This is a genomic window from Burkholderia sp. 22313, from assembly GCF_052045245.1.
Classification (GTDB): domain Bacteria; phylum Pseudomonadota; class Gammaproteobacteria; order Burkholderiales; family Burkholderiaceae; genus Burkholderia.
In genome coordinates this window covers 86822-143657 of record NZ_JBQEON010000007.1, presented here as the reverse complement: position 1 = coordinate 143657, position 56836 = coordinate 86822, and the positions used below count along the sequence as shown (strand labels likewise).

51 protein-coding genes and 2 pseudogenes (2 of these 53 cut by a window edge) are annotated in these 56836 nt (G+C 61.0%); 29 read left to right on the top strand and 24 right to left on the bottom strand.

Annotated elements, in window-relative coordinates; translation table 11 throughout:
* From ACTJKF_RS08495 to ACTJKF_RS08485, 3 genes are all read right to left on the bottom strand, one after another.
* Nucleotides 1-4013 carry the 5' portion of a CheR family methyltransferase gene (locus ACTJKF_RS08495; RefSeq protein WP_440623110.1) on the bottom strand. 130 nt of this gene lie to the left of the window's left edge, so only the first 4013 of its 4143 coding nucleotides appear in the window; it begins with the start codon at nucleotides 4011-4013; its stop codon lies off the left edge, out of view.
* A gap of 428 nt (nucleotides 4014-4441) precedes the next feature.
* A complete protein-coding gene (locus ACTJKF_RS08490; protein WP_440623109.1) occupies nucleotides 4442-4591 on the bottom strand; it encodes a hypothetical protein in 150 nt (49 codons plus the stop codon).
* A gap of 36 nt (nucleotides 4592-4627) precedes the next feature.
* Entirely contained in the window at nucleotides 4628-5332 is a 705-nt protein-coding gene (locus ACTJKF_RS08485; RefSeq protein ID WP_440623108.1) for a FadR/GntR family transcriptional regulator, read from the bottom strand.
* Between the two features lie 240 nt (nucleotides 5333-5572).
* On the opposite strand from ACTJKF_RS08485, the gene ACTJKF_RS08480 reads away from it, so the two are divergent.
* The 10 genes from ACTJKF_RS08480 (at nucleotide 5573) to ACTJKF_RS08435 (ending at nucleotide 15690) form a co-directional block, all read left to right on the top strand.
* Nucleotides 5573-7120 (top strand): sugar ABC transporter ATP-binding protein, encoded by a 1548-nt coding sequence (locus tag ACTJKF_RS08480; RefSeq protein WP_440623107.1) that lies wholly within the window; start codon nucleotides 5573-5575, stop codon nucleotides 7118-7120.
* Nucleotides 7113-8144, top strand: coding sequence for an ABC transporter permease (locus ACTJKF_RS08475; protein WP_440623155.1), 1032 nt, complete (start codon nucleotides 7113-7115; stop codon nucleotides 8142-8144). The genes ACTJKF_RS08480 and ACTJKF_RS08475 overlap by 8 nt, the downstream gene beginning before the upstream one ends.
* A 39-nt stretch (nucleotides 8145-8183) precedes the next feature.
* A complete protein-coding gene (locus ACTJKF_RS08470) occupies nucleotides 8184-9131 on the top strand; it encodes an ABC transporter substrate-binding protein (protein WP_440623106.1) in 948 nt (315 codons plus the stop codon).
* 64 nt (nucleotides 9132-9195) lie between these two features.
* The gene (locus ACTJKF_RS08465; protein WP_440623105.1) at nucleotides 9196-10212 is read left to right on the top strand and encodes an aldo/keto reductase; all 1017 of its coding nucleotides are present in this window, start codon (nucleotides 9196-9198) and stop codon (nucleotides 10210-10212) included.
* Nucleotides 10212-11081 carry an amidohydrolase family protein gene (locus ACTJKF_RS08460; protein ID WP_440623104.1) on the top strand — a complete coding sequence of 290 codons (870 nt, stop codon included), beginning with the start codon at nucleotides 10212-10214 and terminating at the stop codon, nucleotides 11079-11081. Before ACTJKF_RS08465 ends, ACTJKF_RS08460 begins: the two co-directional genes overlap by 1 nt.
* 13 nt (nucleotides 11082-11094) lie before the next feature.
* Entirely contained in the window at nucleotides 11095-12102 is a 1008-nt protein-coding gene (locus ACTJKF_RS08455; RefSeq protein WP_440623154.1) for a zinc-binding alcohol dehydrogenase family protein, read from the top strand.
* Nucleotides 12103-12126: 24 nt separating this feature from the next.
* Complete coding sequence (locus tag ACTJKF_RS08450; protein WP_440623103.1) at nucleotides 12127-13287, top strand: mannitol dehydrogenase family protein; 1161 nt, start codon at nucleotides 12127-12129, stop codon at nucleotides 13285-13287.
* On the top strand, nucleotides 13284-14807 hold the full coding sequence (locus ACTJKF_RS08445; protein WP_440623102.1) for a UxaA family hydrolase: 1524 nt from the start codon (nucleotides 13284-13286) through the stop codon (nucleotides 14805-14807). The genes ACTJKF_RS08450 and ACTJKF_RS08445 overlap by 4 nt, the downstream gene beginning before the upstream one ends.
* An 81-nt stretch (nucleotides 14808-14888) precedes the next feature.
* Nucleotides 14889-15248, top strand: coding sequence for a hypothetical protein (locus ACTJKF_RS08440; RefSeq protein WP_440623101.1), 360 nt, complete (start codon nucleotides 14889-14891; stop codon nucleotides 15246-15248).
* Nucleotides 15249-15327: 79 nt separating this feature from the next.
* On the top strand, nucleotides 15328-15690 hold the full coding sequence (locus tag ACTJKF_RS08435) for an L-rhamnose mutarotase (protein WP_440623100.1): 363 nt from the start codon (nucleotides 15328-15330) through the stop codon (nucleotides 15688-15690).
* Between the two features lie 5 nt (nucleotides 15691-15695).
* Here the strand turns inward: ACTJKF_RS08435 and ACTJKF_RS08430 are convergent.
* A pseudogene (locus tag ACTJKF_RS08430) lies at nucleotides 15696-15839 on the bottom strand (helix-turn-helix domain-containing protein); the annotation flags it as partial.
* Between the two features lie 289 nt (nucleotides 15840-16128).
* On the opposite strand from ACTJKF_RS08430, the gene ACTJKF_RS08425 reads away from it, so the two are divergent.
* The 4 genes from ACTJKF_RS08425 to ACTJKF_RS08410 all read left to right on the top strand — a co-directional run bounded on the left by ACTJKF_RS08425 (nucleotide 16129) and on the right by ACTJKF_RS08410 (nucleotide 20890).
* On the top strand, nucleotides 16129-17127 hold the full coding sequence (locus tag ACTJKF_RS08425; protein WP_440623099.1) for a helix-turn-helix domain-containing protein: 999 nt from the start codon (nucleotides 16129-16131) through the stop codon (nucleotides 17125-17127).
* A gap of 78 nt (nucleotides 17128-17205) precedes the next feature.
* Nucleotides 17206-18144: a SphA family protein gene (locus tag ACTJKF_RS08420; RefSeq protein ID WP_440623098.1), complete on the top strand. Its 939-nt coding sequence runs from the start codon at nucleotides 17206-17208 to the stop codon at nucleotides 18142-18144.
* A gap of 22 nt (nucleotides 18145-18166) precedes the next feature.
* Nucleotides 18167-19396 carry an MFS transporter gene (locus ACTJKF_RS08415; RefSeq protein ID WP_440623097.1) on the top strand — a complete coding sequence of 410 codons (1230 nt, stop codon included), beginning with the start codon at nucleotides 18167-18169 and terminating at the stop codon, nucleotides 19394-19396.
* Between the two features lie 36 nt (nucleotides 19397-19432).
* Nucleotides 19433-20890: an amidase gene (locus ACTJKF_RS08410; RefSeq protein ID WP_440623096.1), complete on the top strand. Its 1458-nt coding sequence runs from the start codon at nucleotides 19433-19435 to the stop codon at nucleotides 20888-20890.
* Between the two features lie 215 nt (nucleotides 20891-21105).
* Here ACTJKF_RS08410 and ACTJKF_RS08405 read toward each other — a convergent pair whose 3' ends face one another.
* From ACTJKF_RS08405 to ACTJKF_RS08395, 3 genes are all read right to left on the bottom strand, one after another.
* Nucleotides 21106-22542 carry an amino acid permease gene (locus ACTJKF_RS08405; RefSeq protein WP_440623095.1) on the bottom strand — a complete coding sequence of 479 codons (1437 nt, stop codon included), beginning with the start codon at nucleotides 22540-22542 and terminating at the stop codon, nucleotides 21106-21108.
* Between the two features lie 120 nt (nucleotides 22543-22662).
* A complete protein-coding gene (locus ACTJKF_RS08400) occupies nucleotides 22663-23010 on the bottom strand; it encodes a cupin domain-containing protein (protein ID WP_440623094.1) in 348 nt (115 codons plus the stop codon).
* Nucleotides 23011-23023: 13 nt separating this feature from the next.
* Complete coding sequence (locus ACTJKF_RS08395; RefSeq protein WP_440623093.1) at nucleotides 23024-24388, bottom strand: NAD(P)/FAD-dependent oxidoreductase; 1365 nt, start codon at nucleotides 24386-24388, stop codon at nucleotides 23024-23026.
* A 722-nt stretch (nucleotides 24389-25110) separates the two neighbouring features.
* Between ACTJKF_RS08395 and ACTJKF_RS08390 the strand changes: the two genes are divergently transcribed.
* From ACTJKF_RS08390 to ACTJKF_RS08370, 5 genes are all read left to right on the top strand, one after another.
* Nucleotides 25111-26202: an ABC transporter ATP-binding protein gene (locus ACTJKF_RS08390; protein WP_440623092.1), complete on the top strand. Its 1092-nt coding sequence runs from the start codon at nucleotides 25111-25113 to the stop codon at nucleotides 26200-26202.
* A 76-nt stretch (nucleotides 26203-26278) separates the two neighbouring features.
* The gene (locus tag ACTJKF_RS08385; protein ID WP_440623091.1) at nucleotides 26279-27319 is read left to right on the top strand and encodes an ABC transporter substrate-binding protein; all 1041 of its coding nucleotides are present in this window, start codon (nucleotides 26279-26281) and stop codon (nucleotides 27317-27319) included.
* A gap of 112 nt (nucleotides 27320-27431) precedes the next feature.
* Nucleotides 27432-28709, top strand: coding sequence for an ABC transporter permease (locus tag ACTJKF_RS08380; protein WP_440623090.1), 1278 nt, complete (start codon nucleotides 27432-27434; stop codon nucleotides 28707-28709).
* Between the two features lie 18 nt (nucleotides 28710-28727).
* A complete protein-coding gene (locus ACTJKF_RS08375; protein ID WP_440623089.1) occupies nucleotides 28728-29561 on the top strand; it encodes an ABC transporter permease in 834 nt (277 codons plus the stop codon).
* A 197-nt stretch (nucleotides 29562-29758) separates the two neighbouring features.
* The gene (locus ACTJKF_RS08370; RefSeq protein ID WP_440623088.1) at nucleotides 29759-30589 is read left to right on the top strand and encodes a MerR family transcriptional regulator; all 831 of its coding nucleotides are present in this window, start codon (nucleotides 29759-29761) and stop codon (nucleotides 30587-30589) included.
* A gap of 111 nt (nucleotides 30590-30700) precedes the next feature.
* Here ACTJKF_RS08370 and ACTJKF_RS08365 read toward each other — a convergent pair whose 3' ends face one another.
* From ACTJKF_RS08365 to ACTJKF_RS08355, 3 genes are all read right to left on the bottom strand, one after another.
* A complete protein-coding gene (locus ACTJKF_RS08365; RefSeq protein ID WP_440623087.1) occupies nucleotides 30701-31498 on the bottom strand; it encodes an acetoacetate decarboxylase family protein in 798 nt (265 codons plus the stop codon).
* Nucleotides 31499-31598: 100 nt separating this feature from the next.
* The gene (locus ACTJKF_RS08360; RefSeq protein ID WP_440623086.1) at nucleotides 31599-32297 is read right to left on the bottom strand and encodes a type 1 glutamine amidotransferase domain-containing protein; all 699 of its coding nucleotides are present in this window, start codon (nucleotides 32295-32297) and stop codon (nucleotides 31599-31601) included.
* Between the two features lie 80 nt (nucleotides 32298-32377).
* Nucleotides 32378-32818, bottom strand: a complete 441-nt coding sequence (locus ACTJKF_RS08355) for a cupin domain-containing protein (RefSeq protein ID WP_440623085.1) — start codon at nucleotides 32816-32818, stop codon at nucleotides 32378-32380.
* Nucleotides 32819-33100: 282 nt separating this feature from the next.
* Here ACTJKF_RS08355 and ACTJKF_RS08350 point away from each other — a divergent pair, with 282 nt between their 5' ends.
* From ACTJKF_RS08350 to ACTJKF_RS08340, 3 genes are all read left to right on the top strand, one after another.
* The gene (locus ACTJKF_RS08350) at nucleotides 33101-34105 is read left to right on the top strand and encodes an NAD(P)-binding domain-containing protein (protein ID WP_440623084.1); all 1005 of its coding nucleotides are present in this window, start codon (nucleotides 33101-33103) and stop codon (nucleotides 34103-34105) included.
* Between the two features lie 777 nt (nucleotides 34106-34882).
* Nucleotides 34883-36379, top strand: a complete 1497-nt coding sequence (locus ACTJKF_RS08345) for a cytosine permease (protein ID WP_440623083.1) — start codon at nucleotides 34883-34885, stop codon at nucleotides 36377-36379.
* A gap of 149 nt (nucleotides 36380-36528) precedes the next feature.
* A complete protein-coding gene (locus ACTJKF_RS08340; protein WP_440623082.1) occupies nucleotides 36529-37662 on the top strand; it encodes a porin in 1134 nt (377 codons plus the stop codon).
* Between the two features lie 350 nt (nucleotides 37663-38012).
* Here ACTJKF_RS08340 and ACTJKF_RS08335 read toward each other — a convergent pair whose 3' ends face one another.
* The 3 genes from ACTJKF_RS08335 to ACTJKF_RS08325 are packed head-to-tail and all read right to left on the bottom strand — an operon-like array spanning nucleotide 38013 to nucleotide 39174.
* Nucleotides 38013-38234, bottom strand: a complete 222-nt coding sequence (locus tag ACTJKF_RS08335; RefSeq protein ID WP_440623081.1) for an SDR family oxidoreductase — start codon at nucleotides 38232-38234, stop codon at nucleotides 38013-38015.
* Nucleotides 38213-38404, bottom strand: coding sequence for an SDR family NAD(P)-dependent oxidoreductase (locus tag ACTJKF_RS08330; RefSeq protein WP_440623153.1), 192 nt, complete (start codon nucleotides 38402-38404; stop codon nucleotides 38213-38215). Before ACTJKF_RS08330 ends, ACTJKF_RS08335 begins: the two co-directional genes overlap by 22 nt.
* Nucleotides 38405-38427: 23 nt before the next feature.
* Nucleotides 38428-39174: an SDR family oxidoreductase gene (locus ACTJKF_RS08325; RefSeq protein WP_440623080.1), complete on the bottom strand. Its 747-nt coding sequence runs from the start codon at nucleotides 39172-39174 to the stop codon at nucleotides 38428-38430.
* A 647-nt stretch (nucleotides 39175-39821) separates the two neighbouring features.
* Here ACTJKF_RS08325 and ACTJKF_RS08320 point away from each other — a divergent pair.
* On the top strand, nucleotides 39822-40685 hold the full coding sequence (locus ACTJKF_RS08320; RefSeq protein ID WP_440623079.1) for a helix-turn-helix domain-containing protein: 864 nt from the start codon (nucleotides 39822-39824) through the stop codon (nucleotides 40683-40685).
* 955 nt (nucleotides 40686-41640) lie between these two features.
* Here the strand turns inward: ACTJKF_RS08320 and ACTJKF_RS08315 are convergent.
* Genes ACTJKF_RS08315 through ACTJKF_RS08305 form a run of 3 tightly spaced genes read right to left on the bottom strand, consistent with a single transcriptional unit; the run spans nucleotide 41641 to nucleotide 44344 of the window.
* Nucleotides 41641-41907, bottom strand: coding sequence for a hypothetical protein (locus tag ACTJKF_RS08315; RefSeq protein WP_440623078.1), 267 nt, complete (start codon nucleotides 41905-41907; stop codon nucleotides 41641-41643).
* A gap of 4 nt (nucleotides 41908-41911) precedes the next feature.
* A complete protein-coding gene (locus tag ACTJKF_RS08310) occupies nucleotides 41912-43150 on the bottom strand; it encodes a CaiB/BaiF CoA transferase family protein (RefSeq protein WP_440623077.1) in 1239 nt (412 codons plus the stop codon).
* A 6-nt stretch (nucleotides 43151-43156) separates the two neighbouring features.
* A complete protein-coding gene (locus ACTJKF_RS08305) occupies nucleotides 43157-44344 on the bottom strand; it encodes an acyl-CoA dehydrogenase (RefSeq protein WP_440623076.1) in 1188 nt (395 codons plus the stop codon).
* A gap of 130 nt (nucleotides 44345-44474) precedes the next feature.
* Here ACTJKF_RS08305 and ACTJKF_RS08300 point away from each other — a divergent pair, with 130 nt between their 5' ends.
* Nucleotides 44475-45425: a LysR substrate-binding domain-containing protein gene (locus ACTJKF_RS08300; RefSeq protein WP_440623075.1), complete on the top strand. Its 951-nt coding sequence runs from the start codon at nucleotides 44475-44477 to the stop codon at nucleotides 45423-45425.
* A gap of 88 nt (nucleotides 45426-45513) precedes the next feature.
* Here ACTJKF_RS08300 and ACTJKF_RS08295 read toward each other — a convergent pair whose 3' ends face one another.
* The 4 genes from ACTJKF_RS08295 to ACTJKF_RS08280 form a co-directional block, all read right to left on the bottom strand.
* Complete coding sequence (locus tag ACTJKF_RS08295) at nucleotides 45514-46107, bottom strand: malonic semialdehyde reductase (RefSeq protein WP_048987945.1); 594 nt, start codon at nucleotides 46105-46107, stop codon at nucleotides 45514-45516.
* Between the two features lie 44 nt (nucleotides 46108-46151).
* On the bottom strand, nucleotides 46152-46442 hold the full coding sequence (locus ACTJKF_RS08290; protein WP_440623074.1) for a cupin domain-containing protein: 291 nt from the start codon (nucleotides 46440-46442) through the stop codon (nucleotides 46152-46154).
* Nucleotides 46443-46768: 326 nt separating this feature from the next.
* A complete protein-coding gene (locus tag ACTJKF_RS08285; RefSeq protein WP_440623073.1) occupies nucleotides 46769-47878 on the bottom strand; it encodes an alcohol dehydrogenase catalytic domain-containing protein in 1110 nt (369 codons plus the stop codon).
* 133 nt (nucleotides 47879-48011) lie between these two features.
* Nucleotides 48012-48593 (bottom strand): amino acid synthesis family protein, encoded by a 582-nt coding sequence (locus tag ACTJKF_RS08280; protein ID WP_440623072.1) that lies wholly within the window; start codon nucleotides 48591-48593, stop codon nucleotides 48012-48014.
* Between the two features lie 120 nt (nucleotides 48594-48713).
* On the opposite strand from ACTJKF_RS08280, the gene ACTJKF_RS08275 reads away from it, so the two are divergent.
* The 5 genes from ACTJKF_RS08275 to ACTJKF_RS08255 all read left to right on the top strand — a co-directional run bounded on the left by ACTJKF_RS08275 (nucleotide 48714) and on the right by ACTJKF_RS08255 (nucleotide 54211).
* Entirely contained in the window at nucleotides 48714-49562 is an 849-nt protein-coding gene (locus tag ACTJKF_RS08275) for a fumarylacetoacetate hydrolase family protein (protein ID WP_440623071.1), read from the top strand.
* Between the two features lie 28 nt (nucleotides 49563-49590).
* The gene (locus ACTJKF_RS08270; RefSeq protein WP_440623070.1) at nucleotides 49591-50154 is read left to right on the top strand and encodes a VOC family protein; all 564 of its coding nucleotides are present in this window, start codon (nucleotides 49591-49593) and stop codon (nucleotides 50152-50154) included.
* A gap of 77 nt (nucleotides 50155-50231) precedes the next feature.
* Nucleotides 50232-51665: an aldehyde dehydrogenase family protein gene (locus ACTJKF_RS08265; RefSeq protein ID WP_440623069.1), complete on the top strand. Its 1434-nt coding sequence runs from the start codon at nucleotides 50232-50234 to the stop codon at nucleotides 51663-51665.
* 90 nt (nucleotides 51666-51755) lie between these two features.
* Complete coding sequence (locus tag ACTJKF_RS08260; RefSeq protein WP_440623068.1) at nucleotides 51756-53369, top strand: bifunctional 3-(3-hydroxy-phenyl)propionate/3-hydroxycinnamic acid hydroxylase; 1614 nt, start codon at nucleotides 51756-51758, stop codon at nucleotides 53367-53369.
* Between the two features lie 146 nt (nucleotides 53370-53515).
* Nucleotides 53516-54211: a GntR family transcriptional regulator gene (locus ACTJKF_RS08255; protein ID WP_060067727.1), complete on the top strand. Its 696-nt coding sequence runs from the start codon at nucleotides 53516-53518 to the stop codon at nucleotides 54209-54211.
* Between the two features lie 80 nt (nucleotides 54212-54291).
* Here ACTJKF_RS08255 and ACTJKF_RS08250 read toward each other — a convergent pair whose 3' ends face one another.
* The 4 genes and pseudogenes from ACTJKF_RS08250 to ACTJKF_RS08235 form a co-directional block, all read right to left on the bottom strand.
* Nucleotides 54292-55422, bottom strand: a complete 1131-nt coding sequence (locus tag ACTJKF_RS08250; protein WP_440623067.1) for a porin — start codon at nucleotides 55420-55422, stop codon at nucleotides 54292-54294.
* 190 nt (nucleotides 55423-55612) lie between these two features.
* Nucleotides 55613-55738 (bottom strand): annotated as a pseudogene (locus tag ACTJKF_RS08245) (MFS transporter); the annotation flags it as partial.
* Between the two features lie 544 nt (nucleotides 55739-56282).
* Nucleotides 56283-56618 (bottom strand): ribbon-helix-helix domain-containing protein, encoded by a 336-nt coding sequence (locus ACTJKF_RS08240; RefSeq protein WP_124449994.1) that lies wholly within the window; start codon nucleotides 56616-56618, stop codon nucleotides 56283-56285.
* 60 nt (nucleotides 56619-56678) lie between these two features.
* Nucleotides 56679-56836, bottom strand: partial view of a GMC family oxidoreductase gene (locus ACTJKF_RS08235; protein ID WP_440623066.1) — the 3' end only. 1429 nt of this gene lie beyond the right edge of the window; 158 of the gene's 1587 nt are visible here — the last part of the coding sequence; the start codon falls outside the window, past its right edge; it ends in the stop codon at nucleotides 56679-56681.

Genomic DNA, 56836 nt, shown 5'->3' with positions numbered 1-56836 from the left:
CTGATGCCGGCCCATTGGGGATCGGCCTTGACCCGGTTCAGCAACTCGTAACCGTCCATGTCGGGCAGCCCGATGTCGGACACGATCGCATCGATCGGCGCCTTCGGCAGCATCTCCAGCGCCGCGGCACCGGTTTCGGCGGTGGTGACCACCGCGCCGGCCAATTCCAGCAGTGTGGTGAGCGACAGCGCCGTCTCCTGATCGTCTTCGACGAGCAGCACGCGCAGGCCGGCGATACCCCCTTCCGCGCCATCGCTGCCGGCCGGCAGCGCACGCTCGTCCGCCGCGGCCGGCAGCCATACCGTCATCGCCGTTCCGCGGCCCGGGCCATCCGAAGCCGCCGAAATCCGGCCGCCGTGCATGTCGACGAGCTGCCGCACCAGGGCCAGCCCGATGCCGAGACCACCGCGCGCCCGGTCGCGCGGCGCCTGCCGGAACATGTCGAACACGTGCGGCAGCGTATCGCTATCGATGCCCTGGCCGTCGTCGATGACGTCGACACGCAGCATCCGTCCTTCGTACGCCAACCGCACCACGATCCGCCCATGCGACTGCGTGAACTTCAGCGCATTGGACATCAGGTTCCAGAAAATCTGCTCGCATCGCACCGGGTCGGCGAGTGCGATGGCCGGACCGGCCGGCAACTCCACGTTCAGAACCAGCCCGCGCGCGTGCACGTCGGCTTCGCACGTATCCGCGATGCCGCGCAAGATGGCCGTCAGGTCGACCCGCGACACGTCGAGCGCCAGCTTGCCGGTCTGGATGCGCGACAGGTCGAGCAAATCGTCGATGATCTGCGCCTGCGCCCGGACCGCCTGCCGAATCGAGTCGGCCGCTTCGCGCACGGCGGGAATGTTGCGCGTCTCGGGAAGGCGCGGCAGCATCTCCGACTTGACGCCGATCAGGTTGAGCGGATGCCGCAACTCGTGCGACAGCACCGCCATGAACTCGTCCTTCAACTGGTTCGAGCTCAGCGCCTGCTCGCGTGCGGCCTGTTCCCGTGCGAGCGCCTCGCGGTTCGCATCCTCGCTCTGCTTGCGCAGCGTCAGGTCGCGGACGATCTTCGCGAAGCCGTTGAACGACGTATCGGAAATCGGCGTGACGACGCCGCTGCAGAAGATGCGGCGCCCGTCCTTGGTGCGATGCCAGCGCTCGTCGTCCGCGCGCCCTTCCCGGGTCGCGACGTCGCGCTCGCGCGCCGGCACGAGCGCTTGCCGGTCGTTCGGTTCGTAGATCAGCTCCACGTCCTCGCCGATCATCTCGTCTTCCGTATAGCCGAAGATGCGTTCGGCCCCCGCGTTCCAGCTCACGATCGATCCGTGGCAGTCCTGGATGATGATCGCGTAGTCCTTGGTCGATTGCGCGACCAGGCGCAAGCGCTGCTCGCCCGCCCGCGCCGCTTCTTCCGCGTGATGCCGGTCGGTGATGTCGATCAGCGTGATCACGGCGCCGTCGATGTGATCGTCCGCGGTGCGATACGGCAGCAGGCGCATCAGGTACCACCGGCCGGCCTCGCTCTCGATCTCGCGTTCGATCAGGCGCAGCGAATGGAACGACTGGCGGACATCGTCCGCGAGCGTCGGATACCGCAGCGCGTGCGTGATATGAAACAGCGAACGGCCGAGGTCGGTATCGATCAGGTTGAAGATCGCCGTGGCATTCGGCGTGAACCGCTTGACTCGGATTTCCTTGTCGACGAAGACGGTGGCGATTTCGCTCGACGCGATGATGTTGTGCAGGTCGTCGTTCGCCTTGGCGGTGTCTTCGATACGCGCCTGCGTTTCGGCGTTGGCCGTGGTCAACTCTTCGTTGACCGATTGCAGCTCTTCCTTGCTGCTCTCGAGCTTCTCGCTCGTCGAGCGCAATTCTTCGTTGATCGCCTGCAGCTCCTCGTTCGACGCATTCAGCTCCTCGACCGAGGTTTCATACTGCTCGATGATCGTCGCCAGTTGCTCGCGGCTGTGCTGCAGCTCCTGTTCGAGCTGCGCGAGCACCGGATCCTGTCCGCTCGCTTCGGCCTGATCCTCCTCGGTCATGCGGCCGGCCACCTCGTCGAACACGATCAGCAGGAATTCCGCATTGGCAACCTTGTCGTGGAACGGCCTGACGGTCATGTTGATCCACGACACGCGCGCCTCGTGCGCCCACTTGACGCGGCGCGCCTCGACGCTCGTCCCCGTCTGCAGCGCACGGAAAATCGCCGTGCGCAAATCGAGCCGCAGATCCGGCAGCACCAGCGTCATGATGTTGCTGGACAGCTCGCCGCCGACATGCCGCAGGAAGCGCCCGGCGTTATCCGACAGATGCACGACGTTCGATTCCTTGTCGATGATGACGCTCGGCGGCGAATACGTTTCCAGCGCGCGCTGATGGAGCTCCGAATAGGAGAAATTGCGCTGGGCCGGGCTGGCCGGCACGCGCAGCGGCGGTTGGGGCGTGGAGCGCTCGTCGCCGCCGCCGGCCTCGACCTGGAACAGCGGCGGGAAGCCCGTGGCCGGTTTCGCGCGATGCGTGACGACGCGGGCCTGATAGATCCGGCGTTTCTTGTCGACGACCGTAAACAGATCGTCGGCCGCGTCGGCCGATTCCGCCGTGCCGAGGAACAGGTAGCCGTTGGGACGCAACGCGAAATGAAACAGCTCGAGAATCTGCCGCTGCACCGCGCGCTCCAGGTAAATCAGCATGTTGCGGCACGAGATCAGGTCGAGATGCGAGAACGGCGGATCGCGCAGCAGGCTGTGCGCGGCGAACAGGATGCGCTCGCGCACGGCTTTCGCGATCACATAGTGCGCGCCCTCGCGCGTGAAGTAGCGCTGCAGCAGGACGGCGGGCACGTCGGTTGCGATCGACAGCGGGTAGGAGCCCGTGCGTGCACGGACGATCGCGGCTTCGTCGATATCGGTTGCAAATACCTGGATCGCCTGGCTCGACATCGCGGCCTCGCGCGCGCGCGCGAGCAACAGCGAGATCGAGTACGCCTCTTCCCCGGTCGCGCATCCGGCGACCCACACTCGCACCTGCTCCTCGGCGGATTCCGACGCGAACAACCGGGCGATCACTTCGCGCTCGAGAAAATCGAAGGCCTCGCGATCGCGGAAAAACTGCGTGACGCCGATCAGCATGTCCGCCAGCAGCGCGTTCGCCTCGTCCGGTGCGGTCCGCAGGAAATCCCGGTACGAGAGCAGGTCGCGCTGGCCGTTCACCTGCATGCGCCGCTCGATCCGCCGCAGCACGGTCGCCCGCTTGTACAACCGGAAATCGTGGCCGGTCCGCACGCGCAGGTGCATCAGGATGTCGGACAGCGCGCGTTCGGGATCGTTGGCGCCGGGTCGATCGCTGTGCTGGTTCGCTTGCGCAAGTTCGAGACTCTGTTGCTCGATGCGCCGCGCATTCGCCCACAGGTCCAGCAATTTTTGCGGCATGTCGGCCGCCGGCAGCACGATGTCGACGCGCGCGGTCGAGATCGCATGCTGCGGCATCTCCGCATACTCCGCGTCGCCCGGCGTCTGGGCGAGCGTGATGCCGCCCGCCTCCTTGATGTGGCTCAGGCCCGCCGCACCGTCCGAGCCGGTACCGGACAGCACGATGCCGATCGCCCGCGCGTCATGGGCGTCCGCCAGCGTCCGGAAAAAGTGGTCGATCGCGACCGTGGCAGTGTCGCCCGCGCCCAGCGCGCTACAGCGAAGGCAGCCGTCGGACATCTCGAGCCGCATGCCGGGCGCGATCACGTAGATATGGTTCTTTTCGATCGGTACGGTGGCCGTCACCTGATGCACCGGCATGCCCGTGGTGTGCTGCAGGACGTTGTCCATATGGCTGACCTGACCTCGCGCCAGATGCACGACGACGACGAACGCCATGTCCATGCCCGTCGGCGCGCTCTCGAAGAAGGTCTGCAAGGCCGTCGTGCCGCCGGCGGACGCACCGATGCCCACAACCGGAAACGGCAGATCGCTCTTCAACGTGATGGACAAGGGAAGCCGCTCCTGATGCGTAGGCTCATGCCTTGCCATTGATGTTCTCCTGTGGGTCCCCGGGACGTCGTATTGGGGCGCCGATCATGCGCTGGTTGCGCATTGTACGCGGCCAGCATGCCACGTTCCGGGCGCCGGGACGACTCTCCGCCGTGCAGCGTCCGTATCGCCTCGGGGTTCCGCTGCAAGCTCCGGCGCCGTTGGGGCAGGTTACGGCGCGAAGGTCCGGAAGCAGTTCGACGAATCGGTCGAGCGGCCGTACGCTCTACATCCATCACTGTAGATCGAGGGAAGAAGACGCGGTGTACGGCCCCTGTTTGCGCGGACTCGGTCCTCCCGGTGACGACACCGTCATGCCGTCCGGGTGGACGTGAAATCCTCAGGCGAGAACGCGACTTCGCGGCGCCCGCGAAACGGTAACGGGTAGGTCAACGCTCGTCACTGACGGGCCTGGCGGCATCGGGAAATCATCGCTCGTCGGGTGCCTTCCGCGCGAACACGTTGGCGATGGGCTCGCGCATCAGCCGCGCGTTCGACTCCGCGGCATTCGACGACCGCTTGCGCGTCGCCGCGCTGCCAGTCGGCGCCGTCACACCCGACTCGATCGCGATCGTCAAGCTCGACGCGAAGCGCGCCGACATCGAGGGGACCCCTTATTGCGCAACTCCGTGTTGCAGCGCACCGCCGATCCAGCGCTCCTCCGACGCTTGAAGATGGGCGCGCATCGCAGTTTGCGCGGCAATCGCGTCGCCCGCTTGCAGCGCTTTCAGGATGTGCTCGTGCTCCCTCACTGCGGCCGCCCAGGTTTCCGAGCTCTCCGAATGTCCGCGAATCGCCACAGCGATCGGATCGTGTCGACTGTCGAACAATTCGCCCACAAAGCGGCTCAATACGGAGTTACCGGCCACCTCCGCAATAAGCATATGAAACTGCCGATCCGCATCGGTGGGCGATTTTCCCGCGACGGCAAGCCGCTTCATTCGCTCGACCGTACGGCGCAAGCGGTCAAGCGTGGCTGCCGAGAATCGCGCCGTCGCGAGCACGATGACTGAACCTTCAATGGCGCCCCGCGCCTGCATCAGCTCCAACGGGCTTTCGCCCAGCGCGGGCACCCCGCTGCCGTCACTCTCGCCTGGATCGCGAACGTACACGCCGGAGCCAATGCGTATCTCAATCTGGCCGCCAATTTCGAGGGCGATCAAGGCTTCGCGCAACGAGGGGCGTGACACCCCAAGCGTAATAGCGAGTTCGCGCTCAGGCGGCAGTCGGCCGCCGGGGGGTAATCCGCCTTGACGGATCAATGCGAGGATTTGTGCGGCCACAGATTGGTAAAGCCGCTTTGGTTCTGTCTGCTTCATGATCCGAATGATGTTCGACCGAAATGCCGGGAGCTTCGCTTGCGAAGGAAGTCTACCATGCGGCTGAATCCCCCGGCCAGCTTAGGTGATGACCCGATATGAGGGTTAACTCCATTGGTATGGTCGATTCAAAATAATAACAATTGGCTTTACCAAATGAGCGCAACAAGCTTAAATTTACTGAAACTGGACTGGCCAGTTGCCGCTTAACCTCGGCGCCAGCAACCGACGGAGACATGAATGACCAGTGCCGACCTGCGGCAATCACCGCGCCCCTCGCCCGGAGGGCCGACCGCGCAAACCATTCTGCAACTGCAGGGCGTGGGCAAGCGCTTCCCCGGCGTCGTGGCGCTCGATGGCATCGATCTGGATCTACGGATCGGCGAAGTCCATGCCGTCTGCGGCGAGAACGGCGCCGGCAAGTCGACGCTGATGAAAATCATCAGCGGGCAATACCGCGCGGACAACGGCGTCGTGCGCTACCAGGGGGCGCCGGTGCAGTTCTCGTCCACCACCCAGGCCCAGGCCGCGGGCATCGCGATCATCCATCAGGAACTGAACCTCGTCCCCCACCTCTCCGTCGCGGAAAACATCTACCTCGCGCGCGAACCCAAGCGCGGCCCGTTTGTCGACTATCGCGCGCTGAACACCAAGGCGCAGCAATGTCTGGAACGGATCGGACTGACCGTGTCACCCACGACGCTGGTCGGCACACTTTCGATTGCGCAACAGCAGATGGTGGAAATCGCGAAGGCGCTGTCACTCGATGCCCGGGTGCTCATCATGGACGAGCCCACCTCGTCGCTGACCGAGTCTGAAACGGTCCAGTTATTTCGCATCATCAAGGAGCTGCGCAGCGACGGGGTCGCCATCCTGTACATCTCGCATCGACTCGACGAGATGGCCGAAATCGTGGATCGCGTCACGGTTCTGCGCGATGGGCGCCACATCGCAACGAGCGATTTCGCATCGACCTCGGTGAACGAGATCGTCGCGCGCATGGTGGGTCGTTCGCTCGACGATGCGTACCCGCCGCGTCAATCCATTCCTACCGATCAGGTTCTGCTGAAGGTATGTGATCTGAAACGAACCGGCACGTTCGGCCCGGTGTCGTTCGAACTTCGCAAGGGTGAAATCCTCGGCTTCGCCGGCCTGATGGGTGCAGGGCGAACCGAAGTCGCCCGGGCGATCTTCGGCGCGGAGCGGCCCGATGGCGGCTCCATCCTGTTGGGCGATATCCCTATCGCAATCGGATCACCACGCGAGGCCATTCGCCACGGGATCGCATATCTGTCCGAAGACCGCAAAAAGGACGGCCTCGCCCTGGCGATGCCGGTAGCCGCCAATATCACGCTGGCCAACGTCCGCGCCATCTCGTCACGCGGCTTCCTGCGTTTCGCGGAAGAAACGGCCGTCGCCCGGCATTACGTGCGTGAACTCGGCATCCGCACACCTACGGTCAGACAGATCGCGCGGAATCTATCCGGCGGGAACCAGCAGAAGATCGTCATCGGCAAATGGTTGTACCGCGGCTCGCGGATCCTCTTTTTCGACGAGCCGACGCGTGGCATCGATGTCGGCGCGAAATACGCGATTTACGGGCTGATGGACCGCCTCGCAGCGGACGGGGTCGGTGTCGTCCTGATCAGTTCGGAACTGCCCGAACTGCTCGGCATGACGGATCGCATCGCCGTCTTTCACGAAGGGCGTATCACCGCGGTCCTTGAGACCGGAAAGACCAATCAGGAGGAGATCTTGCATCATGCATCAGGAAGAAGCCATGCTTGACATCACATCGGGCACCACACCGGCCGTCGATAAACAGGCACGGCAGCGACGCCGCGACCTGATCCAGAAATTTGCCGCGCTCGGCAGCCTGGTCGTGCTGATCGTCGCGTTTTCGTTGACGAGCTCCGCGTTCTTCTCCGTCGACAACTTGATGACCGTTGCGCTTCAGGTGACGTCGATCGCGTATCTCGGCGTGGCTGCGACGTGCGTCATCATTACGGGCGGCATCGATCTGTCGGTCGGATCGGTACTGGCGCTGGCCGGTGTCGCCGCCGCCCTGCTCGTCAAGATGGGAATCCCGGTACCCGTCGCGATGCTGGGCGGCATGCTCGTCGGCGCCGCCTGCGGATGGGTCAATGGCATCTGCGTCACGCATATGGGGCTGCCGCCATTCATTGCAACCCTCGGCATGATGTTGGTCGCCCGCGGGCTCGCGTTACAGATCACCGGCGCCCGACCCGTGTCGGGGCTCGGCGACGCCTTCGGCGAACTGGGCAACGGAGCCCTTTTCAAGATCTCGCACATCGGGGCTGACGGCTTTCCGGACACGATCTTTCCTGGCATTCCTTATCCGGTCGTCATCATGGTGGTCCTGTTCGTGGCGGTCTCGGTCCTGCTGTCACGAACGTCGCTAGGCCGCCACATCTATGCCGTCGGATCCAACGCGGAAGCTGCACGCCTGTCTGGCGTGAACGTACAAGGTGTCAAGCTCTTTACCTACGTTCTTTCGGGATTGCTCGCGGGGGCTACGGGTTGCGTCCTGATGTCGCGTCTCGTCACCGCCCAGCCGAACGAAGGTGTGATGTACGAACTCGACGCCATCGCAAGCGCGGTGATCGGCGGCACGTCGCTGATGGGTGGCGTCGGCACGATCTCCGGCACGGCCATCGGCGCATTCGTGATCGGCGTGCTGCGCAACGGCCTGAACATGAACGGTGTATCGAGCTTTATCCAGCAGATCATCATCGGTGTCGTCATTCTCGGTACCGTATGGATCGACCAACTCCGAAACCGGAAGTTGTAATCAGAAGACGAAGTTCCAACCACCATCAAGGAGCGAGACATGAAAAAGATATCCGTATTGGCTGCGGCCGCAACGATGTGCGCGATGTTCGGCGCGTATGCGCATGCAGCAGGCGGCGAAGTCGCCGTGATCGTGAAGACGGCCAATTCGAACTACTGGCAGAACGTTCAGAAAGGCGCTACCGCGGCCATGGCCAATGCAAAGGGATACACGATGACGTTCCAGGGTCCCGCCGCGGAATCCGCCATCGCTGACGAAGTCAACATGGTCGAGAATGCCGTGAACCGGCATGTCGCCGGCATTGTTCTCGCGCCCTCCGATCCGGATGCTCTCGTGCCTGCGATGAAGAAGGCGTGGGAAGCCCATATCCCGGTGGTATTGATCGACTCGGCCGTATCCGATGCCGGCAAGCAGTACTACCAGTCGTTCCTGTCGACCGACAATGCCAAAGCCGGTGAGCTCTGCGCGAAGGCGATGATCGATCGGGTCGGGCAAACCGGCAAGGTCGCGGTGATGTCATACGTGCCGGGGGCGGGCTCGGAAGTCGGCCGCGTCGGCGGATTCCGCAAGTACATCGCGGCACATTCGAAGCTGCAACTGGTCGGACCGTTCTATTCGCAATCGCAGATGGCGAATGCGCTGAACCAGACGACCGACGTCCTGTCGGCGAACCCCGATCTCAAGGGCATTTTCGGCGCCAACGAGCCGACGGCCGTGGGGATGGGGCGTGCCCTCCAGCAGTCGGGCAAAGGCGGCAAGGTCGTCGCGATCGGCTTCGACGGCAACCAGGACCTCCAAGGGTTCGTTCGGGACGGCACGATTCAGGCCATCGCCGTTCAGAGCTCCTACCAGATGGGCTACAAGGGCATCCAGACGCTCGTCAACGTGATCGAGCGCAAGCCCGTATCCAAGCAGGTGGACACGGGCGTCATGATGGTCGAAAAGCAGAACCTCGATTCGCCCGACGCGAAGAACGTCCTGTATTGACGAACCCGCCGGCGCGGTGGCCGGGATGCCGCCCGCCGGACTCTCCCCCTTTCAGACACGCTCCATGAACGCCATTGCTACGCACGCGCTGCCACGAAGCGGACTGGCCATGACCACACTGGGTTTCGGCTGTTCGCAACTCGGCGGCCTCTACAAGCCCATGTCGACCTCCGACGCCCACGCGCTCGTTGACTGGGCGTGGGATGCCGGCATCCGCTATTTCGATACCGCACCGTTCTACGGCTATACGCTCTCGGAGCGCCGAGTCGGGCAATCGCTGCAGGCGCGGGCTCGCAAGGACTACGTACTGAGCACGAAAGTCGGGCGGCTGATGCGGCCCGACGACACCGTTCAGGCCGGCGACGATGGCTGGGCGCACCCGCTGCCCTTCCGGCCCCGCTTCGACTATACGTTCGACGGCATCATGCGTTCATACGAAGACAGCCAGCAACGCCTCGGCATGCCGGCGATCGACATCCTTTATGTTCACGATATCGGTGCTGCCACGCATGGCGATCTGCATGCTCACTACTGGAAACAACTGACCCACGGCGGCGGATTCCGGGCGCTCGCCGAGCTTCGCGATTCCCATGCCATTTCCGCCATCGGACTCGGCGTCAACGAATGGGAAGTTGCCGTCGACTCGATGCAGGAAGCGGATCTCGACGTCATCCTCCTGGCGGGCCGCTACACGCTGCTCGAACAGGAGGCGCTTGCGCCGTTGCTCGATCGATGCGCGCGCGGCGATGTCCGGATCGTCGCGGGCGGCGTCTTCAACTCGGGCGTGCTGGTCGGGAACGGCAAGTTCAACTACGCGGACGCGCCCGCCGACGTCGTTCGAAAGGTCGCGCGTCTCGCCGATGTATGCGCGCGCTTCGACGTTCCGCTTGCTGCGGCCGCGCTTCAATTTCCGCTGGCCCACCCGGCCGTCGTGTCCTGCGTGGTCGGCGCCCGTAGCATCGAGCAACTGCACAAGAACATCGCCTGGCTCGAAACGCCACTCCCGCCGGAACTCTGGACGACGTTGCAACACGACGGGTTGATCGACGCATCCGCTCCGGTTCCGGAGGTTTGCGCGTGATGCCCCGAATCGACGCTCATCAGCACTTCTGGAAAATTGCCGGTCGTGATGGCTATTGGCCTCCGCAAACGCTGGATGCCATCTATCGGGACTTCGGCCCTCAGGATCTGGAGCCGCTGCTTGCGCAGTTCGGCGTGCAGCAGACCGTCCTCGTTCAGTCGCTACCGACCTTGGACGATACGCGCCATCTGCTCGACGTGTCGTCCCGAACGGGCTTCGTGTCGGCCGTCGTCGGATGGGTAGACATCAAGTCCGAGGACGCGCCGGCCCAAATCGAGTCGCTCGCCCGTCATCCGAAATTTCGTGGCATTCGCCCGATGCTGCAGGATCTCGCCGATGACGACTGGATCGACGATCCGATCGTCGAGCCCGCGGTCGACGCGATGCTCGCGCACGATCTCGCTTTCGATGCACTCGTCACGCCTCGGCATCTGCCCGCGCTGCTCGCGTTCGCCCGTCGATATCCGCGGCTGCGCATCGTGATCGATCACGCCGCCAAACCGCCGATCGTATCGGGCAGAAGTGAATCGTGGCATGTCGCGATGAGCAAACTCGCCGCGCATCGGAATGTTCACTGCAAGCTCTCCGGACTGTGGACAGAAGCAGGCCCGCGTCCCGATCTCCAGCGCGTCGAGCCGTACGTGCGCGCCGTCTGCGAGTGGTTCGGCACCTCACGGCTGATCTGGGGCAGCGACTGGCCCGTCTCCCGGCTTGCCGGTCATTTCGGCGACTACGGGGCCTGGCTCGCGTGGTGCGAACAGTGCTGCGACCGCTTCCTCGGGCCCGACGCACACGCGCGAGTTTTCAGCGGCAATGCCCGCCACTTCTACAGAATCGATCGGCCGTCCGGCGATCAACACGTTCAATAAAGAGGACGTCACCATGCTCAGCATCATTTGCGAATCGCCCGGCGTACTGCGCCACGAAGACCGCACGCCCCCTTCCCGCGCCGCCGGCGAGATCCTGTTGCGCGTCCGGCGCGTGGGCATCTGCGGCACGGACATGCATATCTATTCAGGTAATCAACCGTACCTGCAATACCCGCGGGTCATGGGCCACGAACTGTCCGCCATCGTGGCCGAGGCCGATCCCGGCGCGCATGTCGCACCCGGGGACACGGTCTATGTGATGCCCTACCTGTCGTGCGGAGCGTGCATTGCGTGCCGACAAGGAAAGACCAACTGTTGCGTCAACATCAAGGTGCTCGGCGTGCATCGCGACGGCGCGTTGACGGAGTATCTGTCGGTACCCGCCCAGTTCGTGCACAAGGCCGAAGGCGTGACGCTGGATCAGGCAGCGATGCTCGAATTTCTTGCCATCGGCGCGCATGCGGTACGCCGTGCCGATGTGTCCGACGGCCAGCGCGCCCTCGTGGTGGGCGCGGGACCGATCGGCATGGCGGCGATGCTGTTCGCGAAGCTGCGCGGCGCAGACGTCACCTGTCTGGACACACGCGCCGATCGTCTGGATTTTTGCCGCGAGCATTTTGCCGTTTCGACGGTACAAACGGGGCCGAACGACGTGGGCGAATTGTCGGCGATGACCGACGGCGAGTTTTTCGATGTGGTGTTCGATGCGACCGGCAACGTCAACGCGATGAATCGCGGTTTCGAGTTCATCGCGCACGGCGGGAAGTACGTGCTGATTTCGATTGTGCCGGGCGAGATCACGTTCTCCGATCCGGAATTTCACAAGCGCGAAGCAACCCTCCTCGGCAGCCGCAATGCCACCGCCGAAGACTTCGAGACGGTCCTCGCGGCAATGCGCGCCGGCCGCATTCCGGACAAGGCGCTCAATACGCATCGGATGAGCCTGTCCGACGTACCTGTCGAGTTTCCGAAACTGATGGAACCCGGCCAGACTGTTGTCAAGGCGCTGGTCGAGTGCTGACCGAATTCGCGGGAACCGTTCGATATGAATGAACCGATTCTTCAGTTCGGCACCAGCCGGTTTCTCCAGGCTCATGTCGCCCTGTTCGTATCGCAAGCCCTGGAGCGGGGCGACGCGATCGGAGGGATCAGCATGGTGCAGACGACCGACAATCCGGCAAGCCATGCGCGCATTGCCGCGCTGGCCAATGCGGGCAGCTATCCGGTGAAGATCCGGGGCAGAGCGCACGGCACGATCGTGGATACCGTTGTCGAATGCCGCGCCGTGCGCGCCGCGTGGATCGCCGAGCGCGACTGGGCGACGATCCGGCATGCGGTGACGCATGACGTCCGCGTCATTGTCTCGAACACAGGCGATGCCGGCTACCGCCTCGACGAGCGCGATGCGCCTGCCCTTCTCACGCTCGAGACTCATGTCCCGCGCAGCTATCCTGCCAAGCTGCTCACGCTGCTCCACGCACGGTGGCGCGAACGGCCCGACGCAGGCGTCTCGATCTTTCCCTGCGAGCTCGTCGTCCGCAATGGCGACACGCTACGCGAGCTGGTCATCGGGCTGGCTGAACAATGGGCCATGCCGGCGCCCTTCGTCGCGTACTTGTCGAAGCAATGCGTCTGGATCAACTCCCTCGTCGACCGGATCGTCTCCGAGCCGATAGAACCGGTGGGCGCAGTGGCCGAGCCCTATGCGCTCTGGGCAATCGAACGACGCCCCGGAATGGAACTGCCGTGTACGCACGAACACATCGTCGTGACCGACGATCTGCACAGTCATGAACAGCTCAAGTTGTTCTTTCTGAATGTCGGGCATACCTGGCTCGCCGACCGTTGGCTGGAGCAGCGCGCAAGCAATGCGCAAACCGTGTTCGATGCGATGAACGACACGACACTGCGCGAAGGCATCGAAGCCGTGTGGAAGGAGGAAGTCTTGCCGGTGTTCGATGCGATGGGGTTACACGCACGCGCGGAGCAGTACGCTGCGAGCGTGCGCGAACGGTTTCTGAATCCGTATCTCAACCATCACATCGCGGACATCGCGGGCAACCACGTCGAAAAGGTCCGGCGGCGAATTCTGCCGCTCATCGAACTCGCCGATTCGCTGGCAGTCGCGCCTCATCAGACACGGCTGCGCGCAACGCTCGCGCGGCATGGCGTGACATCCTCAACGGAAGAGGCAAACGCATCATGAACGATCAAATGGTCGTCGTCCTTCATAGCGACGACAACGTAGCGGTGGCTCTGAAGACGCTCGAGCCGGGCACGCCGATCGAAGCGAATGGGCTGTCGACAATCGTAACGACGTCCATTCCAGCGGGCCACAAGATGGCTACGCGCCGCATCGCGCGAGGCAGCCCGGTGATCAAATACCGGCAGACGATCGGTGTCGCGTTGGACGAAATTGCGCCGGGCGAGCACATCCATGTTCACAACGTCGGCATGCCCGAGCATCATCCTCGCAGTCCCGGGCACGACGATGCGGGTAACACGCTTATGCCGGCGGACCGGCTGGAATCATTTCAGGGTTTCGTGCGTGCGGACGGACAGGTTGGCACGCGCAACTACATCGGCGTGATCGCCAGCGTCAACTGTTCCGCCAGCGTCTGTCACGCCATCACGGACGCCTTCAAAGGCGACGCAATGGCCCCGTTCGATCGGGTGGACGGCGTGGTCGCGATCACGCACCAAAGCGGGTGCGGGATGTCGTCGACCGGAGACGGCATGGCCGTGCTTCACCGCACGCTGACCGGCTATGCCTGCAATCCGAACTTTGCGAGCGTGCTGCTGGTGGGCCTCGGTTGCGAGGTGAACCAGGTCGGGAGTCTTGTGAAGTCCCTTGAAACGACACGCGCTGCCCCGGTGAAGACCCTTGTCATCCAGGACGAGGGCGGCGTGCGCGAAACCGTGGAGCACGGCATCGCGATCGTCCGGGAAATGCTGACGACAGCCGACCGCATGAGACGCACCAAGGTTCCCGCTGCTCGGCTGAAAGTGGGACTGCAATGCGGCGGCTCGGACGGCTACTCGGGGATCACTGCCAATCCTGTGCTCGGGGCAGCGGTTGATCTGCTCGTTCGCCAGGGCGGCACTGCGATCCTTTCCGAGACACCCGAGATATACGGCGCCGAACATTTGCTGACCGCACGTGCATCCGACGCCGTGGCCGAGAGGCTGCTGGACAAACTGCGCTGGTGGGAACGGTATGCTGCCGAGGCGGGCGGCGACATGAACAACAATCCTTCACCCGGCAACAAGGCCGGCGGCATCACGACCATTCTCGAAAAGTCCCTCGGCGCGGTTTCGAAGGGCGGAAGTAGCCCGCTTAACGCCGTCTATGACTATGCGGAACGGATATCGGAATCGGGGCTTGTCTTCATGGACACGCCCGGTTATGACCCGGTGTCCGCAACGGGCCAGATCGCCGGGGGCGCCAATCTGATCTGCTTTACGACGGGGCGCGGTTCGGTGTTCGGCTCCAAGCCGGTGCCAACCATCAAGCTGGCAACGACCACCGGGCTGTTCGACCGGATGCGCTCCGATATGGACTTCAATGGCGGTCAGATCGTTGACAGTTCGCTCTCCGTCGGTGACGCCGGCACGCAACTGTTCCAGTTGATGCTGGACGTCGCCTCAGGCGCGCGCACCTGTAGCGAACAGAACGGCATGGGCGACCGGGAGTTCGTGCCATGGCTGCGCGGCCCGATTATGTGATGGTCCACATATGTTGCGCCCGGAAGACACTGGTGCGACGTACAGCGAGGCGACCTCATGCATCTCCGGAAATCATCGCTCATGGAAAAAAATCCGCTCGAACCGGCACCGTACGATAGCGATCACGAATTGCGGCTATCGACGCCGCAACTGGCGTTGCTCGAAGAGGCGCTCTCGCTCCTGCTCGACGTGCGTTCGCGCGCACTGGACATCGCAGCTCAGGTCTGTCGACGTCAAGGCAGCGCCCTCCCCGACGTCCACGACTTTCAACTGCCCGCGGTCATCGACCTGCAGCGGCGCCTTGCAGGAGCATGCGTACCGCCGGACGCGATGACACCGAAGCCGGGATTAGCAGCAGCCGCGACCGGCCGCAGCGGCGTTCCACAGCGATCGCACGCACGCGCGGCAGGTATTTCATCACCCGTTGACCTGTCCTCCTGAGCCGTCAGCACCACGCTGCCATCGTGCGTCAGGTTGGCCGGCGCCCCGCTCTTCGATCGTTATATGACATGAGGCCGTTATGCGTTATTGTCTCGCCCTGGATTTGAAAGACGATCCGGCATTGATCGCTTGTTACGAGGAACATCACCGCGCCGTATGGCCCGACGTGCTGCGGCATCTTCGCGAGCATGGGGTGCGTGGCATGGAAATTTTTCGACTCGGCACTCGCATGACGATGGTGATGGACACCGATGATTCAGTGTTCGATGCCGACCGCCTGGCCAGCGCAACAGAAGCGGATCCTGTCATTCGTGCCTGGGAAGACATGATGTGGAAATTCCAGGCTCCCACACCGTGGACGCCCGCCGGTCGCAAATGGGTACCGATGACACGGATATTCGATCTCCAAATGCAGGCGCCCAGTACGTCGGTCGAAAGTTAATCGGACGGACCGGCAGCCCGATACCGGGCAGCCAGCCGTTCAAGCTGCCGTCGACTGATCCCGAGCCGCTCCGCGGCTCGCCAAGGCATCAGACGCTGCTCGATCACGGCTTCCACGACCTTCAGACGACCCAGCTCCCGCATGCTCATGGTGATCAGTCCAGGTTGGCCCGCGATGCGCTCCGGCAGTTCAAACCGCCGCCAGCATGCGCCGAATCCCTCGAGCTACGACATTTCAACTTTGCCCAGATACGACATTACAACTTTGCTCTTACACTGCATGGGCGTGGCAATTGTGATTACGTAATATTCGCAGATTCGTTAGATATGGTGCATCCCGCCTTCGACGCCCTCAGCGCAGCGCCGGGGTAAAAACCCATTGCCAACAGCTAATTGCATGCGCATTGTCGGCGAACTCATTCGTCCATCGGTATCCGTCATGCAACCCACTTCGTTGCCGTTCCCGGACCTCGACACGGCGCCGTTCATCCAGCGCTTCGCCTCCACTGACGTCGACAGCCATGCCGAATGCACGCACGGCTGGTCGATCCAGCTCGATCAATTGTCGCCCGGGCCGTTCCAGGGCACGCTGCACGAAATTCGTTTCGACGGCATGCAATTGCTGCGCGAGCGCGTGAATCGCGCGCTACTCAAGCGCGGCGCCCAGTGCGCCGGCAGCACGTCATTCAGCATCCCGCTAGAAACCGCGGGCGCCGGATACTGCGGCGGCACGCCGCTGCGCGACAAGGCATTGCTCGTCTCTGGCGGTACGTCGCTGCCAGAATTGCGTACGCCCGACCATCAGGACGTCGTACTGCTGACGGCGCCGACCGACACGCTGCGCACGCTGGCCTGGCTCGCCGATGAAGACGGCGACGGCGACTGCACCGGAACCGTCTCGAACGAAACCAGCATCGTCCGTGTGCCATCTGCCCGCTACGATGCGTTGAGATCCCTGCTTTTGGCCGGCTTCGATGCGGCCGACACGTCGGCGCGCCCGTTCGCGCTGCCGCACACGCGCAAGATGCTGCGCGACGCCATTCTGGTCGAGCTCGTCGACGCGCTGGAAGCGTCCGGCCGCCCGGTTCGGCTCGATCCGTCCGCGCGCCACCGCGTCGTCGAGCGGGTGCGCGAGTTGGTCGTGTCGCAGCCCGACGTTCCGCTGACGGTGCTCGACGTGTGCCGCGCAGTGGGCGCGAGCCGGCGCAAACTGCAGTATTGCTTCGAGGAAATCGTCGGCACGCATCCCGCGTGGTACCTGCGCGTGCTACGGCTGAACGCGGTGCGCCGCGAACTGCGCGAGCATTCCCCCGCAAGCGCATCGGTCAGCGACGTCGCGTGCCGTTGGGGCTTCTGGCACCTGAGCCGGTTCGCGTCGCACTACCGGGAACTGTTCGGCGAACTGCCGTCCGACACGCTCAAACGGCCGCCGAGATAATTACCAAAAGCGGATAACGCTCCGGATTTTGACGTTCCTAGACTCCGTACACATTTCAACTGTACGGGGAACGGCACGATGGAAATCCTCAGACGTCCGCACGGCGTGCGGCGCTGCCGCACACGCACCACCGCCGTCGCGATCGGCACATTGGCGGCCACGCTCGCCTGCCAGCACGCCCGCGCGCTCGAAAACGACGGCCCGATCACGCCGTTCGGCGTGTTCGATTTCGGCGCGGGCATCACACCGCCGCCCACGCCGAACGGCACGCTCGCCACACGCTTCGCGTACTACTCGACCCGCACGATCCGCAACGGCGGCAACGCCGACTTCTCGCTGACGGTCGCGTCGTGGAGCCTCGCATACATCCGGATGACGAACGCGAAACTGTTCGGCGCGAACGTCGGCTTCGGCGCGGTCGTGCCGTTCCTGAACCTGAACGGACACGTGAACGTGCCGACGCCGGCGGGCACGCTGGCGATGTCGGCCGATCCGACCAACATCGGCGATGCGGACTTCCAGCCGCTGATCCTCGCATGGACATCGCCGAACCTGTTCGTCAACGTCGCGCTGCAGGTGCAGGCGCCGACGGGCGCGTTTCGCGCCACCCGTCTCTTCAATCCCGGCGTCAACCACTGGACCTTCTCGCCGATCATCGGCGCGACGTACATCACCGACAGCGGATTCGAAATCTCGACCAGCATCGAGATCGATCAGAACACGACCAACCGCGCAACGAATTATCGAAGCGGCACCGGGTTCCGCCAGGAATTCGCGCTCGGCCAGCACATCGGCCCGTTCACGGCGGGCCTGGGTGGCTACATCGAGCGGCAGTTGAGCAACGACCACGGCCCGAACGTCGACGGCAACCGCGCACGCGTGAATGCGCTGGGCCCGGCGATCAGCTACGTCGAGCCGGGCAAGCCCGCCGTGTGGCTGCATGCGTACAAGGAATTCGGCGCGCAAAACCGCGCGCAGGGGTACCAGATCGCGCTGCGTGCCGCGCTGTCGTTCTGATGTTCCGATTCGGGAGCTGTCGATGAATCCGCTTTCCTCAACGCAATCCGCGCCCTCTTATTCGCGTGCCGCCCGACAGGCCGGTACCAGCCAGGGCGCCGTGCTGCTGCTCGGCAGCAGTCTCACCGTGATGGGTGCGGTGATGATCGCGCCGGTCCTGCCGAAACTCGCGGCCGAATTCGTGCCGGTCGACCCGCGGCTGGCCGCGCTCGTCCCGCTCGTCGCGACGGGCCCCGCCCTCGCGATCGCGCTGTGCGCGCCGCTCGCAGGCTGGCTGGCCGATCGCGTCGGACGCAAGATGCTGCTGTTGCTCGCGACGCTCGTGTACGGGCTGGTCGGCGCCGCGCCGGTATGGCTCGATAGCCTCACCGCGATCCTCGTCTGCCGGTTCGCGCTCGGCGCCGCGGAAGCCTGCGTGATGACCTGCTGCACGACGTTGATCGGCGACTACTGGCGCGGGGAACAACGGGTGCGCTACGTGAACCGGCAGGTCATCACGATCGGTATCGTCGGCACGGTGTTTTTCGTGCTCGGCGGCGCGGCCGGCGAGCACGCGTGGCGCTATCCGTTCTATCTCTATCTGTTGCCGATCCTGCTCGTGCCGGCGATTGCGACCGTGCTGTGGGAGCCGCTGCACGACGGTCAGCCGGCCGAGGGCGACAGCGGCAAGCCGCAGGCCGGGCGCCGGCTCGCGCCGACGCTCGCGACCGGCTACGGGCTGATCTGCATCGGCATGGTCAGTTCGTTCGTGGTGCCCGTGCAGATGCCGCAGCTGATGGTCGACATCGGTCAGCGATCGTCGACGCTGATCGGCGCGGTCGCGGGCGCCGGCCTGCTGTCGACGCTCGCCGGTTCGATCGCGTGGCCCTGGTTGCGCGACGCGATCGGCCGCCGCTTCGTCAACGTCGTGCTCCTCGCGCTGCTCGCGGCGGGCCTGACGCTGCTGGCCCGCGCGCATACGGTGCCGGCCATCGTCGTCGCGGTCGTGATTCACGGCTTCGGCGGCGGCATGCTGGTGCCCAATGCCATCCTGCCGCTGATGCGCACGCTGTCGCTCGCGATGCGCGGCCGCGGCCTCGGCGGCTTCACGGCCGCACTCTATCTGGGCCAGTTCGTCAGCCCGCTGATCGTACTTGGATGCGCACAGGCGTTCGGCGGGCTACGCGTCGCGGTGTTCGCGATCGCGTCGGGCACAGCCGCCGCCGCACTGCTATGGGTGTTGCCGGCGCTTTGCTGCCGCGGCGACGAATGATCCATTCACGTTTTCTTGTTCTCGAACGACAAACCCATGAAAGATTTCCAGACGCTCATCGCCACGCATGACGGCATCGCACTCGCAGCGCTCGTTCGCGCGAAGGAAGTGACACCGACAGAACTGCTGGATGCCGTGTGCGCGAATCTCGATGCGATCGACCCAGCACTGAATGCCGTTGCGGAACGGCTCGACGATACGGCAAGTCGGGCCGCCTCGTCCATAAGCGGGCACGAAAGCATACTCGCCGGCGTACCGACACTGATCAAGGATCTGTTCATGCCGGTGCGCGGTGCGCGGATGTCGAACGGATCGTTCTTGTTCGGCGATTACCGGCCCGACTTCGACGGCGAACTCGTGGGCCGCCTGCGGCGCGCCGGGATACCGATCGCGGGAACGTCTTTGTCGCCGGAGCTGGGCACGTCGTATTGCACGTCGTCTGCGCGTTTCGGTGTCACGCGCAATCCATGGAATCCGCACGTGAGCGCCGGCGGATCGAGCGGCGCCGCGGCGGCGCTCGTCGCCGCCCGCGTACTGCCGTTCGCGCACGGCAACGACGGCGGCGGGTCGCTGCGCGTGCCCGCTTCCTGCTGCGGCGTATTCGGGCTGAAGCCGACACGGGGTCGAACGCCGAACGGCCCCATGATCGGCGAAGGATGGGCCGGCATGGGCATCAACCATGCGATTACGCGCTCCGTACGCGACAGCGCTGCGCTGCTCGACCTGACCGCGGGCACCGACACCGGCGCGCCGTACGCGGCGCCGTGCCAGGCGGAGACCTTTCTCGCGGCGACGCAGCGCGATCCGCGTCCGCTGAAGATCGCGGTGATCGAGCAGGCGCCCCCGTGGCCGCTTCACCCGTCATGCCGGGCCGCACTCGAGCACACCGTCGCGTTGCTGCGCTTGCTCGGTCATCGCGTCGAGCCGCTGGAAAGTCCGGTCGATTCGGAGGCGTTTTATGGACGCGTATTCACGATCATCGGCGCACAGACGCGCACGCTGGTCGACACGCTCTGCAACCAGCGCGGCCATCCGGTGCGCGACGATGAGATCGAGGCCCGCACGCGCATCATCCTGCGCGAGAAGGGTAATGTCAGCGGTGCGGAATACGCGGGCGCCGTCGACTGGATTCATGCGCTGGGCCGCACGTTCGGCCGCTTGATGGAGCGCTACGACGTGTTGTTGACGCCGACGCTCGCGATGCCGCCGCTTGCGCCGACCGAGCTTGCCACCACGGACGACACGCTGTCGCTGAGTGAAGTCATCGATCGGTCGCACCGGTTTTCTCCGTTCACCGCATGGTTCAACGCGACCGGCCAGCCCGCGATGTCGGTGCCGCTTTACTGGGACGCGCAAGGCTTGCCGGTCGGCAGCCAGTTCGCTGGGGCGTTCGGGGCGGAGTCGCTGCTGTTTTCGCTCGCTGCGCAGCTCGAGCGCGCCACACCGTGGGTTAGTCGTCGCCCCTCAGTCGCCGTTGGGTTGCCCGTGTCTTAAAGTAGCGATAGGTAACGTACAGAAGGCGGTCGGCTTCGCCCGACCCGCCCCCTTTATCGTTCCAACGAGCTTCATGCAAGGTTCTGACGTGAGGCCGGCCCAAATTCCGAACGTCAGCTTATAAATCCGCAGGTATAGACGTTTCCACCTTTCGGCAGCAGCGCGGCGTTATCGAGCGAAGCACCCCTACAACTTCGCACCTGAAAATCGTCGATTCAGTGTGACGATCTACTATCACCTTGAATTGCCCGTGCAGTCCACGCATTATTGTTTTGGATTTTTCCTTTTCCAATCCCGAACCACTGTGCCATTAAGCCCATAATCACAATCACGGCACCGAGAAATGACGTGGAGACAACTTCAGCGCGGTAGGTACCCTCAACTATCATGGCGACCAGTGTTCCGATCACGAAGGCGATAACAGCATACGTCAACCATGGAAATAACCACATCTTCAATTTGAGTTGGACACCTTGCGCTTCCAGTTGCTGGCGCATACGGAGTTGGCAAAAAGCAATAGTCAGATAAACAAGCAATGCGACGCAACCAGTGGTCTGCATTAGGATGTCGTAAAGATCCATTTTCGAGCTTGCCATCAGATAGACTGCAGCAAAGGCGAATACGCTGGAAACTGCGACGGCGACATAGGGCGTACCGGTTCCACTTGCGGTCTTCGCCATGATTCGATGCGCGTCACCACGGCCCGCGAGCGAAAAGAGCATGCGTGACGCTGTGTAAAGCGACGAATTAAAACAACTGCAAACTGAGGTAAGCACCACACAGTTGACAATCAACCGGGCATGTGGAATCCCAAGCGCGTAGAGTGCTACGGTGTAACTTCCGCGTGTTGGGTCCGCCAACGCAGGATCGTTGTAGGGAACGAGGCAGACAACGAGGAAAATCGAGCCAACATAAAACAGGATGATGCGCCACACAACCGAGCGAATCGCCTTGAATATTTCCTTCCCGGGATTGACGGACTCGCTCGCCGCCACCGTTACGACCTCGGCCCCGATCATGGCGAACATAACCCCTAGCAATGCGGTGACGACCGATTTGGGCCCGTTCGGCATAAAACCCGCATCGCTCAGATGAGAGAAGCCACGGGCATGTCCGAAAGGCCAGAGATGCACGACGGCGAGGCTGCCAACCACCAGAAACAAAACGATCGCCGTCACCTTGACCATACCGAACCAGAACTCAAACTCGCCATAGTTCTTTACATTCATGAGATTCGTACCGATAAACGCGAAAGTGAGCACAAGCGCAAAAAACCAGTCGGGTATCGAAAGGAACCAGGAATGTAGAATCTGACCAGCGACGTAGGCTTCCCAGCCCATCAACATCGCCCAGAAATACCAATATAGCCAGCCAATCGTGAACCCCGCCCAACGACCGATGGCGCGGTCTGCATAAGTCGAAAACGACCCGGTATCGGGTTGGGCGATTGCCATCTCACCCAACATTCGCATCACGAGAAAAACCAGGATGCCGCCTGCCAGGTAAGCGAGAATGACCGACGGTCCGGCGAGCGCGATTTGCTTGCCTGATCCTATGAACAGAGCGGCGCCAATGACACCGGCAATGGAAATCATGGTCATATGACGTGATTGAAGGCCACCCTTCAACTTTCCGTCGTGAGAGTTCGACATACCGTCTCCTTTGTACCTCTAAATAATTGTGATAAATCGGCTGATGGTTCGCGTGGCCAATGACGGTGAAAAGAAGTCTGGCCATAGTCGCCACGGCGCTTCGTGGGAACCTCGTTAAACTCAGTCGATGATCAAATAAGATTTTCGGACGTCCTCACGGACATCCCAGACTCCATTGCAGTTCGCAGGAAAATAGACGCTGTCGCCTGCGCGCAACTCCATCGGTGCCTGGCCTTCCGGTGTGAAGAAGCAATGGCCGGCGAGAATATGGCTGAACTCGCGCTTTGTCACTTGTCGGCGCCAAACTCCACGGCTGCATTCCCAAATGCCGAATGCCACCCCTTCTGCCTCTGAACGCCCGTCTTGCGCCGTTCTCGTTCTGGAGATCGTGGCGCCAATGGGCGCCGCAACCTCCGCCCAACGCGAAAATTGCATTCTGTCATCACATCGGTAAATGACCGGTTTCATAAATTTGGATTCCTTATGTCTTATCTTCGAGTCCGGATGGAGCAAACTTTGCGAGCGTAACGTCGAACATGCGTGGCACCGCACCCACGGCTTCCCGGCTTTCCTTTCTGCGCACCGCGCCACGTACCAGCGACCCGCCGAAGTACTTGATCGGCTCCGGCGGGAACGTCCGCGCCCGGCGCGCGACGAGTGCACAACCGCTCCATTCATCCTTTCGCTCAAGCGCAAGACTGGCAAGAATTTTTCCTCCAATTCGGCTCGGGCCGACGCCATTACCGCTCCAGCCGACACCATAGTGAATATGCTTCGTGCCGGAGACCGTGCCAAAGATCGGCAGACTGTCGTAGGTGCGGTCGATCGGCCCTGACCACGCGTGCGTGAGCCGCACGCCGGCCAGCAAGGGGTAGGTGCGCCGGAAGTCTTGCTCAGTCATCGAACAACTCTCGGCGTGGTAGCTGAACGTTTCGTCAATGACCCCGCCCCTGGAAAGCGCCCCAGTGCCCTTGCCGAACGCAATGCGCCCGTCACGCGTCGTCCGGTAGTAGTCCACCATCAACTGTGAATCGGTAATCGCCTCGCCTCCGGTCCAGCCAATCGAGCGCAGTTGTTCCGGGATCGGTTCGGTTACGACGATGGAGCTGTTGACCGGGACGATCAAGCGTGAAATTTCTGGAATTGACGCTGCCCACGCATTCGTTGCAAGAACAACAGCTCGTGCGCGTACCTGGCCTTTTTCGGTCCGGACGATGGACGGGCAATCATGGCTGACTTCAAGAACGGGGGTGTTTTCGTAGATGCGGATGCCGCGCTTCAATGCGACCTTGCGCATACCCCTAACCAGCGCCGCTGGCTGCACGGTGGCGTTGCTGCGCTCGAACACGGCGGCCCGATGAATGCGGGAACCGGTTCTGCGAGCGACTTCGTCCGAAGCAACGTGCTCGAACGGACGGACGCCGAGTTTTGCGCAGGCTTCCACCGTGGCGGTCCATGAGTCGCCCTGCGCTTCCGAGGTGGAAGTCCACAGCCAGCCAGCGCGCCTGAAATGCGCATCGATAGCGTGCTGCTCGCAGAACTCTCCAAGCTCCTGTATCGCGCTTTCTGACGCACGCGCCAAAAACAGCGCGTGTTCAGCATCCATGAACGCCAGCAGGGATGCGATTTTCGGCCACCACGACATGACAAAACCGCCGTTACGCCCTGACGCACCGCCGCCGCACACGTCGCGCTCCAGCACAACGACCTTCGAGGTGGGGCTGAGGTCGCGAATGGTCAGCGCCGTCCAGAGCCCGACAAACCCACCGCCCACTACGACGACATCGGCGTCTTCGGACGCGGACAGCGACGCGGCAACGTCCAACTGCGGCTCTGCGTCGAGCATCCAAAAACTTCGTTGGAGGGGCGTGATCTGCCGCCGCGAAGAGATCGAAACTTCCATACCGCCCTTAAAAATAGTCTGAGTTTTTCGGGAGAAGACCGGGGAGCAGCCTGATCCTTGGCCACAAACAAATGCTATATGTTTTCTGTAGAGATGGACTCTAGGGGAATGTCCTCCGTCAGAAAACTAGGGTTTTCCCCGTGCTCGGCATTGAACAAGGTGAAAGGACCCGAGTCGATCGGGCTCCGGTAATGAGAGGCAGTTCGCCAACAATTGTGCTGACGCTAACGAACGGTCCTTATAGGCGGTTTGCTGCGTGCCGCCCCGGCAAGAATGAATTTCGTCACCGACGAGCGTCTGCATCGTGGACCATTCCTCGGACGAAACGCTAACACCCCCACCTATCCGCGTTTCCCCTAGCCCTCTTGTCATTGTCGTCTTGGAATTCGCCTGCTAGTCTCATTCCTACAGAAACAATGTAGAGATTTTTGATCATGTCGGTCCTGATCTCTATACGAACGAGGCCCGACCACAGGTAGGTCAATACGGCGGAGAGTCGTATGAACGCATCAAAGAAGCAAACCCTTTTGTGATGAGCGAGGCGCGAATGTCGGGTCTCGGCCTCAGGCTGCTTCAGGCGGGGAAAAACGCGTTATGCACTTGTCGGTTCTAGTTCAGCAACGCGTCGTCGCGGACTAAAGGCCATTATTCTTGGGGTGTAACCAATGAAGTCAGATGAAAACATCCTCGTGAGCTTCCGAAGTGTCCGCAAGACATACGACGGTGAAACGCTTGTCGTCAAGCAGCTCGATCTGGATATCTATCAGGGCGAATTCCTGACACTGCTAGGGCCGTCGGGCTCCGGCAAGACTACCTGCCTGATGATGCTCGCGGGATTTGAATTTCCCACAGGTGGCGACATCTGGCTGGATGGCACGCTGCTCAACACCGTGCCGCCGCACAAACGCAACATCGGCATGGTGTTCCAGAACTACGCGCTGTTTCCACATCTGACGGTCGGACAGAACGTGGCATATCCATTAACCGTGCGCAAACTGTCGGCCGACGAACGCGCGGATCGGGTCAATCACGCGCTGAAGATGGTCCGCATGGAGAACTTCGCGAAGCGCTATCCGGCGCAGCTGTCGGGCGGCCAGCAGCAGCGGATTGCGCTGGCCCGCGCGCTCGTGTTCGAACCGAAGCTCGTGCTAATGGACGAGCCCCTTGGCGCGCTCGACAAGCAGCTGCGCGAACACATGCAATACGAACTGAAATCGCTGCACGAAAAGCTCGGCGTCACGTTCGTCTATGTGACGCACGACCAAGGTGAAGCGCTGACGATGTCGGATCGCGTAGCCGTGTTCGACAAGGGCATCGTCCAGCAGCTCGATACCGTCGACCGTCTGTACGAGTCACCGTGCAACGAGTTCGTCGCGAACTTCATCGGCGACAGCAACAAGCTGCGCGGGACGATTGCCCATGTCGACGGCGAGTTCTGCGAATTCCATCTGATTGACGGTACGCGCTTGAAAGGCCGCAATATCGGCGGTGCGAAAGCAGGCACACCGGCGGTTGCATGTATTCGGCCCGAGCGGATGAAGGTAGCCAGTACTACAAACGTAAATAGTAATGCATTGCGCGGCGCCGGATCGGATCTCATCTATTTCGGCGATCACGTCCGCATGCGCTGTTCGATTTCCCAGCAGAGCGAGTGTTTCGTCAAAGTGTCGCTTAACGACGACGTGCTGTCCCGATTTGCACCCGGTGTACCTGTTGCGCTCGAGTTCGCGCCCGAACATCTGCGTGTGTTCGCCTGACTTTTTTCACACCGGCGCCGCCCCACGGAAAGCGGCGGGCGTCATATATAGGTTTAATCCTGAGGAGGAGACAAAGATGAACAAGATTGCTCTTGCCACGCTTGCATTAGCCGCCAGTGCGCTCGCCGCGTCGTCACCGGTCAGCGCGAAGGGCCTCACCGTGGTCAACTTCGGCGGGGCGAACGGCAACGCGCAGAAGGTTGCGTTCAATCAGCCTTTCGAAAAGCAGACGGGCGACACAGTAACCGCTGTCGAGTACAACGGTGAACAGGCTAAAGTCAAGGCGATGGTTGATGCCAAGCATGTTGACTGGGATGTCGTCGAAGTCGAGACGGGCGACCTCGGTCGTGGCTGTGACGAAGGGCTGTACGAAAAGTTAGACTGGTCGAAAATCGCAAAGAAAGCGGATCTCATTCCGGTGGCGGTTCAGCAGTGTGGCGTAGGGATTTTTGTGTGGTCGACAGCACTCGCTTACAACGCAGACACGCTGAAGACGGCACCCGCCAGTTGGGCAGACTTCTGGGACGAGAAGAAATTCCCTGGCAAGCGCGGCATGCGCAAGGGTGCGCGCTACAATCTGGAATTCGCGCTGATGGCTGACGGCGTCGCCCCGAAGGACGTGTACACGCTGCTCGCCACCAAGGCCGGCCAGGACCGCGCATTCAAGAAACTTGACCAACTCAAGCCGTACATCCAGTGGTGGGAAGCGGGCGCGCAGCCGCCGCAATTCCTCGTCGCGGGTGACGTTGTGATGTCGACCGTCTATAACGGGCGTATTGACGCAGCGCAGAAGGAAGGCAAAAACCTGAAGGTGGTATGGAACGGCAGCATTTATGACCTCGACTGGTGGGTGATTCCGAGGGGCGCGCCGAACAAGGAACTGGCCGAGAAGTACATCGCGTTTACGCTTTCCGAGAAACCGCAGCAAGATTACTCGAAGAACATTGCATACGGTCCGGTCAATGTCGCTGCAATCAAGTCACTGGACTCGAAGACGCTCGCGAACCTGCCAAACTCACCGGCTAACAGCAAGAATGCGGTGCTCCAGAACCTGACGTTCTGGACCGACCACGGCGACGAACTGGAACAGCGCTTCGCTTCGTGGGCTTCCAAGTAAGGACTGCATAGTTACTATGGGAAGGTGCGGTTTCCTCGCGAAACCGCACCACATCAATTGAGGGTCCGCATGCCCTTATAGCGCGCGACCGGATGCGAGGCAGGAAACAGGTATGACCACGACGACGATCGCCGCCGACTCATCAGCCGAATCGACGGATGGACTCAAACGCGAATTGAAGGCCGCTGAAGCAAAGAAGCGCGCGATGGCACTGGTGCTGATCGCGCCACTCGCCATTTTTCTGTTGCTGATTTTTGTCGTGCCGATTGGTGCGCTGCTGACGCGCGCCGTACAGAACCCTGAAGTGGTCAGCGCGTTGCCGCGCACATTGCACACGCTCGCCGGCTGGGACCGCAAGACACCTCCCCCGAATGCCGCCTATGCAGCGCTCGCCGCCGATCTGACCGCGACATCCGATGGCGAAAAGATGGGCGCACTGGCCCGCCGGTTAAATGTGGAGATTCCGGGCTACCGCTCGCTCGTCGCGAAGACGGCACGCGCGATGCCGTTCGCCGACGACGGAGGCCACCCGCTCACACTGACACCCAAACAGGTCCACGCGAAGCTGGTGGAAGTCGATCCGCGCTGGGACGAAATTTCGTACTGGCAGGCGATCGCAAAAAACAGCAGCGCGTATTCACCGTTCTACCTGCTGGCATCGCTCGATCACAAGCAGGATGCGTTTGGTCGCATCGTTCAGACCGATCCCGATCAACAAATCTATCTCGCGATCTTCGGCCGCACGTTTCTGATTGGCGCGGTCATTACGCTCTGCGCTTTGCTGCTCGGCTATCCGCTAGCCTACTGGATCTCGACGCTTCCGGAACGACGCGCAAACCTCGTGATGATCCTTGTGCTGATTCCGTTCTGGACGTCAATCCTGGTGCGCGTCGCCGCGTGGATCGTGATCCTGCAAAGCGAGGGGCTTGTCAACAAAGCGCTGATCGGCAGCGGGCTGATTCAGGCGCCGCTTGCACTGCTGTTCAACCGCGTCGGTGTGTATATCTCGATGACGCACATCTTGCTGCCCTTCATGATCCTACCGCTCTACAGCGTGATGAAATCCATTCCGCCTACTTACCAGCGGGCTGCAGTGTCGCTCGGAAGCCATCCGTTCGCCGCATTCTGGCGCGTGTATGTGCCGCAAACATATCCCGGTATAGGCGCCGGCGCGCTTCTCGTGTTCATTCTTGCGATCGGCTACTACATCACGCCCGCACTGCTCGGCGGACCGAACGATCAGATGGTCAGCTACTACGTCGCGTACTTCACCAACGTGACGATCAACTGGGGCATGGCGTGCGCGCTTGGCGGCCTGTTGCTTGCAGCGACGCTTGTGCTGTATGTGATCTATGGACGCTTCACGCGTTCGTCACTGAGCCTCGGCTGAACGCGCACGGAGACTGCGATGAGCCTCTCGAAACCGATGTTTGCGCCACATACGTCGCTGGCTGAACGCGTGTGGTATTTCGCGCTGCGCGGCCTCGCCGTGCTGACGCTCTTGTATCTGATCCTGCCGGTGCTCGCGATCGTGCCGCTGTCGTTTTCGTCGAGCACGTTCCTCGTATATCCGATTCCGGGCTGGTCGCTGCGCTGGTACGAAAACCTGATTGGATCCGACGAATGGCGCATGGCGGCAAAGAACAGTTTCATCGTCGCGCCTTCGGCGACAGTGGTCGCGACAATTCTCGGCACGCTCGCCGCTACCGGACTCTCGAAGGCGAACTTTCGCGGCAAGGGACTGATAATGGCGATCCTGATTTCGCCGATGATTGTGCCGGTGGTCGTGGTCGGTGTCGGCATGTACCTGTTTTTTGCGCCGCTCGGGCTGGCGAATACCTATATCGGGCTGATTCTTGCGCATGCGTCCCTGGGTGTGCCGTTCGTCGTAACGACAGTGGCGGCGACACTGCAGGGCTTTAACTACAACCTGGTTCGCGCTAGTTTGTCGCTCGGTGCGAATCCGGTCAATACGTTCTTCCGCATCACGTTGCCGATCATTGCACCGGGCGTGATTTCGGGGGCGCTGTTCGCATTCGCGACATCGTTCGACGAAGTGGTGGTCACGCTGTTCCTTGCCGGCGCAGAACAGACGACTTTGCCGCGTCAGATGTTCACGGGGATTCGCGAAAACATTAGTCCGACGATCGCCGCGCTCGCGACGATCCTGATTATATTCTCGACGTGTCTGCTGCTTGCACTCGAATGGCTGCGTGGCAGGAATAGCTCGCGGCAGCGCTGAAGGCTGGCTGCATTGAGAATGTGGTCGTGCAAGGACTTGTCTTGCGAGCCGCCGGGTGAAGTGCCCCGGCCGTGTTGCGACCCCACGAGAAGCAAAGTCCCCTGCCTGTTTTGAGCGCTGCTCGTTGCGCCTCGGTGCCCAGAGGGGCATAGACTGCCGTATACTGAACGCATGCTAATGCGCGCAGGAAAACACAGATGTCTGAACATCGCATTACCGACGTTGCACGTTTGACGGGAACGAATACGTCCACGCTGAGGCTTTGGGAGCAACACGGATTGTTGTCACCGAAGCGTTCCGCATCGGGGCAACGCGTGTTCGGTGATGCGGACATCGCAAGGATTCGCGCTATACAGCGCATGCGCAAGGTCGACGGCCTGAACATGTCCGCTATCCGAAAAGCACTCATTGAGCAAGCGCCTTCTGTCAAAAATGGCGAACATCTGAGTAGCGTCGCAGACAATACGACCGCATCAGGCGACGATTCGCGAGTACTCGGAGTCCGTTTTCGGCTAGCCAGGCAGAAGGCTAAAATGTCCTTGCGCGAGGCCGCTGAAGCGTCTGGGCTCCCGATCTCCTTTATCTCCACATTTGAACGTACGTCACAAGGGGCGACGGTCGCTACTTTGCAAGCTCTTGCTTCGACTTACGGCACAACGGTAACCGAGCTAACTCGCGCTGGCACCCGAACCACCGACCGTGAAGTAGTGCGACACGGGAAAGAGCGTGTTGCTCCTAGTTTCGGCCCAGGCATCAATATTCTGCAGCTTGCCGAGTCGCTCGATATGCTCGATTGCCAAAAGTGGATTCTTCAGCCCGGCGCAGAGAGTAGTGGCTTCTATGCTCATGCGGGGGAAGAATTTATTCACGTGCTCTCGGGTACTTTTCATATTTCCTTGGACGGGATCGAGCATTCCTTGAAGCAAGGTGACAGTATCGCCTTCGAAAGCCAGCGTCCTCACGCATGGAAAGCCGGTAATGGCGAGCCGACCATACTGGTATGGGTCAACACACCAAAGAGCTTCTAGCGACGTTGTTAGCTTGCACTCGGAGCAATGCTCGCCGCCTGAAATGCTCCGGGGCGACCGATGGGCCGCCCCACTGCTCATTGATCGTGCGTTAGTCGCCTTGGTCGACACTTACCGATTGCTATCGCCCTTAAATCGGCGTGCCGTAGGGAAGAAGCGGAAATCGTCGTATTTCTGGCCGTAGATGTACGGAACGTACGCGGCGCGGTCGGGAAGAGTGTCGAACCAAGGCACGGTCCACGAAGACTCACCCTGCGAGTACCACGCCTTGCCCACCTTGGCGACGGGGATGGTATGCAGCGGGTCCATCTCGTTTCCGTTGAAGGTCAGCGACGCACGACCTTCGCGACGAACACGATAGGACTCGAAGTTCTTCATGCAAGTCAACACGACGTCGTCTTGCAGGCCCAACCCGGTAACGTGCGGTGTCGCCTTCAATTCGAAATCGAGACCTTCCATCTCGACCGGTCCGACGTCTGGTCCAAATTCGCCATCGATTTCGATCACTCGTGTGCCGTTGCGTTCGCCGTATCCGTACATCTGGTGGCCATCGACATAGACCTGTGCGGTGCCAGTCTTCTTAGGTTCGCCCCACATTTCGCGACCAATCGTGACGGGCATGTCGCCGCTCACGAGAATGTAGAGCATCGTCGTGCCCTCAAACTCCTTGTATCGGCACCGCAGAAACACAATCGCGCAGTCAAACTCCCCGCACATTGCTCCCTGCCAGCGCGAGATATTCGCGTACGCAATGGGTTCGTCCGGCAGCTCGAAACATGGAGCGAGGACCGAGCGCATGAACTCCCGCGTCGTCTCAAATTCAACAGTGATACCCTCGGTGGTAAATCGGCCGCCCGCGAGCAGTTGTTCGATTTCCTTGACTTCTTCAGGCGTTTTCACGAAGCCCATCGTTGCCTCCTTTAAATGTAATGCAGCCTGCATCAGCAGAATCGAATCAAGGCTGATGCGGATAATTGAAGATGCCTGACTCGCTCAGGCATCCGACCGCTCATGCAACGGCGGTCGACTTGGCTTTCAGAACTTCGATGACAGCCTTGGCTACTGCGCCGGACGATGCGGGGTTCTGGCCGGTGATGAGCAACGAATCGACAACCAGGTGTTCTTGCCAGTCACTTGCCTTCGAATACACCGCGCCAAGGCGCTTCAGTTCGCTCTCAACCAAGTACGGCACTGCTTTCTCGAGTTGGACCGCAGCTTCCTCGCTGTTGCTGAAAGCGGTGACTTTGCGGCCACGCACCAAGGGCTCGCCCGAAGCGGTTTTTGCCTCGAGAAGCACGCAGCCAGAGTGGCAGATGGCCGCAACCGGCTTGCTCGACGTAGCGAGCGATTCGATGATATGAACGGAGGCCTCGTTCTCACGCAGATCGTAAAGCGGACCGTGGCCGCCCGGATACACGACAGCCTCGATAGTCGCCGGGTCCACATCGACGAGCAACTCGGTGCTCGCGAGCGCTTCCTGGAGGCTCTCGTCGGCCCGGAATCGATTCAGCAAATCCGTGTCCTTGATAGCTTCGATCGACAGCGGGTCCAGCGGCACCGGACCGCCATGAGGAGACGCCAACCGAACCGGCAGACCTGCGTCGATAAATGCGTAGTAGGGCACGAGAAACTCTTCCACCCACACACCTGTCTTGCGACCTGTGTTTCCGAGGGTGTCGTGAGAAGTCAGGATAATCAGAGTTGTCATTCAAAACTCCAGGTGCGCGCAACGATGAGTGCGCGGCTGATGAGCGATCGAGTTATGGATGCAGGCGAGAATCTTGGAAGTCAGGCTGCTTGCTTTTCCCAAAGCGCCTGAGCCGTTTCCCACGACTGGATGACGTGCGTTCCGTCTTTCATGACCCACGTGAGCGGCCCAATCATTTGGAGAACGAAGGTCGTGTCCTCGCGCATGACGGTCTCGTCGTGCTTTGCACCAGCGGCTTCGTAAATGAAGCCGTCCTTGATGCCCAGGACGCCGCCAACTTCTGGTCCGCCACGGACCTGGATCGCGCCGTCGAAAATCCAACCTTCTGCCGGGCCGTGATGGATGTGCGGCTGCAGCACCGAGCCCTTCGGGCAGTAGAAGAGAACGGTCCAGAATGCCATCTCCGGGGAGACGTGCAGGAGCTTCCACTTCACGCCGCCGCTGTGGAATTCTTCTGGAAAGTCTTGCCATGCAACCTGGTCAACCTGAACGTAATCGTCTTGCGCCTTTGCCTTCAGCATTTTGTTGCCTCATTCGGTGTGTGGGACGAATCCAAGTTATCACCTCAAATTTCGCCTTCGTATCCACTTTCGGCAAGGTATATATCCCATCCTGCAGGCCCACTCCAAACGAATAGAGAATTGGGGGAACCCCCCTGTTTCAGCGGGTGCCCCCGTCCAGGTGACTACGCTCTAATGGCAAGTCCTTCTGGCTGAAAACTCGATGCCGGCGCACCTGACGGTGATATAGCAGGCTCGAAATACGAGGTATTTGATGGATAGCCGCGGGAGGTCGTCTACGACATGACTCAACCCGGTTGCCAAATCTGGATACGCGTTCGATTTTTCCGACGGCATAGTTCGCTCAACCATTCTTGGCAAGAGCCAGGGACGGACCTTTCTGAACTAAATATTGAGGCGAACGAGATGGCTCAAACCGTAGGCGTTATCGGAACTGGACTCATGGGCTCCGCCCTCGCGAATACACTGCTGAAGGCGGGCACGACGGTTACCGTGTGGGACGGTCGCAAAGAAGCAACCGAAGGCGTGGTCAAGAATGGCGCCAAGTTGGCCGGTTCGTTCGTTGAGCTTGTGAACGGCAGCGAGGTCGTGATTTCGATTGTCAGTAGTGCATCTATCGGTGCGACGCTGTTCCGAGAACATGCTTCCCAACTGAAACTCGATGGTCGCTACATCGCAAATCTGAGCACGGCGATGCCCGAAGACGGCGAAGTCTTCCGCGAAGTAATCGAGAGCAACGGCGGCCGCTTCATCAGTGCCGCTATCTCGTCGTATCCCGACCTGATTGGCGGCCCGTACACCGCCATCCAGTATTCAGGGAAAGAAGACGTGTGGCGCGCCGTCGAAGCGACGTTCAAACCGCTCGCACCGGAAGGTACCATCTTCCAAGGCGACAATCTGGCCGTACCGCCCATCATTGATGCCGCAATGACGGGTAGTTTTTACGCCGTCAGCCTAGCCGGCTTCCTCGAGGCAGCTGCCTACGCAAAGGCTCGCGGTGTGTCGCCGTCGCAACTCAGCGAATTCGCTGACAAGATGCTGGACCTGGTGCGCTACAAGGTGCACAAGAGCATTCGTGAAATCGAAGCCAACAACTTCGAGACCATCCAGGCCACCGTCGATGTCTACCTCGACGCCGTTATCCAGTGGCGCGACGCCCTGAAGGACGCCGGCCTCCGAGCAAGCCATATTGCTGCACTCGCCGACGACCTGGCGGTGACCCGCGACGCCGGACACGGCTCGCTCGGGTTCACTGCTCAGTTCCTGACCGCCTCGAAGGTCAGCTAATCGGCGGCCTGTACCGAATTAAGCAGAACGTTGGAACAAGCTTCTCTGGTTCCCACTACCCTGACTTCGCACCGTGCAACCATTAGGAACTTGCCGCTCAGCGATAGCTGAGCGGCGTGCATAGTCGCTCTGCGCCTACCGGGAATCTACTTCGCCTTCCGCACCGAATTGTTGCTCGGCGGCCTATAAGCCGCCTTTTTTGTCTGCAGAATCGAGACGTCGTCAGCAGGTAGATGACCTTGGCGCTCGCTCCCAGCAAGCCAGGAGGAGAACCGGTACCAAGTACTTTCTGGCGACAACGACGGCGAGCGCGCACTTGCCGATTCTGGATACGTGGCGTTTATTGACGACGGCAAAGTGGAATGACACGCTCTCGCCATCAACCCAAGCGAGCGGTGGTCACTGCGCGAAATGGGGCAGTCAGCTTGTTCGTAGCCTTTTGCATTGTCGTTATGCAAGCTCTTAAAACATAGCTGATTAATTCGCGTTGCGGAAGCGAGTTATCTGGCGATAACTCCTTCGAATCCAGAAATATCGGTGGAGGCAAATAGAGATGACGACAACGAACGCGGGACTCAGACTGAACCTCTCAGACGAGGGGGTTCGTCTTAACCAGGACTTAGTTAAGCAGGTGAATGCCATCACCGAAGGAGAGCACGCCCAATCCGAATGTATGAGCTCCGGGCGTCCCATGGTCGTTGAGGGACTGCTTTGGTGCGTCTTCGGGGCAATTCTCTGGGCAGTGACGCTCTACGTTGCCTGACAGGAGACATCAACATGGCAGACCATCAACTCAGCGTCGAGCAAGAGGCCCTGGCGGGCCGGCTGCCGGTGCTTTCAAGTGAACGCATCTACGGCAGCTATGGCTCATTTCTTTGGACATGCTGTGCGTTCAGCGCGGCTACCTGGGCCTTCCTCATCGGCGGCTTCCTTCCCTACGTTGGCGATTGGCGTCTTGGCGTCATGGGCTACGTAATCGGGCTTGTCATCGGAATGGCGTTGGTTTCGCTCGCCTCCGGCGCGGCGAGCTACAAATACGGAACGGATGTCATTGATTCCGCAAAGGCATCGTACGGCTATCGAGGCATCGTCGTTCCGCTCTTCGGCCTGCTCGCTACGCTCATCGGGTGGTCTTATGTAGTCGAAGCGCTGACCGCCCGTGGCGCGGCGAACATCGCCGGCACCATCGCGGGAACGAGCGCAACGGGTGGCGCTCATGAGAAGCTCGTGATTGCAGTCGCCCTGGCCGCACTAGTCGTAGTCTGGCTGATTGCCAGCAAAGGACCGAAGCTGTTCGAGCGGCTCAACGGCTACATCGGGCCTCTGCACATGCTCATCACGCTGATGATGTTCGGCATTCTCATCCACAAGTTTGGCTTTCACCATCTCTGGGTGAGCCAACTTCCGGCCGACCAGATGATGACGCACGACAAGACACGAGGGCTCGCTCTTGCCGTCGAATTTGGCGTCTCGAACTCGATGACCTGGTGGCCGGTTATGGGGGGGCTGACACGCCTGGTGAAGCACCGCTCGCATGTCATGGGACCATCTGTCATCGGTGTTGGCTTGCTCGGCGCCGCATTTGTCTCGACTGTAGCCGCTCTTGCTGCTGTCAGCGCTGGTACTCACGACCCGACCATCTGGATGATTTCGCTTGCCGGTCCGGCGCTTGGCAGCTGCACGATGGCAGTGGTCCTGACAGCTAACATCGCGACGATGGTGGTGATGATGTACCTGGCCGCCGTCTCCATTCAGCAGGTGAAGTTTTTCGCTCGCATTCGTTGGGAATGGCTCCTCGCAACCCTCTTGGCGCCGGGAATCTACTTTGCGTTCAAGACCGAATGGCTCCTCTCCGCGGTGATGAGCTGGCTGTCGTACAACGGTGTGATGTTCGTTGGTGTCACTGGGGTAACGCTGGTCGACTACTTCATTCTTCGCAAAGAGCATCTCGACCCGGCACACCTGTTCGCCACGAGCGGCAGCAAGTACCGGTTCTGGGGCGGCATCAACTGGGTGGCTGTCGCTATCACCGCAGTGTCGACGGCGGGCTATCTGTGGTTATACAACCCCGTAACTTCCGCCATGGCCGAACCGTTTAAGTACCTCGGCGCATCAATTCCGACCATCATCTTCTCGGGACTTGCATATTACGTAGCAACGAAGTTGATTCTTATCCCAGCACAAAAAGGTAACTACCTCGATACTGCCGGTGACATCAGCAAGGCAACGCTTAATCGAAACCCCGACGCCGACGCAGTTATTGTCTCTCTGTGATTCCCAGATGGCAGCGATCGATTGTAAATAGCCACACTGCCATTCTTTTAAAATTAAATCAGTATAACTATGTTTTGATCGTCTTCGAGCCTCGTCAATGACGGGGCTCTTGACGCTTGTCACCTGTGCCTATTTCACAAAGGTTCATTATGAAAAAGCGAATTTCAGCAGCAATTGTCGCTGTTTTTCTCTCGTCTTCGGCTTTCGCTCAAAGCGGCGTCACCCTTTATGGCGTCCTCGATGAGGGCCTCAACTTTACGAACAATGTTGGCGGTGATAAGGCATACCAAATGTCCACTACCGATGCAGCAGTTAGCCGATTCGGCTTGAAGGGAAGCGAAGACCTCGGCGGTGGCCTCCACGCAATCTTCCAGCTCGACAACGGCTTCGACATCAACAATGGTCGAAACATCTATGGCGGCCGTCTGTTTGGCTATGGTGCGTTCGTCGGATTGCAGTCGGACTCGTTTGGAACGGTTACGTTCGGTCGACAGTTCGATTCGATTACTGATGTTCTCGGGCCCTTGACCGCGAACGGAAACTGGGGAGGCACACTCTTCTCTCACCCTCTGGACAACGACAATACTGACGCGACGTTCCACGTCGGCAATGCCGTCAAGTTCACGTCGAACACATACGGCGGCTTGTCTGGGACCGCGCTCTACGGCTTCAGCAACCAGGCGGGCCAGTTTGCTCAGAACCGTGCGTTCTCGGTTGGCTTGAAGTATGTATACAACACACTGACTGTGGCTGCTATCTATGAAGACCTATCCTCGCCAGGAGCAAGCCAGACTGGCTCAGTTGCGGCCGATGACATCGGGTTCGCTGCGAAGAACCAGAAAATCTACGGCTTAGGTGCAAACTATGGCTTCGGCCCGGCAACTTTCGGCCTCGTCTATACCCACACGAACATTGCCCAACCCAACTCGTCGATTTGGTTGGGCGACCTCGGCCTTTCCAACGCAAGTCTGAAGTACGACAACATCGAAGCAAACGTGAAGTACGACGTCACATCGGCGTTCTCGGTCGGAGGCATGTACACCTACACGCGTGCCAACCTCACGAACAGCGGAATCAACACGTCCCTGCATTGGAACGAAGCCGGCCTCGCTGCGATATACGCCCTTTCCAAACGTACGACCCTGTACGCCCAGGCGCTGTACCAGAAGGCCTCCGGTACCTCTGGGACGCTGCTCGACAATGCGCTCATTCCGGGCTCAGCTGGCGCGTCGTCGAACTCCCACCAGATTGTCGGGCGTGTCGCGGTGATGCACAGCTTCTAAACGCGGCGTTCGGCAGTTGGCTCCTCTCAAGTGAGAGAGCGTCAACTGCGGCGGCGATTCCGAGCATCGTGTCAATCGCCAAAGCGCCGGGCGATGTTCGCCGCCGCGAAGAATGACCTGAAGCGGAGGATGGAGGCTTTGAGCACACAACAGCGAACTCTCATCCAGCTCTTACATCAGCTTGCCGCACTATCGACAGCAGCTTACTTGACGCGCGGCACCGGTCCACGGAGTGGACTGCCCTCAACCTTGCACATCGCTCCCTCCACTCGGATTTCGTCGCTTGGCGCTCTATTGACCAAGCCTTGACGCCCCCCCCCTCGGCGCCATATCGGTGCCTAGTGAGACAGTCAGGGGCAGGCAGCCTCGGCAAACAACTGGTCCATCGTCTTGGTCTGCACAAAACCAGGACACACGGCATTGGACCGTATGTTGTAGCGACCGTAGTCGAGTGCCAGGCATCGAACCAGGCCGGTTCGAGCAATTCCTGCACAGGAGATAGCCGCGGCAAGATCACCCCGCGCTTCAGCGGCACGAGTGACGGACGCTTCTACTTGGCTTTCCGCACGCATGTCGACGACTGCAGAGGCGAAGACGCTCCCTTCGCCGCGATGGCCTCCGATGTCTGCGCTAAACCTTCCTGGTTCATATCAGCGCCGCAAACGGCGTAGCCAGCTTCGGCGAATCGAATGGCAGTTGCGTGGCCAATGCCCGACGCAGCACCGGTAACAACAACAGTCATATGCGTGTTCATCGCTGTCTTCCTCACTGAGCCAGAAAGCCGCCGTCGACGATGTATTCGGCGCCGGTGCAGAAACGCGATTCGTCGGATGCGAGGAACAGCGCCATGTTGGCAACGTCGATGGCCTCGCCAAGGAACCCAATCGGATGCTTCGTCACAAGTTCGGCCAGCACCTCGGGGTTGTCGCCAACCATCGGCGTCTTGATGTAGCCAGGATGGATGCTATTTACGCGGAGACAGTATCCCTTCTTGCCGGCATGAAGGGCGGCCGCTTTGGTCAAATTTCGCACGCCCGCTTTCCCCGCGGAGTAGGCTACATACTCTGCGATCCCGACGATCCCCTCTATCGAAGACATGTTGATGATGGAGCCGCCACCGGTCTTCATGTTCTTGAACCCATGCTTCGTTCCAAGAAACACGCCATGAAGATTCACGCTCAGCTCCTTGTTCCAATCCGCGAAACTCATGTCTTCGACATTGCCGGGCACGGCGACTCCAGCGTTGTTCATCAGAACGTCGACCTTGCCGAAGGCGTGGTTCGCGGCCGCAAATGCGGCCGTCCACTGTTCTTCCTGGCGAACATCCAATTCAACGACGATGGCTCGTCCACCATCCCCTTCCAGCGCCTCACGGGCCCGATTTGCAGCCTCGACATTGAAATCCGCCAACACCAGTGATGCGCCCTCCTCTGCGAAGCGACGAACAGTAGCCGCACCAATTCCCGATGCGGCGCCCGTGACCATTGCAACCTTTCCCGCGAGTCTTCCCATGAGTTAATCTCCATTAGATTGATTTACGCCGCCGCCAGCGACCCAAAATCGTAGTCAGATCGAAATCCGGCACCCCCGCTTTACCACTCACGGAAGATATCAACTTGAAAATGGCAACCCCTATCCGAATTCGGCAGACCTGGCCGCTGGCTTTTCGAATTATTCGACCTGCTCCTCGTCGCACGAATAATGGTGGTGCGCTTTCGCATTTCCTAAGCACAGCACGGGAAAATTTGCTATCCAGTTTCGGCAATAGATAGAAGGCCCTGGAGTTTGAGGACGGACGACGATTGTCACGAAATCATCGCGACCCGCACCGAAGGTGTGCGGCGGTTTCACCAAATGAGAGCCTTTATTGACGTGTCGGTGATACTCCTGATTTCACATGTCGAAAAAATTTGCGATCATTGCATTAGGTAGCCAGCAGTATCGAAGCGCGTAATCGGGAACAGCTGGCGTGATTCTTGCGTAGATTTGGTGTGTTGGTTCACAAGAGCGCTTCAGTGACGAACTCTGTCCCTCATGTGTCATCTGGTCGATACGACGTTGCCCGGTCAACGGACGTCGTCGCGCACGCACGTGCGTTCAGAGATTGGGTAGACAATAAGTATCACGTATTGGGCGGGAGGAGTCCTTTCGATGGCGTGATGCGAGATTACTCCCTGGGGGATTCTGTTCGGGTCTGTGCCGAGACGGTAAAAACGCCATTTTTAGAGCAAATTGGGTTCGTGCCGCCCCATAAGATTTTGATTCTACAGCTGCAATCCAATGACGACGTTTTGCTGAATGGCCGATTTGTAAACTCGGATACGGTATTCATTACTTCCGGAAAAACAATTCACGCACTGGCAAAGAGTCCAATTCACGCAAACATTTTGACTCTCGACAAAGAGTTATTCTTCGAGTCGTTCAAAGTAAATTCCAATGCGATTCGGGAAACGCTCCCGTTTGAACACTTTATCAAGCCGATTTGCGAATCCACTGCCGATTTTTACGCTCAATTCCGTGCTCATTTCTCGGAACTAGACCGCATGAGCACGGAGGGGGCGAATGCGGTGAGTAGCGTCGACCGCATACTCGCGGCGACGGCCGAAATCGTCGGCTGGACGGAAGGCGCACTTGAGCCGGGAGCCGCGAGCGCGACGACCCGCGCTTACATTGTGGATAAGAGCTGTGAACTTTTCGCGCAGAATTTCCACGACGAAGCGTTCGGCATCCTCGACCTGTGTGCCCGCCTGCGCGTGAGCCGGCGAACGCTCCAATACAGCTTCGAGACAGTAGTGGGCATGTCTCCATCGAACTATATGCGCTCCGTTCGATTGAACGTGGCTCGTCGTTCGCTGATGACGAAGCCGAATGAGAAAATCCAGGGACTAGCCCTGGATGCAGGGTTTAGCCATCTGGGACGTTTCTCGAAGTATTACCAGGAATTTTTTGGTGAACTGCCCTCGGCAACTGCCTCTCGCGCTTGTCCTCAGGCCGCTGCTGTGATCTGCGGCACGCATCACTGACTGCATGCCAGTCAGGAGCGGCGGCTTCGCGACAGGCAATCAGACTGCAGACAACGCCTCTCACTTCGCCACGAGCATGAGGAGCGGGGTGGGACTGATTCGGTGAATCACTGCTCCCAGCTCGTATTCGTTGAGCATCTCGATGCTTTTAAGCGTGATTTCGTTACGCCAATTCTGCACTCAAGATGGAGTGCCCGGCCGCTTACCTTACATATGACATCCGTGTACCGCAGACTAATCGCCTGGCATCGTCCGCACCTCCAAATCGATTTGCACGCTGATCGCGAATGGGCCGTAAGCGATCGACTCTATCGGGGAAGTTGTTGAGGCGTGAACGGCGACTCAAACGCAAGCCGCCAATAACCGAAGCTCTTCCAATGAAGGTCAGAAGGCAAATATCCGCCTGGACATGCGCATTCAGACCGTGATGATAGAGAAACAGGATCTTTGAAGCGAAAAGGTAATCGGCCACAAGCGGGATGGTCGATGACAATTTGACGACGACGCGGTTTGATATTGGGCCGATCTTCGTCTGAAGAATGGCGTATGTCCCGCGCCATCAACAGCAGATTCTCCGGGCCCCTTGGTGTCCAGATTCGATGGTGATCGTTGGTGTCGATCGGCATTCCAGGGCACTGCACACCGGGTTCCAATGACCGAAGTGCAGGAGTTTATGCTCGCCGTAGTGACGCCGTCGACGACGTGTGCCGTTCACCCAGCACCGTCGCCTGGATGTCGTTGAAAGCAATCGCGTTCCAGGTGCGCATGCCCAATGGAGTTGAGTTTGACCTCGGCGAAGCAACCTCGAAAAGCTGACGACGATTGTCCAGATGCTGGGTGATTGCTCCATTTTCCGTCGCAGTCTCAGTTGGAACATTCCGGCTCTTAAGGCAGAGCCCATAACATTTCCGAATGTAAGCAGCAACTGGCACAATCATATCGAGGTCAAATAATACTAAAGTTCGCCAAGGCCAAGTTCTTCCGATTCATACTTGGCGGACCGGATCGCCTCATAGAAGCTGGATTCGATTGCGACCTCCTTCCGGTCGACATGGACGACCCACGCATTGAACATGAAGCGCCAGCGGATGCGCCGCTCTTCGAGCATCGCCGCAAACCATCTCCACACCGACGCGTCGTCGGCGTTCGCAGTAGCAGCGGCGGCCATCCGGGCCTCGCAGATTGCCTTCCAGCCCGATGATGGGTCATGGATCGAAATCATGATGTCAGATGATTTTTCGCTCGTGCAATGCGTCGATCTCGTCGTGGCTCAGTCCCAGCCATGCGCACAGGATCTCGTCGGTCTGTTCGCCGAGCCGCGGCGGCGGACGAAGATACTGGACTGGCGAATCGGACATTCGGATCGGATTCGCCACAAGCGGCACGCTGCCGGCCGATGCGTGCGGCATCTCGATACGCATGTCGCGCGCCTTGACCTGTTCGTCCGCAAATACCCGGTCGAGCCCATTGATCGGCCCGCACGGCACGCCAGCCTCCTCCATCGCGATGACCCACTCGTCGGTCAACCGGCACGTGGTCACGGCGCCAATCAGCGCGACCAGTTCGTCGCGATGCTGTACGCGTAAGGGATTCGTCGCGAAACGCGCATCGCTCGCCCATTGCGGCTGACCGAGCACCGCACACAGGCTGGTGAACTGGCCGTCATTGCCGACCGCGATGATCATATGACCATCGGCCGTCGGAAAATCCTGGTACGGCACGATGTTCGGATGCGCGTTTCCCATCCGGTGCGGCACGATGCCGCCGATCAGGTAATTGGCCGCCTGGTTCGCGAGCGCGGCGATCTGCACGTCGAGGAGCGCCAGATCGATGTGTTGTCCGCGCCCTGTGCGCTCACGATGGGCAACGGCGGCCAGCACGGCAACCGTCGCATACAGCCCCGTCATCACGTCGGTCAGCGCGACGCCAACCTTCACCGGACCGGCACCTTCCGTGCCGTCGGCACGCCCCGTCACGCTCATCAGGCCGCCCATCCCTTGTATCAGGAAGTCGTACCCGGCACGTGACGCATACGGACCGGTCTGCCCGAACCCGGTAATCGAGCAGTAGATCAGGCGCGGGTTCCCGGCGCTGAGGGTCGCGTAATCCAGCCCGTACCGCGCAAGGCCACCGGCCTTGAAATTCTCGAGCACGATATCGGCCTGCTGCGCGAGTTGCCGAACCAGCGACTGGCCGTCCGGCCGGCTCAGATCGACCGTGATCGAGCGTTTGTTGCGATTGGCGCTCAAGTAGTATGCCGATTCGCCCGTCGACTGCCCGTCCGCGTCGAGCAGCCACGGCGGGCCCCACGCCCGCGTGTCGTCACCCGTCCGCGGCCGCTCGACCTTGACGACATCGGCGCCGAGATCGGCGAGAAGCTGGCCAGCCCATGGCCCGGCCAGCACCCGCGACAAATCGAGTACGCGGAGTCCGGCCAATGCGCCTTGCTGTGCGATCGTTTCCATGGCGGCTCAGAATGCGGCAATGCCGGTGATCGCCCGGCCGAGGATCAGCGCATGGATGTCGTGCGTACCCTCATACGTGTTGACGACTTCGAGGTTCACGAGGTGCCGCGCGATGCCGAATTCGTCACTGATCCCGTTTCCGCCCAGCATGTCCCGCGCGACCCGCGCAATGTCGAGCGCCTTGCCGCATGAGTTCCGCTTCATGATCGACGTGATCTCGACGGCCGCCGTGCCTTCGTCCTTCATCCGGCCGAGCCTCAGGCAGCCTTGCAGACCGAGCGTGATCTCGGTCTGCATGTCGGCAAGCTTCTTCTGGATCAGCTGGTTCGCGGCGAGCGGCCGGCCGAACTGCTTGCGATCGAGCACGTACTGCCGAGCGCGATGCCAGCAATCCTCGGCGGCGCCGAGCGCGCCCCACGCGATACCGTAGCGAGCGCTGTTCAGACAGGTGAACGGCCCCTTGAGGCCGCGGACTTCCGGAAACGCGTTCTCCTCCGGACAGAACACGTCGTCCATCACGATCTCGCCGGTGATCGACGCACGCAGCCCGACCTTGCCGTGAATCGCCGGTGCCGACAAACCCTTCCACCCCTTCTCCAGCACGAAGCCGCGAATCGCGCCCTCGTCGTCCTTCGCCCAGACGACGAACACGTCCGCGATCGGGCTGTTCGTGATCCACATCTTGCTGCCCGTCAGGCGATAGCCGCCGTCGACCTTCCGCGCGCGCGCCGCCATGCCGCCCGGATCGGAACCGTGATTCGGCTCGGTCAGGCCGAAGCAGCCGACCAGTTCCCCCGACGCCAGCTTGGGCAAGTATTTCTGGCGGGTCGCTTCATGACCGAATGCATGGATCGGCACCATCACGAGGGACGATTGCACGCTCATCATCGAGCGATAGCCGGAATCCACGCGTTCGACCTCGCGCGCGACGAGCCCATAGCTGACGTAGTTGCTACCCGCGCCGCCATAGGTCTCCGGAATCGTGATGCCGAGCAGGCCCAGCTCGCCCAATTCGCGAAAGATCGCCCGATCGGTCTCCTCGCGACGAAACGCATCCAGAACGCGCGGTGCCAGCCGCTCCTGACAGTACGCGTGCGCGGAATCGCGCACCATGCGTTCGTCCTCGCCAAGCTGCTGGTCCATCAGCAGCGGGTCGTCCCATTGAAACGAAATCGATTTGTGTGCATTAGTCATTTGTTGATCGCCCGCGTGAAGGTGTTACGCCAACTTTATTCGCCACGTACCGTCAAAACAAACGATTTGTTCGCACCAACATGTGCAAAAATCTCACTCGTTGATCTCACTACTCACCTGGACACGCATCATGCGCCGCACGATCCCCTCCACAACCGCCTTGTCCGCATTCGAGTCCGCCGCTCGCCACCAGAGCTTCACGAAAGCGGCGGACGAGCTCGCCGTCACGCAAAGCGCGATCTGTCGTCAGATCGGTGTGCTCGAGGCATTTCTTGGCGTGAAGCTGTTTCGGCGCACCCGGCGCGGCGTGACACTGACCGAAGCCGGTGCGGCGTACAGTCGCCGTGTGGCATCGAGACTCGATCAGATCGAATACGACGCGCTGGAGATGATGGCGACGGGCGGCAAAGGCGGTACCCTGGAGCTCGCGGCCGTGCCGACCTTCGCAACCCGTTGGCTGCTGCCGCGCATGCCGGCGTTCATCGATACGCATCCGGATATCACCGTCAATCTGACCGCCATGCCGCGTCCGTTCATGTTCGATGCGACAGGATTCGACGCGTCGCTCCACGCAGGACCCGCGCCCTGGCCCGGTACGGCCGGCGATGTGCTGATGCAGGAAAGCGTGATCGCGGTCGCCAGCCCGAAGCTGGTCGCGTCGCGCATCCAGCCGACCCGGGCGGACTGGCGGCGCTACCGGTTGCTGCAGCAAAGTACGCGACCGTACGCATGGCGCGAATGGTTCGCGGCGCAAGGACTCGAAATGGAAGGCGACCTGTCCGGACCGCGTTATGAACTGTTCTCGATGCTGGCCGAAGCGGCATCGAGTGGAATCGGAATCGCACTGATTCCTCGCCTGCTCGTCGAAGACGAACTATCGCGCGGGACGCTGGTGCAGGTCGGTCGCTACGAACATCCGACCGGGAATGCGTACTTCCTGATCTACCCGGAAGCCAAGGCGGAAAGCTCGATGCTGGCGGCGTTTCGGGAATGGCTGACCGGCGAAGCACGACGATACAACGAGAACATTGCGCACATGGCTCAATCACGCGGCGCTCGGCATCACCGGCGCGCACAGTGACTGCATCTGACCGAAACGGCGTTTCGCAAGTGTGCGCCTCAGCTGAAGCGTATGGGCGGCGAACTGGCTTCGTTGCCGCGCCTATAACCTACAGAACCTCGCAAGCGTCGTCGAAATCGAGCCGCGGGCTGCGGGGAAACAGGCCGTCCGGATCGCCATACCCGAGGCAGCAAAGAAAGTTCACGCGCAGTGCCGTACCGTCGAAGAACAACTGATCGACCCTGGCCGCGTCGAACCCCGAGAGCGGCCCGCAGTCGAGACCGAGCGTGCGCGCCGCCATGATGAAATAGCCTCCCTGCAGCGAGCTGTTGCGAAAGCATGTATCTCGCGCCAGCTCCGGTTGCTCGATGAACATCTTCCCTGCACCCGGCCGATGCGGAAACAGCTTGTCGAGCTGCGTGTAGAACGCCACATCCTGCGCAATGATCGCAACGACCGGCGCGGTACGCACTTTCTCGACGTTCCCCGTAAAAACAGCTGACAACAACTTTTCGCGCGCCGGCAGCGACCGCACGAACACGACGCGCATCGGCGAGCAGTTCATGCTCGTCGGGCCCCATCGGGTCAGTTCGTACAGGTCACGCAGCACCGCATCGGGCACCGCTCGGTCCAACCACGCGTTCTGGCTGCGTGCGTCGGTAAATAGCTGCTGGCGCGCGCGGGTATCGAGCGGCTCGCTCATTCCGTTTTCCTCCAGATCGACCATCGAAAGGCCATGCGCGCGCATCACGTGCGCGTCGCACCGACCATGAAGAACGCCACGGTCGCCGGGCTGTTCCCGTTGTTGCGCCATGCATGGCGCGTGCCGTTCTGTACGACGACATCCATCGGCCCGAGCCGCGTCGCCTGCCCGTCATCGAGCTCCAGCCAGATCTCGCCCGACAGCACGATCGCATAGTCGATCGTTTCGGTCGCATGCACGCCTGGATGGTCGGGCTCGAACGTCGCTGCGAGATCCGGCATGCGCGCGACACATTCGCTTGCCGCTGCTGCGGGATCGAACTGCGGAGCCGCCATGACCTGATCCGGCGGAAAGGTTACGACCAGGAGACTGGTCGCGCCGACCGGCGGAATCAGGGTGTCTTTTCCGATCGTCGGATCGACCGTCGTCGCCAGCGACGGAGATGCCGCAGTTGTCCACACCTGTGCGAATGCATGCCCGGGAATGGAGTCGAACAGGACAGTTCGGGGTGTCGGACCATCGGAAACCACGACGGACCGGCCGTGCGGATCACGGCCGGTCACCACGCGTCGAATGTGCATGAGTTGCCTCGCTGTAAGGAAACGCTTTCGGCCGACGACACCCCGGCGCCGATGTGACGCAGAAGTGTCGTCGATGTGCTTTACGGACAGATCACGTAGTTGCTGAAGCCGCCATTGCGATTCTCGATCCCGCCCAGCGCGACATTGATGTCCTCCAGCTTGAACGTGCAGTGTTCGAAGACCGACAGGTCGACGACGCCGGATTCGACCATGTCCGCCATTTCCTGTCCTTGCCCGGCCGTGAACCAGGCGGAGCCGCTCAGGCGCTGGTCATTGTCCATCATGTAATGAAGATTGACCGGCACGTCGCCGGCAACCGCGCCGATATTGACGAGATGGCCGCCACGGCGCAGCGTCTTAAGCGATTCTTGCAGCGTCGTATGCGGTGCGCCCGGTCCGAGCGCATCAATCACCGCATCGACACCTTCCCCGCGCGTGATGCGCGCCGCCCATGCGTCGACCGGCTCGTCATCGAGCGCCAGAATCTCGATGCGATCCGGCGCAATCGCCTTCACGCGCTGAAGCAACTCTTTGTTGCGTGCGGTACCGAGAATCTTCCGCGCGCCAAGTGCGAGCCCGAACAGTGCAACCCCGATACCGAGCGTCCCGCTGATGCCGTTGATCAGGATCGTGCTGCTCGGCCCGACTTCCGCCTTCTTCAGCGCACGATAGGCGGTACCAAGATAGCCGAAGCGCGCTGCGGTCTCATGGCTCAGGTTGTCGGGTATCTTGACCAGGCTGTATTGCGGCGCGGTCATGAACTCGCACAGCCCGCCGTACGGATAGTCGTCGAAGATGGTTTGCGATCGCTGGCTGAACCCGAAATAGCCATTGAATGTGTAGTACGGACAGGCCGTGGTATCACCCGAGCGGCACGCGCGGCAACCGCCGCAATAGCGCGCCGGATTCACGTAGACGCGGTCCCCCACGTTGAATGCATGGACCTGACTGCCGACTTCCTCGATCACACCCGTCGCGTCGAGACCGAAAATCGCCGGCAGCCGGGGAAGCGGCAGGTGGGGAAACCATTTCTGCCAGTTGCTCAGCACGTTGCCGAGGTTGGGCACGATGCCACATGCCTTGACTCTCACCAGCACGTCGGTCGGCCGCGGCGACGGCACCGGAATATCCTCCACCACCATCGGTGCGCCGACATCGTGCATCCGTGCTGCTCGCATCATCTTCGTCATGTCTGTCTCCTGTCTGTCACTCTTCGTGTATTCGCAACACACATTCACCGGCCCGGTCATCTGTCTACGACTCAAGCCAAGCTAAATGCATGATATCAATTTTTATGCACAAAACACAGATTCCGCCGGAACTTCATCGCAGCCCGTCGAGACCCTTGACGTCCGACGCCGCGAGGCCGCCCAGTCGCGCATGCACGCGCCCGCCCGTCGCCATCGCTAGTGCGAACGCGATCTCGTTGCGGCGCGGGCCATCCCAGACGGTCACCTCGCACGCGCCATAGTGACTGCGGACATAAGACGCCTGAATATGGCCCAGCGGTACCATCAGGCGCGTACCAACGCCGCCGATCGTCTTGGCCGACGGCACCATTGCTTTCGGCTGGCCCAGCGATTCCCGCATCGCCCAGCCGCCGGCTTCGTGCCATACGGCACCATGCTCGAGTTCGCCATCCTCGCCGACGATCGCGCCCTTTCCGTACGCCTGGACGTTCTCCGCGCCGCCGAGCAGCGCCACGGCGCGCGACGACAGGTCATGCCCGAGTTCGCGCAGCGCTTGCATGAACGGCAACAGGTCGGGCTCGTAGCGCCCCGCATACGGATTCGCGACGATGGCTGTCGCGACCGCAACCCGCAGCGGCTCGCTCACGCGCTCGCCCCCTTCGTGCCAGACCTCCTCCAGGTCGAGCTTGATCTTTCTGACATTGACCATCGGCATCTTTCTGCTCCACGGAAATTGTTCGGATCGCCGGGAGCCAGTTTGTGCTCCCGTGCTTGCATTATATCAATTTCGATGTAATATGCACAAAAACATGTTTTGTGCCCAAACGGAGGAGCAATGAAACTCGTGTCGTATCGCCGGGCCGGCAAGGCCGCTTTCGGTGCAATCAAGGAAGAAGGGATCGTCGATCTCGCCTCGCGCTTACCCGCGCTGGCCGATCTCGCATCGCTGCTCGCGGATGACGCGGCGCTGGAGGAAGCACGCCGGCTCGTCGCCGCGGCCGCGGATTTCCCGTTGGCCGATGTCGAACTCGAGCCGGTCATTCCACGCCCGAACAAGATCATCTGCGTCGGCATCAACTATGTCGCGCACGCAGCGGAAGCCGGGCGCACGGTCGGCAAGTACCCTGTCATCTTCCATCGTTACGCGGAAACCCTGTTGCCGCACGGTGCACCGCTGATTCGCCCGACCATTTCGGACAGTTTCGATTTCGAGGCCGAACTCGCGGTCGTCATCGGTCGCGGCGGTTCGCATATCGCACCGGAAGACGCGATGAGCCATGTTGCCGGCTATACGTGCTTCAACGACGCCAGCGTCCGTGATTGGCAGTTCCATACGCACCAATACGGGATGGGCAAGAATTTCCGCGGCACCGGCGCGCTCGGCCCGTGGCTCGTCACGGCCGACGAAATTGCGGACTACCGCGAACTCTCGGTGCACGGTCTGCTGAATGGTGAGCAGATGCAGATCGGCAAGCTGTCCGAACTCGCCTTCGACATTCCGACCCTGATCGCATACGTATCGCAGGCGCTCGACTGGCAGCCGGGCGACATCCTCGCGACCGGCACCCCGTGCGGGATCGGCTTCAAGCGCCAGCCGCCGGTATTCCTGAAGCCCGGTGACACCTTCGACGTGGTGATTCCGGGAATCGGCACGCTGTCGAACCCGGTGGCCGACGAAGCGTGAGCGATACTCGAACAATCAGGAGACGATCATGGCGGCACTGCCGAAAATTCAGTTCACTCACTGCGGCATCTTCTGCAGCGACCTCGACCGGATGGTCGACTATTACCGCAAGGCACTCGGGTTCGTGATCAGCGACAAGGGTGTCGCGTCGACCGGACACAATCTGTACTTCATGACGCAGGATCCGGAAATCCATCACCAGCTCGTGTTGTTCGATGGAAAGCCCACCGACCTCCCCTTCAATCCGGTCAACCAGCTTTCCTTCCTGCTCGATTCGCTGGACGATCTGCGAGCGTACTACCAACGCGCGAAACGCGCGGGCGTCGCCGCTATCGAGCAGGTCGATCACGGCAACGCGTGGTCGATCTATTTCAAGGATCCTGAAGGCAATCCGATCGAACTCTACGTCGACAGCCCGTTCTTCACCGCGCAGCCTTGTCGCGAGCCGCTCGATCTCGATCTCCCGAGCGCTGAAGTCCTGAGACGGACGGAAGCGATGTGCCAGCGCCGCCCGGCCTTCCTGACGCGCGACGCATGGATCGCGGCAATGCGCGAACGCATCGCCGCCCAGCGCACCGCGTTCGACGAATAGACATACCAATCCGTAGCGTCCGCCGCATTCGACGGCGGGCGGACGCCACCCTGCGAAACTGGGGGAGATCACTGGTCATGAAATGCAATCTGATCGGCGGGTCGTGGCGCACCGGCGCCACTTCACGCCGCAACATCAATCCGTCCGATCTCGACGACGTGATCGGCGACTATGCGCACGCGGATGTCGAGCAGGCCCACGAGGCAATCGACGCCGCGTGCGACGCTCAACGCGGCTGGCGGGACAGCGGCATCCAGGCCAGAGCGAATGCACTCGACGCGATCGGCAGCGAATTGCTCTCGCGGCAGACTGAGCTCGGTACGCTGCTATCGCGTGAAGAAGGCAAGACGCTTGCCGAGGGCATTGCCGAAGTCGCGCGTGCCGGGCAGATATTCAAGTTCCACGCCGCCGAAGCGGTGCGCTCGGGCGGCGAGCACCTGCCGTCGGTCAGGCCGCTCGTCGACGTCAGTATCACGCGCGAGCCGGTCGGCGTCGTCGGCATCATCACACCGTGGAACTTCCCGATGGCCATTCCGGCCTGGAAGATCGCGCCGGCGCTCGCGCACGGCAACAGCGTCGTCTTCAAGCCGGCGGACCTCGTCCCGGGATCCGCGTGGGCGCTCGCGGACATCATCCACCGCAGCGGCATTCCGCCCGGCACCTTCAATCTCGTGATGGGGCGCGGAAGTGTAGTCGGCAACGCGATGGTCGTCTCGCCGAAAATCCACGCGGTCTCGTTCACCGGATCGGTCGATACCGGGCGGAACCTGCTGCTGCAGGGCGCGCGCCAGTTCAAGCGGATGCAGCTCGAGATGGGCGGCAAGAATCCGCTCGTCGTCCTGGACGACGCGGACCTCGACGTCGCCGTCGACTGCGCGATACAGGGCGCCTATTACTCGACCGGGCAGCGCTGCACCGCATCATCCCGTTTCATCGTGCAGAAAGGTATCTACACGCGCTTCGTCGCCCGGGTTGCGGAGGCGCTCGAGCAGTTCCACGTCGGGCATGCGCTCGATGCGGACACGCAGATCGGGCCCGTTGTCGACAGTGAGCAATTGCGACTGGACGAAGCGTACGTGGAAATCGGCAGGAACGAAGGCGCAAAGCTCGTGTGCGGCGGTACGGCCGTCGCCCGCCGCACACGAGGCCATTTTCTGACGCCGGCGCTGTTCTCCGATGCGGCGCCGAAAATGCGCATCGCACGCGAGGAGATCTTCGGCCCGATCGCATGCGCTATCCCCGCGAAGGATTACGACGAGGCGCTGGAGATCGCGAACGATAGCGAGTTCGGATTATCGGCCGGCATCTGTACGGCGTCTCTGAAATATGCGGCGCATTTCAGGCAACACATGCGCAGCGGGATGGTGATGGTCAACGTGCCCACCGCGGGGATCGACTACCACGTGCCGTTCGGTGGCACGAAGTCGTCGAGCTACGGCCCGCGCGAGCAAGGCCGATACGCCGCCGAATTCTTCACGACCGTCAAGACCGCCTACACGAAGGCATACTGAGATCAGTCGGGCGACGGTCCGGTGAACCCGCCCCCACCGCCGGGCGAACGTGGTCGGCTCCGGCGGAACGAATATGAACATGGAGGAGATGTGGACTTCGATTTGATCATTGTCGGTCTCGGCCCGGTCGGTGCAGTCGCCGCCAACCTGGCCGGTCAGGCCGGCCTGCGCACGCTGGTCGTCGACAAGTCGCTCACTGTCTACGACAAGCCGCGGGCAATGGGATTCGACCAGGAAATCATGCGGATCCTGGCCAACCTCGGGATTGCAGACAGGATCGCGCAATACGTGATGCCGTACCGGCCGTCCGAATACCGGACGACCGATACGCGCGTGATCCGCCGCATCGACGCGGCAGCCCCGCCGCACCAGCTCGGCTGGGCGCCGAACTACGTGTTCATGCAGCCGCAAATCGAAGGAATCCTGCGCGACAATCTCGCCGGCTACCCGTCGGTCAGGGTCGAGCTCGGTGCGGAAGCGACTGCGGTCGAATCGCACGACGATGCCGCATCCGTGACGATCGCGCTGGCGTCGGGCGAGCAACGCACGTTCACCGCAGGCCATGTGCTGGCCTGCGATGGAGGAACGAGCCCGATCCGTACGCGGCTCGGCCTGGACATGGAGGATCTCGACTTCGACGAGCCGTGGCTCGTCGTCGACGTGATGCTCAAAGACGGTGCCGGCGAGAGCCTGCCGGCAACCAACGTGCAGTATTGCGAGATCGCGCGCCCGTCGACGTTCGTCGTCGGCCCCGGCCGCTGCCGCCGCTGGGAGTTCATGATCAACGCGGACGAGACGCCTGCCGAGGCCTGCCGGCCCGAGTTCGTGAAAAAGCTGATTTCGCGCTGGCTCGCCGACGACGAATACGAGATATGGCGTGCATCCGCCTACCGGTTTCACGCGCTCGTGCTGCGCCGCTGGCAAGCCGGGCGGATATTCTTCCTCGGTGACGCAGCGCACATGACACCGCCGTTCCTCGCGCAGGGAATGTGTCAAGGCATCCGGGATGCGTCCAATCTCGTCTGGAAGCTCGCGATGGTTACGCGCGGCAAGGCCGGTACGGCACTGCTCGACAGTTATCAGGCTGAACGGTTGCCGCACGTCAAGCGCACGACACTCGTGACGAAGGAACTGGGCAAGCTGATCTGTGAACGTGATCCGGTCGCGGCCAGCGCGCGCGACGTGCGCTTGCATGCAGAGATGGCCGCCAATCCGCGGGGAATGGTCCGGCAATCGTTGATCCCGGGGTTGAGCGACGGCTTTTTGTCCGCTTCGAGCGACGGGTCACGCGGGCTGCTGTTTCCGCAACCACGCGTGCGGACGTCCGCCGGCGACGAGCGCCTGCTCGACGACGTGACCGGCGCGACCTTCCGGCTCGCGGTGGACGCACGTACCGATGCCACGACTGTCGCGCAACTTCGGCTGGCATGCGATCGCCTACAGTATCCGGCGATCCGGTTCGTCTCGATCGGGCCCGACGCGCTCGCGCCCGATGCCTCGCCGGATACATATCAGGACGTCAGTGGCGTGCTGACCGGCTGGATGGCGCAACACGATTGCCGTGTGGTTCTCGCCCGCCCCGATCACTATGTGTACGGTGGTTGCCGTGAGCTGCAGGAAGCGCTTGCGCTGCTCGACGAGCTCGTGGGTGCGCTAGCGACCAACGGCTCGCAAGCATTTGAGGCGCCGGCAACGAGCCTTTGATCCGGAACGCGCATCATGTAACAGCCTTCAGCGCTCGGTGCTTTGCCCGAGCGCTTTTTTTGTCCCACAAGCCTTTCGAGTCGATCTTGCATAGAAGCGCGCTTTGCGCATAAAATTACCGCATTGACAATCCGGAATGCCACGCCATGGATTCGACACCTGCCTCCAATGGTGCCCCGCTCATCGATGTTGCTTTCGCACGGATGAAAACCTCGATCATCCGGTGTGAACTGGAGCCAGGCACGCGCCTGAAAGTCGAGAGTCTGTCGAAGACCTACGGTCTCAGCAGTTCACCGATTCGCGAAGCACTGAACCGCCTCGCGCAGGATGGAATCGTGCAGGCGACCGAGAATCGCGGCTTCTGGGTCGCACCGATCAGTATCGACGACTTCAAGGACATCACGCGCCTGCGCATCCTACTTGAACACGAAGCGCTGATGGATTCCATCGAGCATGGTGACGACGACTGGGAAGTTGCCGTGCTGACAGCGTTCCATCGGCTGAGCCTCGCCGAAAAGCGGATGGGTACTGGCCCGGTGGCCCTCGACGACGACTGGTCGGAGCGCCATCGCGCCTACCATATGGCGCTGCTGTCCGCGACGCCGAGCCCGCTGCTGCTGAACATGGTCGGATCGCTGTTCGACCGCGCCGAGCGCTATCGGCGCTACTCGGCACTCCATCGGACGGAGGAACGCCACAAGGGCGCGGAACACGAGGCGCTGATGAAAGCGGCGATCGGACGGGAAAAGGACAAGGCAGCGAAATTGCTGCGCAAGCATATAGAAGGAACGTTGACTCGTGTTGCCGCCGCACTGGAACGGCAATTGGCATCGGTGCAGTAAGTCGCGCGCAGTGCCCCGATACTGCGTCTGCGAATGCACCCCATTGCGACGACGACTCCCGCCGCCGTCGCACGGATCAATCAGAACATTGTTTGCATGCCGATCCGGCCGATGAACTGCGAGCGACTGCTCGACGGGCCGAACGTCCCGTTGATCGACGCATTCGCCCCCCCGTTCGTCAGCTGATACACCGATTGCAGATAGACGGCCGTCCGCTTCGACAGATGGTACTTCGCAACGGCCCCCCATTGATGGGCGTGATTGCGGTCGACGACCTCGTTCCCCCACATGTAGGTGTAGGCGAGGCTCGTCGAGAATGCCGGCGTGAACTGATACAGTGCGCCGACCTCCGCCGCGTTGACAACCGCGCCGTTGTGCGTATTGCGCGTGTCAGTGAACAGCGCCGTCAGCAGCAGCTTGTCGCCGCGATATTTCGCGCCGAGCCCGTAGTTCCTGATGCTGTCGCCGAGCAATGACGCATAACGCACGTCGGTATAGGCCGCGCCGAATGCAAACGCGCCGGCACTGTAGCTGCCACCGAAGCTTTCCGCGCTGTTTTGGCGGAAATCCCCGGCCACGCCGCCGAATGCGTACATTCCGCCGAACCGGAATCCTCCCAGCAACGGACTCGTGTACTTGACCGAGTTGCCAAGAGGCGTGTCGCCGTTCATGCGGTCGAAGTCGAACGCCTCGTTCGGCGGAGAATCAGGAATGCCGAGCTTCGCAAACGGACCATCCCGGAAGCCGTAGAATCCGCCGCCATACATCGCCATATCGGCCCCGACATCGGCGAACAGCGTGTCGACCATGAAGTCGTATTGACGTCCGAGCGTGAGCTTGCCAAAGCGTGCGTTGTCGATTCCGACCCACGCATTGCGCGCGAACAGCCCGGTTCCCGTGCCGCTCCCGTTGCTCTTCTGAGCAACGAGATTGCCCTGCAGCGTGAACTGCGTCACCAGCTGGAACACCGCGCGGGTGCCGCCACCGAGATCCTCGGTCCCGCGAAATCCCAGCAGGTTGGGCAACGCGATGCCGTCGTCGAGCCGCCATGCAGGGTGGCCCGACGTATTGCTGATGTATGACACACCCGCATCGAGCAAGCCCCAGAGCGTCACGCTGCTTTGCCCATAGGCACAAGATACCGGGCCTAGACCCGCTGTCGCGCAAGCAATTGACGTAATGACCCACCTTTTCACCGTCGTCTCCTCCATATCGTTTACGAAGTCGCCAATGTGCACAAGAAATGCCTAAGATTATTTTTTATGCATATTCATATTCTTTGCGCACATTCTACACGGCTTTGCAAGACGCAAAACTCCGTGTTTACGCGTGAGGGCGCTGCAGCATGAAGACGCACGCCGACGTCGAAGCTGCAGCTACGAATCTCTTGTACGCTGAGCGTCCGGACGTGACATGCAGATCCAGAGCGATGTGCGCCAGAAGGCCGACCGGTAGAAATTCGCAAGTGACGAACGCAAATGCGCTGACCGCGACGGCCAATACGGCGAACCATTGATGTCGTGAGGTTGGGACATCGCCGGGACACTTCCCGGACGAGCGCTATTGGAAGGCGTGCTATCGGAGCGCGGATGAGGAATGATGGAAGCAACGGACGATACGGCCGACAGCCTGCGCATGACGACACCGGGCGGGTCGCCGATAGCAGAATGAAGAGAGCGCCCCGAGCAGTTGTTGCTCGGGAGACGCTCCTCGAGCGGCAATCCGGAATACACCCGTTTAGCGAGCATCCCCCGATTCGCGCCCTTGGTCGCTTCAGGAAAAGCGCAACGGCAAAGTCAAATAGTTGCGAATGCGATCGTCGTGCTGAACCGCGGGAGAACCGGCGAGTTCCACGCGCGAATAGCGTTCCGCTATGGCTGACAAGATCACTTCGATTTCGACGCGGCTGATCAATTGCCCCGCACAGCTATGCCGAACGACAGTATCTGGCTCCCACGCATCGAACGAGTATGGTCGAATGTGTTCGGATCCTCGAACACATCAGGATCCCGATTGACTGCCGCTGTCATGAAGCGAATGCCGCTATTTTCCGGGATCAATCAGCGATTCCCTAGACCGCCTTCAGAATTTTCGGCGGAAACGCTGCCGCGCGAGACCCATCCCCTGCTGCGTCACCTCGTGACGCCGATGTCGACAGATAGCGCAAACAGCACACCCGCAGAAACGACGCGAAGTTCAGCGGCTCTTCTCCACGCAAAGAAAGCAACTCGTCATAGAGCTTTACGGCGAACTGTGTCGTCGTCATGCCTTCGCGGTTCGCAATCTCCTGCAGGACATCCCAGAAGAGATTCTCGAGTCTGACGGTCGTCACAACGCCATGAATCCTCAGTGCGCGCGTACGGGATTCGTAGAGAATCGGGTCTGCATTGACGTAGATCTGGCACATATGAAAACCTCCCGGCAGTTTTGCGCCGCGGCGTGCCATTGCAGGTCGCGGCGCGTTCGTTCAGATGTCCCGCCGGCTCATCTTTCCTGCGATGTAATCGGCCTGGCGAATAGCAAGGGCGACGATGGTTAGCGTTGGGTTTTCCCCGGCGCCAGTCGTGAACTGGCTGCCATCCGAAATGAACAGATTCGGAATGTCATGCGTTTGCCCGAAACTGT

Bases quoted from the DNA above. Each gene is read 5' to 3' on its own strand.
- ACTJKF_RS08485 (WP_440623108.1), bottom strand. From the start codon at position 5,332: ATGAAGCAGACAGAACCAAAGCGGCTTTACCAATCTGTGGCCGCACAA.
- ACTJKF_RS08480 (WP_440623107.1), top strand. From the start codon at position 5,573: ATGACCAGTGCCGACCTGCGGCAATCACCGCGCCCCTCGCCCGGAGGG.
- ACTJKF_RS08475 (WP_440623155.1), top strand. From the start codon at position 7,113: ATGCTTGACATCACATCGGGCACCACACCGGCCGTCGATAAACAGGCA.
- ACTJKF_RS08470 (WP_440623106.1), top strand. From the start codon at position 8,184: ATGAAAAAGATATCCGTATTGGCTGCGGCCGCAACGATGTGCGCGATG.
- ACTJKF_RS08465 (WP_440623105.1), top strand. From the start codon at position 9,196: ATGAACGCCATTGCTACGCACGCGCTGCCACGAAGCGGACTGGCCATG.
- ACTJKF_RS08460 (WP_440623104.1), top strand. From the start codon at position 10,212: ATGCCCCGAATCGACGCTCATCAGCACTTCTGGAAAATTGCCGGTCGT.
- ACTJKF_RS08455 (WP_440623154.1), top strand. From the start codon at position 11,095: ATGCTCAGCATCATTTGCGAATCGCCCGGCGTACTGCGCCACGAAGAC.
- ACTJKF_RS08450 (WP_440623103.1), top strand. From the start codon at position 12,127: ATGAATGAACCGATTCTTCAGTTCGGCACCAGCCGGTTTCTCCAGGCT.
- ACTJKF_RS08445 (WP_440623102.1), top strand. From the start codon at position 13,284: ATGAACGATCAAATGGTCGTCGTCCTTCATAGCGACGACAACGTAGCG.
- ACTJKF_RS08440 (WP_440623101.1), top strand. From the start codon at position 14,889: ATGGAAAAAAATCCGCTCGAACCGGCACCGTACGATAGCGATCACGAA.
- ACTJKF_RS08435 (WP_440623100.1), top strand. From the start codon at position 15,328: ATGCGTTATTGTCTCGCCCTGGATTTGAAAGACGATCCGGCATTGATC.
- ACTJKF_RS08425 (WP_440623099.1), top strand. From the start codon at position 16,129: ATGCAACCCACTTCGTTGCCGTTCCCGGACCTCGACACGGCGCCGTTC.
- ACTJKF_RS08420 (WP_440623098.1), top strand. From the start codon at position 17,206: ATGGAAATCCTCAGACGTCCGCACGGCGTGCGGCGCTGCCGCACACGC.
- ACTJKF_RS08415 (WP_440623097.1), top strand. From the start codon at position 18,167: ATGAATCCGCTTTCCTCAACGCAATCCGCGCCCTCTTATTCGCGTGCC.
- ACTJKF_RS08410 (WP_440623096.1), top strand. From the start codon at position 19,433: ATGAAAGATTTCCAGACGCTCATCGCCACGCATGACGGCATCGCACTC.
- ACTJKF_RS08405 (WP_440623095.1), bottom strand. From the start codon at position 22,542: ATGTCGAACTCTCACGACGGAAAGTTGAAGGGTGGCCTTCAATCACGT.
- ACTJKF_RS08400 (WP_440623094.1), bottom strand. From the start codon at position 23,010: ATGAAACCGGTCATTTACCGATGTGATGACAGAATGCAATTTTCGCGT.
- ACTJKF_RS08395 (WP_440623093.1), bottom strand. From the start codon at position 24,388: ATGCTCGACGCAGAGCCGCAGTTGGACGTTGCCGCGTCGCTGTCCGCG.
- ACTJKF_RS08390 (WP_440623092.1), top strand. From the start codon at position 25,111: ATGAAGTCAGATGAAAACATCCTCGTGAGCTTCCGAAGTGTCCGCAAG.
- ACTJKF_RS08385 (WP_440623091.1), top strand. From the start codon at position 26,279: ATGAACAAGATTGCTCTTGCCACGCTTGCATTAGCCGCCAGTGCGCTC.
- ACTJKF_RS08380 (WP_440623090.1), top strand. From the start codon at position 27,432: ATGACCACGACGACGATCGCCGCCGACTCATCAGCCGAATCGACGGAT.
- ACTJKF_RS08375 (WP_440623089.1), top strand. From the start codon at position 28,728: ATGAGCCTCTCGAAACCGATGTTTGCGCCACATACGTCGCTGGCTGAA.
- ACTJKF_RS08370 (WP_440623088.1), top strand. From the start codon at position 29,759: ATGTCTGAACATCGCATTACCGACGTTGCACGTTTGACGGGAACGAAT.
- ACTJKF_RS08365 (WP_440623087.1), bottom strand. From the start codon at position 31,498: ATGGGCTTCGTGAAAACGCCTGAAGAAGTCAAGGAAATCGAACAACTG.
- ACTJKF_RS08360 (WP_440623086.1), bottom strand. From the start codon at position 32,297: ATGACAACTCTGATTATCCTGACTTCTCACGACACCCTCGGAAACACA.
- ACTJKF_RS08355 (WP_440623085.1), bottom strand. From the start codon at position 32,818: ATGCTGAAGGCAAAGGCGCAAGACGATTACGTTCAGGTTGACCAGGTT.
- ACTJKF_RS08350 (WP_440623084.1), top strand. From the start codon at position 33,101: ATGACTCAACCCGGTTGCCAAATCTGGATACGCGTTCGATTTTTCCGA.
- ACTJKF_RS08345 (WP_440623083.1), top strand. From the start codon at position 34,883: ATGGCAGACCATCAACTCAGCGTCGAGCAAGAGGCCCTGGCGGGCCGG.
- ACTJKF_RS08340 (WP_440623082.1), top strand. From the start codon at position 36,529: ATGAAAAAGCGAATTTCAGCAGCAATTGTCGCTGTTTTTCTCTCGTCT.
- ACTJKF_RS08335 (WP_440623081.1), bottom strand. From the start codon at position 38,234: ATGCGTGCGGAAAGCCAAGTAGAAGCGTCCGTCACTCGTGCCGCTGAA.
- ACTJKF_RS08330 (WP_440623153.1), bottom strand. From the start codon at position 38,404: ATGACTGTTGTTGTTACCGGTGCTGCGTCGGGCATTGGCCACGCAACT.
- ACTJKF_RS08325 (WP_440623080.1), bottom strand. From the start codon at position 39,174: ATGGGAAGACTCGCGGGAAAGGTTGCAATGGTCACGGGCGCCGCATCG.
- ACTJKF_RS08320 (WP_440623079.1), top strand. From the start codon at position 39,822: ATGCGAGATTACTCCCTGGGGGATTCTGTTCGGGTCTGTGCCGAGACG.
- ACTJKF_RS08315 (WP_440623078.1), bottom strand. From the start codon at position 41,907: ATGATTTCGATCCATGACCCATCATCGGGCTGGAAGGCAATCTGCGAG.
- ACTJKF_RS08310 (WP_440623077.1), bottom strand. From the start codon at position 43,150: ATGGAAACGATCGCACAGCAAGGCGCATTGGCCGGACTCCGCGTACTC.
- ACTJKF_RS08305 (WP_440623076.1), bottom strand. From the start codon at position 44,344: ATGACTAATGCACACAAATCGATTTCGTTTCAATGGGACGACCCGCTG.
- ACTJKF_RS08300 (WP_440623075.1), top strand. From the start codon at position 44,475: ATGCGCCGCACGATCCCCTCCACAACCGCCTTGTCCGCATTCGAGTCC.
- ACTJKF_RS08295 (WP_048987945.1), bottom strand. From the start codon at position 46,107: ATGAGCGAGCCGCTCGATACCCGCGCGCGCCAGCAGCTATTTACCGAC.
- ACTJKF_RS08290 (WP_440623074.1), bottom strand. From the start codon at position 46,442: ATGGCGGCTCCGCAGTTCGATCCCGCAGCAGCGGCAAGCGAATGTGTC.
- ACTJKF_RS08285 (WP_440623073.1), bottom strand. From the start codon at position 47,878: ATGACGAAGATGATGCGAGCAGCACGGATGCACGATGTCGGCGCACCG.
- ACTJKF_RS08280 (WP_440623072.1), bottom strand. From the start codon at position 48,593: ATGCCGATGGTCAATGTCAGAAAGATCAAGCTCGACCTGGAGGAGGTC.
- ACTJKF_RS08275 (WP_440623071.1), top strand. From the start codon at position 48,714: ATGAAACTCGTGTCGTATCGCCGGGCCGGCAAGGCCGCTTTCGGTGCA.
- ACTJKF_RS08270 (WP_440623070.1), top strand. From the start codon at position 49,591: ATGGCGGCACTGCCGAAAATTCAGTTCACTCACTGCGGCATCTTCTGC.
- ACTJKF_RS08265 (WP_440623069.1), top strand. From the start codon at position 50,232: ATGAAATGCAATCTGATCGGCGGGTCGTGGCGCACCGGCGCCACTTCA.
- ACTJKF_RS08255 (WP_060067727.1), top strand. From the start codon at position 53,516: ATGGATTCGACACCTGCCTCCAATGGTGCCCCGCTCATCGATGTTGCT.
- ACTJKF_RS08250 (WP_440623067.1), bottom strand. From the start codon at position 55,422: ATGGAGGAGACGACGGTGAAAAGGTGGGTCATTACGTCAATTGCTTGC.
- ACTJKF_RS08240 (WP_124449994.1), bottom strand. From the start codon at position 56,618: ATGTGCCAGATCTACGTCAATGCAGACCCGATTCTCTACGAATCCCGT.